Source organism: Bacillus sp. cl95 (assembly GCF_900115925.1).
Taxonomy (GTDB): Bacteria; Bacillota; Bacilli; order Bacillales; family Cytobacillaceae; genus Neobacillus_A.
Map to the genome: position 1 here is coordinate 339,865 of NZ_FOYF01000002.1, position 57,671 is coordinate 397,535.

General features: G+C 38.5%; 60 protein-coding genes and 1 pseudogene. 53 read left to right on the forward strand and 8 right to left on the reverse strand.

What is annotated here, in order from left to right; translation table 11 throughout:
• Positions 1-135 precede the first annotated feature (135 nt).
• Both BMZ31_RS06895 and sigK read left to right on the forward strand, forming a co-directional pair.
• On the forward strand, positions 136-276 hold the full coding sequence (locus BMZ31_RS06895) for a YrzI family small protein (protein ID WP_090830991.1): 141 nt from the start codon (positions 136-138) through the stop codon (positions 274-276).
• Between the two features lie 603 nt (positions 277-879).
• Positions 880-1,599 (forward strand): RNA polymerase sporulation sigma factor SigK, encoded by a 720-nt coding sequence (gene sigK, locus BMZ31_RS06900; protein WP_090830992.1) that lies wholly within the window; start codon positions 880-882, stop codon positions 1,597-1,599.
• A gap of 74 nt (positions 1,600-1,673) precedes the next feature.
• On the opposite strand, the gene BMZ31_RS06905 is transcribed toward sigK, so the two are convergent.
• Positions 1,674-2,660, reverse strand: coding sequence for a F510_1955 family glycosylhydrolase (locus BMZ31_RS06905; protein ID WP_175478020.1), 987 nt, complete (start codon positions 2,658-2,660; stop codon positions 1,674-1,676).
• A gap of 222 nt (positions 2,661-2,882) precedes the next feature.
• Between BMZ31_RS06905 and BMZ31_RS20260 the strand changes: the two genes are divergently transcribed.
• Together BMZ31_RS20260 and BMZ31_RS06910 are read left to right on the forward strand one after the other, a co-directional pair.
• Entirely contained in the window at positions 2,883-3,044 is a 162-nt protein-coding gene (locus BMZ31_RS20260) for a hypothetical protein (RefSeq protein ID WP_175478021.1), read from the forward strand.
• 136 nt (positions 3,045-3,180) lie between these two features.
• Positions 3,181-4,977: a M3 family oligoendopeptidase gene (locus BMZ31_RS06910; RefSeq protein WP_090830994.1), complete on the forward strand. Its 1,797-nt coding sequence runs from the start codon at positions 3,181-3,183 to the stop codon at positions 4,975-4,977.
• A gap of 92 nt (positions 4,978-5,069) precedes the next feature.
• On the opposite strand, the gene pssA is transcribed toward BMZ31_RS06910, so the two are convergent.
• Positions 5,070-5,609 carry a CDP-diacylglycerol--serine O-phosphatidyltransferase gene (gene pssA / locus BMZ31_RS06915; RefSeq protein WP_090830995.1) on the reverse strand — a complete coding sequence of 180 codons (540 nt, stop codon included), beginning with the start codon at positions 5,607-5,609 and terminating at the stop codon, positions 5,070-5,072.
• Positions 5,610-5,732: 123 nt separating this feature from the next.
• Here pssA and BMZ31_RS06920 point away from each other — a divergent pair, with 123 nt between their 5' ends.
• On the forward strand, positions 5,733-6,509 hold the full coding sequence (locus tag BMZ31_RS06920; protein WP_090830996.1) for a phosphatidylserine decarboxylase: 777 nt from the start codon (positions 5,733-5,735) through the stop codon (positions 6,507-6,509).
• 90 nt (positions 6,510-6,599) lie between these two features.
• Here the strand turns inward: BMZ31_RS06920 and BMZ31_RS06925 are convergent, their stop codons facing one another.
• Complete coding sequence (locus BMZ31_RS06925) at positions 6,600-6,740, reverse strand: sporulation histidine kinase inhibitor Sda (RefSeq protein ID WP_090830997.1); 141 nt, start codon at positions 6,738-6,740, stop codon at positions 6,600-6,602.
• Between the two features lie 378 nt (positions 6,741-7,118).
• On the opposite strand from BMZ31_RS06925, the gene BMZ31_RS06930 reads away from it, so the two are divergent.
• Genes BMZ31_RS06930 through BMZ31_RS06965 form a run of 8 tightly spaced genes read left to right on the forward strand, consistent with a single transcriptional unit; the run spans position 7,119 to position 12,158 of the window.
• Complete coding sequence (locus BMZ31_RS06930; RefSeq protein ID WP_090831384.1) at positions 7,119-7,637, forward strand: YqeG family HAD IIIA-type phosphatase; 519 nt, start codon at positions 7,119-7,121, stop codon at positions 7,635-7,637.
• A complete protein-coding gene (gene yqeH / locus BMZ31_RS06935; protein ID WP_090830998.1) occupies positions 7,638-8,741 on the forward strand; it encodes a ribosome biogenesis GTPase YqeH in 1,104 nt (367 codons plus the stop codon).
• 14 nt (positions 8,742-8,755) lie between these two features.
• Positions 8,756-9,595 carry a shikimate dehydrogenase gene (gene aroE, locus BMZ31_RS06940; protein ID WP_090830999.1) on the forward strand — a complete coding sequence of 280 codons (840 nt, stop codon included), beginning with the start codon at positions 8,756-8,758 and terminating at the stop codon, positions 9,593-9,595.
• The gene (gene yhbY / locus BMZ31_RS06945; RefSeq protein ID WP_090831000.1) at positions 9,589-9,879 is read left to right on the forward strand and encodes a ribosome assembly RNA-binding protein YhbY; all 291 of its coding nucleotides are present in this window, start codon (positions 9,589-9,591) and stop codon (positions 9,877-9,879) included. The genes aroE and yhbY overlap by 7 nt, the downstream gene beginning before the upstream one ends.
• A gap of 48 nt (positions 9,880-9,927) precedes the next feature.
• Positions 9,928-10,533 carry a nicotinate-nucleotide adenylyltransferase gene (locus BMZ31_RS06950; RefSeq protein ID WP_090831001.1) on the forward strand — a complete coding sequence of 202 codons (606 nt, stop codon included), beginning with the start codon at positions 9,928-9,930 and terminating at the stop codon, positions 10,531-10,533.
• Positions 10,487-11,059 (forward strand): bis(5'-nucleosyl)-tetraphosphatase (symmetrical) YqeK, encoded by a 573-nt coding sequence (yqeK, locus tag BMZ31_RS06955; protein ID WP_090831002.1) that lies wholly within the window; start codon positions 10,487-10,489, stop codon positions 11,057-11,059. Before BMZ31_RS06950 ends, yqeK begins: the two co-directional genes overlap by 47 nt.
• The gene (gene rsfS / locus BMZ31_RS06960) at positions 11,056-11,412 is read left to right on the forward strand and encodes a ribosome silencing factor (protein ID WP_090831003.1); all 357 of its coding nucleotides are present in this window, start codon (positions 11,056-11,058) and stop codon (positions 11,410-11,412) included. The genes yqeK and rsfS overlap by 4 nt, the downstream gene beginning before the upstream one ends.
• Positions 11,409-12,158, forward strand: coding sequence for a class I SAM-dependent DNA methyltransferase (locus BMZ31_RS06965; RefSeq protein ID WP_090831004.1), 750 nt, complete (start codon positions 11,409-11,411; stop codon positions 12,156-12,158). The genes rsfS and BMZ31_RS06965 overlap by 4 nt, the downstream gene beginning before the upstream one ends.
• A gap of 100 nt (positions 12,159-12,258) precedes the next feature.
• Here the strand turns inward: BMZ31_RS06965 and comER are convergent, their stop codons facing one another.
• Complete coding sequence (gene comER, locus BMZ31_RS06970; RefSeq protein WP_090831005.1) at positions 12,259-13,080, reverse strand: late competence protein ComER; 822 nt, start codon at positions 13,078-13,080, stop codon at positions 12,259-12,261.
• A 100-nt stretch (positions 13,081-13,180) separates the two neighbouring features.
• Between comER and BMZ31_RS06975 the strand changes: the two genes are divergently transcribed.
• From BMZ31_RS06975 to BMZ31_RS06985, 3 genes and pseudogenes are all read left to right on the forward strand, one after another.
• Entirely contained in the window at positions 13,181-13,807 is a 627-nt protein-coding gene (locus BMZ31_RS06975; protein WP_217644037.1) for a helix-hairpin-helix domain-containing protein, read from the forward strand.
• An 81-nt stretch (positions 13,808-13,888) separates the two neighbouring features.
• Positions 13,889-14,332 (forward strand): annotated as a pseudogene (locus BMZ31_RS06980) (ComE operon protein 2); the annotation flags it as partial.
• 241 nt (positions 14,333-14,573) lie between these two features.
• Entirely contained in the window at positions 14,574-16,901 is a 2,328-nt protein-coding gene (locus tag BMZ31_RS06985) for a DNA internalization-related competence protein ComEC/Rec2 (protein WP_090831007.1), read from the forward strand.
• A 137-nt stretch (positions 16,902-17,038) separates the two neighbouring features.
• Here the strand turns inward: BMZ31_RS06985 and BMZ31_RS06990 are convergent, their stop codons facing one another.
• Positions 17,039-17,173, reverse strand: coding sequence for a YqzM family protein (locus BMZ31_RS06990; RefSeq protein ID WP_090831008.1), 135 nt, complete (start codon positions 17,171-17,173; stop codon positions 17,039-17,041).
• Positions 17,174-17,475: 302 nt separating this feature from the next.
• Between BMZ31_RS06990 and holA the strand changes: the two genes are divergently transcribed.
• On the forward strand, positions 17,476-18,492 hold the full coding sequence (holA, locus tag BMZ31_RS06995; RefSeq protein ID WP_090831009.1) for a DNA polymerase III subunit delta: 1,017 nt from the start codon (positions 17,476-17,478) through the stop codon (positions 18,490-18,492).
• Positions 18,493-18,553: 61 nt separating this feature from the next.
• Here the strand turns inward: holA and rpsT are convergent, their stop codons facing one another.
• Positions 18,554-18,814, reverse strand: a complete 261-nt coding sequence (gene rpsT / locus BMZ31_RS07000; protein ID WP_090831010.1) for a 30S ribosomal protein S20 — start codon at positions 18,812-18,814, stop codon at positions 18,554-18,556.
• 220 nt (positions 18,815-19,034) lie between these two features.
• Here rpsT and gpr point away from each other — a divergent pair, with 220 nt between their 5' ends.
• The 12 genes from gpr to mtaB all read left to right on the forward strand — a co-directional run bounded on the left by gpr (position 19,035) and on the right by mtaB (position 33,227).
• Positions 19,035-20,159, forward strand: a complete 1,125-nt coding sequence (gene gpr / locus BMZ31_RS07005; protein WP_090831011.1) for a GPR endopeptidase — start codon at positions 19,035-19,037, stop codon at positions 20,157-20,159.
• Positions 20,160-20,227: 68 nt separating this feature from the next.
• Complete coding sequence (gene spoIIP, locus BMZ31_RS07010) at positions 20,228-21,427, forward strand: stage II sporulation protein P (protein ID WP_090831012.1); 1,200 nt, start codon at positions 20,228-20,230, stop codon at positions 21,425-21,427.
• Positions 21,393-21,785, forward strand: coding sequence for a YqxA family protein (locus BMZ31_RS07015; protein WP_254778649.1), 393 nt, complete (start codon positions 21,393-21,395; stop codon positions 21,783-21,785). Before spoIIP ends, BMZ31_RS07015 begins: the two co-directional genes overlap by 35 nt.
• A 186-nt stretch (positions 21,786-21,971) precedes the next feature.
• Complete coding sequence (gene lepA / locus BMZ31_RS07020; RefSeq protein ID WP_090831014.1) at positions 21,972-23,807, forward strand: translation elongation factor 4; 1,836 nt, start codon at positions 21,972-21,974, stop codon at positions 23,805-23,807.
• A gap of 159 nt (positions 23,808-23,966) precedes the next feature.
• Complete coding sequence (gene hemW, locus BMZ31_RS07025) at positions 23,967-25,109, forward strand: radical SAM family heme chaperone HemW (protein WP_090831015.1); 1,143 nt, start codon at positions 23,967-23,969, stop codon at positions 25,107-25,109.
• Positions 25,110-25,187: 78 nt separating this feature from the next.
• Positions 25,188-26,219: a heat-inducible transcriptional repressor HrcA gene (gene hrcA, locus BMZ31_RS07030; protein ID WP_090831016.1), complete on the forward strand. Its 1,032-nt coding sequence runs from the start codon at positions 25,188-25,190 to the stop codon at positions 26,217-26,219.
• Positions 26,220-26,293: 74 nt separating this feature from the next.
• On the forward strand, positions 26,294-26,893 hold the full coding sequence (grpE, locus tag BMZ31_RS07035; RefSeq protein WP_090831017.1) for a nucleotide exchange factor GrpE: 600 nt from the start codon (positions 26,294-26,296) through the stop codon (positions 26,891-26,893).
• A 38-nt stretch (positions 26,894-26,931) separates the two neighbouring features.
• Entirely contained in the window at positions 26,932-28,761 is a 1,830-nt protein-coding gene (gene dnaK, locus BMZ31_RS07040; RefSeq protein WP_090831018.1) for a molecular chaperone DnaK, read from the forward strand.
• Positions 28,762-28,933: 172 nt separating this feature from the next.
• Entirely contained in the window at positions 28,934-30,070 is a 1,137-nt protein-coding gene (gene dnaJ / locus BMZ31_RS07045) for a molecular chaperone DnaJ (RefSeq protein WP_090831019.1), read from the forward strand.
• A 19-nt stretch (positions 30,071-30,089) separates the two neighbouring features.
• Positions 30,090-31,031: a 50S ribosomal protein L11 methyltransferase gene (gene prmA, locus BMZ31_RS07050; RefSeq protein WP_090831020.1), complete on the forward strand. Its 942-nt coding sequence runs from the start codon at positions 30,090-30,092 to the stop codon at positions 31,029-31,031.
• A gap of 90 nt (positions 31,032-31,121) precedes the next feature.
• A complete protein-coding gene (locus BMZ31_RS07055) occupies positions 31,122-31,871 on the forward strand; it encodes a 16S rRNA (uracil(1498)-N(3))-methyltransferase (RefSeq protein WP_090831021.1) in 750 nt (249 codons plus the stop codon).
• 6 nt (positions 31,872-31,877) lie between these two features.
• Positions 31,878-33,227 carry a tRNA (N(6)-L-threonylcarbamoyladenosine(37)-C(2))-methylthiotransferase MtaB gene (mtaB, locus tag BMZ31_RS07060; protein WP_090831022.1) on the forward strand — a complete coding sequence of 450 codons (1,350 nt, stop codon included), beginning with the start codon at positions 31,878-31,880 and terminating at the stop codon, positions 33,225-33,227.
• Positions 33,228-33,256: 29 nt separating this feature from the next.
• On the opposite strand, the gene BMZ31_RS07065 is transcribed toward mtaB, so the two are convergent.
• The gene (locus tag BMZ31_RS07065) at positions 33,257-34,177 is read right to left on the reverse strand and encodes a Na/Pi symporter (protein WP_090831023.1); all 921 of its coding nucleotides are present in this window, start codon (positions 34,175-34,177) and stop codon (positions 33,257-33,259) included.
• Between the two features lie 191 nt (positions 34,178-34,368).
• Between BMZ31_RS07065 and rpsU the strand changes: the two genes are divergently transcribed.
• From rpsU to BMZ31_RS07185, 24 genes are all read left to right on the forward strand, one after another.
• Complete coding sequence (gene rpsU / locus BMZ31_RS07070; protein ID WP_090831024.1) at positions 34,369-34,542, forward strand: 30S ribosomal protein S21; 174 nt, start codon at positions 34,369-34,371, stop codon at positions 34,540-34,542.
• A gap of 16 nt (positions 34,543-34,558) precedes the next feature.
• Complete coding sequence (locus BMZ31_RS07075; RefSeq protein WP_090831025.1) at positions 34,559-35,005, forward strand: GatB/YqeY domain-containing protein; 447 nt, start codon at positions 34,559-34,561, stop codon at positions 35,003-35,005.
• Positions 35,006-35,211: 206 nt separating this feature from the next.
• The gene (yqfC, locus tag BMZ31_RS07080; protein ID WP_090831026.1) at positions 35,212-35,496 is read left to right on the forward strand and encodes a sporulation protein YqfC; all 285 of its coding nucleotides are present in this window, start codon (positions 35,212-35,214) and stop codon (positions 35,494-35,496) included.
• Between the two features lie 15 nt (positions 35,497-35,511).
• The gene (gene yqfD / locus BMZ31_RS07085; RefSeq protein ID WP_090831027.1) at positions 35,512-36,702 is read left to right on the forward strand and encodes a sporulation protein YqfD; all 1,191 of its coding nucleotides are present in this window, start codon (positions 35,512-35,514) and stop codon (positions 36,700-36,702) included.
• Positions 36,703-37,665: a PhoH family protein gene (locus tag BMZ31_RS07090; protein ID WP_090831028.1), complete on the forward strand. Its 963-nt coding sequence runs from the start codon at positions 36,703-36,705 to the stop codon at positions 37,663-37,665.
• 146 nt (positions 37,666-37,811) lie between these two features.
• A complete protein-coding gene (locus tag BMZ31_RS07095) occupies positions 37,812-40,010 on the forward strand; it encodes an HD family phosphohydrolase (protein ID WP_254778650.1) in 2,199 nt (732 codons plus the stop codon).
• Positions 40,007-40,477: an rRNA maturation RNase YbeY gene (ybeY, locus tag BMZ31_RS07100; protein ID WP_090831030.1), complete on the forward strand. Its 471-nt coding sequence runs from the start codon at positions 40,007-40,009 to the stop codon at positions 40,475-40,477. The genes BMZ31_RS07095 and ybeY overlap by 4 nt, the downstream gene beginning before the upstream one ends.
• Before the next feature lie 25 nt (positions 40,478-40,502).
• Positions 40,503-40,859: a diacylglycerol kinase family protein gene (locus tag BMZ31_RS07105; protein WP_368086636.1), complete on the forward strand. Its 357-nt coding sequence runs from the start codon at positions 40,503-40,505 to the stop codon at positions 40,857-40,859.
• A gap of 180 nt (positions 40,860-41,039) precedes the next feature.
• Positions 41,040-41,441, forward strand: coding sequence for a cytidine deaminase (locus BMZ31_RS07110; protein ID WP_090831032.1), 402 nt, complete (start codon positions 41,040-41,042; stop codon positions 41,439-41,441).
• Between the two features lie 4 nt (positions 41,442-41,445).
• On the forward strand, positions 41,446-42,354 hold the full coding sequence (era, locus tag BMZ31_RS07115; protein WP_175478045.1) for a GTPase Era: 909 nt from the start codon (positions 41,446-41,448) through the stop codon (positions 42,352-42,354).
• 151 nt (positions 42,355-42,505) lie between these two features.
• Positions 42,506-42,649 carry a YqzL family protein gene (locus BMZ31_RS07120; protein WP_090831034.1) on the forward strand — a complete coding sequence of 48 codons (144 nt, stop codon included), beginning with the start codon at positions 42,506-42,508 and terminating at the stop codon, positions 42,647-42,649.
• 33 nt (positions 42,650-42,682) lie between these two features.
• Positions 42,683-43,435, forward strand: coding sequence for a DNA repair protein RecO (recO, locus tag BMZ31_RS07125; RefSeq protein ID WP_090831035.1), 753 nt, complete (start codon positions 42,683-42,685; stop codon positions 43,433-43,435).
• A gap of 513 nt (positions 43,436-43,948) precedes the next feature.
• A complete protein-coding gene (gene glyQ / locus BMZ31_RS07130; protein ID WP_090831036.1) occupies positions 43,949-44,839 on the forward strand; it encodes a glycine--tRNA ligase subunit alpha in 891 nt (296 codons plus the stop codon).
• Positions 44,832-46,901 carry a glycine--tRNA ligase subunit beta gene (gene glyS, locus BMZ31_RS07135; protein ID WP_090831037.1) on the forward strand — a complete coding sequence of 690 codons (2,070 nt, stop codon included), beginning with the start codon at positions 44,832-44,834 and terminating at the stop codon, positions 46,899-46,901. Before glyQ ends, glyS begins: the two co-directional genes overlap by 8 nt.
• A gap of 174 nt (positions 46,902-47,075) precedes the next feature.
• On the forward strand, positions 47,076-47,708 hold the full coding sequence (locus tag BMZ31_RS07140; protein WP_175478023.1) for a transcriptional regulator CcpN: 633 nt from the start codon (positions 47,076-47,078) through the stop codon (positions 47,706-47,708).
• A 25-nt stretch (positions 47,709-47,733) separates the two neighbouring features.
• Entirely contained in the window at positions 47,734-48,546 is an 813-nt protein-coding gene (locus BMZ31_RS07145; RefSeq protein ID WP_175478024.1) for a pyruvate, water dikinase regulatory protein, read from the forward strand.
• Between the two features lie 274 nt (positions 48,547-48,820).
• On the forward strand, positions 48,821-49,276 hold the full coding sequence (locus BMZ31_RS07150) for a YaiI/YqxD family protein (protein ID WP_090831039.1): 456 nt from the start codon (positions 48,821-48,823) through the stop codon (positions 49,274-49,276).
• A 28-nt stretch (positions 49,277-49,304) separates the two neighbouring features.
• Entirely contained in the window at positions 49,305-51,119 is a 1,815-nt protein-coding gene (dnaG, locus tag BMZ31_RS07155; protein ID WP_090831040.1) for a DNA primase, read from the forward strand.
• A gap of 40 nt (positions 51,120-51,159) precedes the next feature.
• Complete coding sequence (gene rpoD, locus BMZ31_RS07160; RefSeq protein WP_090831041.1) at positions 51,160-52,287, forward strand: RNA polymerase sigma factor RpoD; 1,128 nt, start codon at positions 51,160-51,162, stop codon at positions 52,285-52,287.
• Positions 52,288-52,372: 85 nt separating this feature from the next.
• Positions 52,373-52,933, forward strand: a complete 561-nt coding sequence (locus BMZ31_RS07165; RefSeq protein ID WP_139206614.1) for a hypothetical protein — start codon at positions 52,373-52,375, stop codon at positions 52,931-52,933.
• 98 nt (positions 52,934-53,031) lie between these two features.
• Complete coding sequence (locus BMZ31_RS07170; RefSeq protein WP_090831043.1) at positions 53,032-54,171, forward strand: acyl-CoA dehydrogenase family protein; 1,140 nt, start codon at positions 53,032-53,034, stop codon at positions 54,169-54,171.
• Positions 54,172-54,357: 186 nt separating this feature from the next.
• On the forward strand, positions 54,358-54,723 hold the full coding sequence (gene cccA / locus BMZ31_RS07175) for a cytochrome c550 (protein ID WP_090831044.1): 366 nt from the start codon (positions 54,358-54,360) through the stop codon (positions 54,721-54,723).
• 97 nt (positions 54,724-54,820) lie between these two features.
• Entirely contained in the window at positions 54,821-55,552 is a 732-nt protein-coding gene (locus BMZ31_RS07180; protein ID WP_090831045.1) for a tRNA (adenine(22)-N(1))-methyltransferase, read from the forward strand.
• Positions 55,530-56,645: a Nif3-like dinuclear metal center hexameric protein gene (locus BMZ31_RS07185; protein WP_090831387.1), complete on the forward strand. Its 1,116-nt coding sequence runs from the start codon at positions 55,530-55,532 to the stop codon at positions 56,643-56,645. Before BMZ31_RS07180 ends, BMZ31_RS07185 begins: the two co-directional genes overlap by 23 nt.
• A gap of 59 nt (positions 56,646-56,704) precedes the next feature.
• On the opposite strand, the gene BMZ31_RS07190 is transcribed toward BMZ31_RS07185, so the two are convergent.
• A complete protein-coding gene (locus BMZ31_RS07190; RefSeq protein WP_090831046.1) occupies positions 56,705-57,652 on the reverse strand; it encodes a 4-hydroxy-3-methylbut-2-enyl diphosphate reductase in 948 nt (315 codons plus the stop codon).
• Between the last annotated feature and the right edge of the window lie 19 nt (positions 57,653-57,671).

Here is a 57,671-nt window from a genome sequence, read left to right on the forward strand (position 1 = left end):
CAACATTTATGTTAATCATGCCTATACAAACCGCAGGTAGAATTGTGCCTTGCGGTTTTTTTGTGCGAAAAACCGCGGGTGAGTCCTTAACTGCGGTTTTTTATGTGCATAGAAATGCCGAAGGAGGTGAAAGTCATGACCCTAAACATTTTATTCTTAACTGTAACAATAAAGAAAAGATCGCTTAATTTGGAAGAAATTCAAAGAAAAGAAATGATCAAGAAAATTTACGAAGAAAATAAAAATCGTCAGTTTTCCCTACATCGTCCGTTTTAATATTAGTCAGATCAGGTTTTTAAACATTTAGAGAGGTGGTAATGACAATGTTATATCTAATGCAAGGACGTAAAGCAATTTTATGGGTTTCGAAAGATACAGTCTGACCGAGCATCCTTTCAAAGGGAGGTTTTTAATATGTCCCTTCATGTGATTTTATTGACATTGTTTTTGAGGAATTCAAATAAGAATAAATCCTAAATAAAGGTTCTAATTCTAGACATGAATATCAACATAAGAAGTATTTCACTGTAACAGAATGTTCACAACAGCTATGAGTTTCCACCACTTAAATATGATAAATTCTATTTAAGAGGAGATTATTAAAGGGGTGGAAGAACATGCTATTGATGGTCTTGGCTTTGGTTATAACGGGTGCACTAGGCTGTATCATTGCTGTTGACGTAACAGTTGAAGATTAATTTTAAATAATAATTTCTTAACACTGACACTATATTAGCTGTCAGTGTTTTTATGTATAGATGGATAGTGTTTTAGCATCATTTTCCACAAATATATATTACAAGGGACAGACACAATATCCGCCCAATCTACATAGGAATTAGTTATAGGCGAAAGTCCTTAAAAAGCGGGGGTGGATGCATGTCAGGAATTTTGACGGCACTCGGATATTTGGTAAAAGAGTTTGTCTTTTTAGTATCATATGTAAAAAATAATGCTTTTCCCCAGCCCTTATCAGCTGCCGATGAAAGAAAGTACTTACGGCTAATGGCCGAAGGCGACGGTCATGCACGGAATATGCTCATTGAACACAACTTAAGGCTCGTGGCTCATATTGTGAAAAAATTTGAAAATACGGGAGAAGATGCTGAAGATTTGATTTCAATTGGTACGATCGGTTTGATTAAGGCGATTGAAAGCTATTCGGAAGGCAAAGGTACCAAGTTAGCGACATATGCGGCACGCTGCATTGAAAATGAGATATTGATGCATTTACGGGCACTTAAGAAGACGAAGAAAGATGTTTCACTACATGACCCGATTGGTCAGGATAAGGAAGGAAATGAAATCTCCCTGATCGACGTATTGAAATCTGAATCCGAAGATGTCATCGATACGATCCAATTGAACATGGAACTTGAGAAAATAAAAAAATATATCGATGTTTTAGACGCCAGGGAGAAAGAAGTGATTGTTGGCAGGTTCGGACTTGATCTTCAAAAAGAGAAGACCCAGCGGGAAATAGCGAAGGAACTAGGTATAAGTAGAAGTTATGTGTCACGGATTGAAAAGCGTGCGCTCATGAAAATGTTCCACGAGTTTTATCGGGCAGAAAAGGATAAAAAGAAAAAACGAGATTAAGAAAAGAGATGTCCTGACCTGGGCATCTCTTTCGTTTTACTTGAGCACTGTAATCTTCATTTATGTTTTACTTATTATGCTTTCCCTTTTTTCAAGATCGGCGTCCAGTTTTGGCCTCCATCCTTTGATTCGTACAAATCGTTTTCGTATGTGGTGAACGCGATTTGCTTAGGATTCACTTGATTAATCGCAATATACGTAATTGGATTTGTGTAATCTAGGAACGGAATCTTGATTTCTGATATTGCTTTAGTTTCCAAATTTAACTTAACAAGAGAAATTTTTTCTTTCTGGGCTGAAGCGTAATAAAGGTCAGTTTCAGAGTGGGCAACCGCAGTAGACATGATAGATTCAGTCACAAGCTTCATATCGTTTCCATTATTATCAGATAAGAAAACCCCATTCCTAGTTGCGATGGCCATTTGCTTTCCATTCTTAGGGTTTACAGAAATCATTCCTAGAGTATCTGATTTGAAGTTCTGAAGTTTGCTCTGAGTCCATGTTTTACCGTCGTTATCTGAATAAAACACACCTGGTTGTAGTTGTGAATTCTTATGTTCATTTATAATGTATATGGTATTTCCGAAATAGGTTGCAGCCAGGAAATGAAAGTCGCTTTCTCCGTAAAAGGCTATCTTATCTAACGTCTTACCATAGTCAGTGCTGCGGATGAGACCTAGGGGATTTTTTAGGTTAGAACCCTTTTCGGGGTGACCGCTAGATAGAAATCCGTCCTTCACTGGTTGGAAACCCATATAATCATGGTTGTTCGTCGTTGTTTCTGACCAAGTCGTGTCTTTATGTATTTTTAGACCATCATGTGCTGCCACGTACAAGGAATCTTCTTCATTAGGATATCCCAAACCATGTATGTGATCGACTTTTAATGACTTAACAGGTGTAATTGAGAAATCCTCTTTTGGTTTCTCTTTCTCAACTGTTTGTTCGGTTTCTTTTTCAACAGTGTTTGTATTCTTTTCATTGTCTTTTTCTGTGCATCCACCTAAAAGGATTAGGGAAGCACTTAACAATAAAAGAAAAGTGTTTTTTCTTAAGTCCAAGGTATTGCCTCCTTCATAGCCAATCATACTTTCTTTGTCCATCCACTTATACCGTACAGCTTAAAGGTTGTCAAATTAATGAAAGTAGATATTAAATTTCTTCTAAATCAGATGGTTAGATGAATGTCCTCGATTTAACAAGACTATATAGGACACCAGCCCAAACAAGCTCCCTCAACTGACATACCTTAATAACAAGATAGGTGCGAAGGAGGGAGAAAAGTGGCTTACTATTATTCAAATCCGTATGGATGTCCACCACCATTTCCGGTATATCCAGCAGCTCCATGCTACGGTGGTGGCATATGGTACGGTTTAATCATTGTTCTACTTATCTTATTATTGGTCTTTGGAGGCTGGTGGAATTATGGGGTTGACTGCTAACAAAGATACTTTGGTGCTAGCTGTAGCTGGCACTTTTATTTTGTTAGAGTTAAGAATTCCCGTTTCCACATCATATACTGTGTGAAAATTTAGATAATATCGTTTATAATAATTAATGGAAGGAAGGGGACTAAAAATGATTAAACATACATATTCAGAAGTGTGGGAATTAGATTCAATTTTTCCAGGGGGAAGCGAATCAACACATTTTCAGAGTCATCTAGAAGAATCTTCAAAAACGGTAGAAGCATTCCAACAAAAAATAAATGAATGGATTCCACAAAACGAAAACGTAAAGACTGTGTTATTAAATCTCATTGAAGAATTTCAAAATAGCGCAAAAAAAATTCGTCAAGCAGGGGCTTTTGTTAGTTGCTTACAAGCTCAAAATACGAACGATTTAAAAGCAAATGATCTTCGTTCAAAGGTAGCTAAATTAAGTGCCAGCTTACAAACGGCGCTTACATTGTTTGATGAGCGGTTGACCAAGATCGAGGAAGAAAAGTGGATTTCATTGGTGCAGGATGCAGAAATAAGAGAATTGTCCTTTGTCTTAAACGAAAGACGAAATGCAGCACAAGAAAAACTTTCTTCTAAAGAGGAGTCGTTAATCAACGCACTTGGCGTAGATGGTTATCATGGATGGGGCCAATTATATGATTTGATTGTCGCTTCGATTAAAATTCCTCTAGAAGTGGAAGGTAAAATGGAACACCTTTCAGTCGGCCAAGCGTTTAACAAATTTTCTAGTTCTGACCCCGAGCTTCGTAAAAAAGTATTTGTTGAATGGGAAAAAGCTTGGGCAGATAAAGCAGATTATTTAGCAAAAACGCTTAACCATCTTGCTGGTTTCCGTTTAAATGTGTATGAACTTAGAGGGTGGGAGAATGTCCTAAAGGAACCTCTTGACCTAAATAGAATGGAACAAAAAACGTTGGATACAATGTGGCAAGTTATTACGAATATGAAACAGCCACTTGTGAAGTACTTACAACGCAAGGCGCACTTACTTGGTTTGGAAAAATTGAGTTGGGCCGATCTGGATGCTCCATTGGGGAAAACAGAATCGAAAGTCTCTTACCAAGAGGGCGCAGAGTTCATTATGAAGCAGTTTGAAGTATTTGGGGAAGAAATGGCTGAATTCGCTAAATTAGCATTTGAAAATAAGTGGATTGAAGCTGAAGATCGGACGGGGAAGGCCGCAGGGGGCTTCCATACCTATTTTCCTGAGAGTAGCCAGTCAAGGATCTTCATGACCTTTTCGGGCACACCATCCAATGTATCTACCTTAGCTCATGAATTAGGCCATGGCTTCCATACCTATGCAATGAGGGATTTGCATCAACTGAATCGTAATTATGCGATGAATGTTGCCGAAACAGCCTCTACTTTTGCTGAAATGATTGTGGCGGATGCGTCACTGAAGGAAGCAAAATCGAAAGAGGAAAAAATAGCATTACTAGACGATAAATTGCAGCGTTCTGTTGCATTGCTAATGAATATTCACGCGAGATTCTTATTCGAAACCAGATTTTATGAAAAGAGAAAAGAAGGCCCTGTTAGTAAAGAAATTCTAAATGATCTTATGCTCTCAGCTCAGAAAGAAGCATACTCTCATTCACTATCAGAATATCACCAGCTATTTTGGGCATCAAAGTTACACTTCTTTATAACAGGTGTGCCGTTTTATAACTTCCCATATACATTCGGATTCCTGTTTTCCTTAGGGATATATGCGAAAGCAATCGAAGAAGGAACAGGGTATGAGCAAAAGTATATTGCCTTACTTAAAGACACGGCTTCTATGACTGTAGAGGAACTTGCACTTAAACACTTAGATGTTGATCTAACAACTCCTGAATTTTGGGGAAAAGCAATGGAATTGTGTATGCAAGACGTTGAAGAGTTCCTCACTTTAACCAAAGAAGATTAATTTGATTTAATCGGAGAAATCTCCACCAGGTAGTAATCAAATAATTTTATTATGAATATGTGACACCTCCAAAATAAAAAATTGGGGGTGTTTTATATTTTCTTCAGTTTAAATGGGCTGATCATTAAGAAGGATAATATCATCATATAAAAAATATAAAAATATAATGACAGGAACGGTTCTAAGAGAAAACTTAAGGTTGCCAAACAGCCAGCAACGGTGATTGGGAGGCCTACGAAGTAGCCTTTGTCTTCCATAATATTGAATCTGGCAAGTCGGAATGCCCCGCATGCAATATAAGAAATAGTAATAAAAGAACCCAGTGCTCCAAGTTGATGCAAAATTCCTTGATATAGTAATAGTGCTGGGGCTACTCCAAATGATATAATATCACTCATGGAATCAAGTTGTTTTCCTAGGGAAGATTCAATTTTAAGTTTTCTCGCCGTCATTCCGTCAAATCGATCAGCAAATGCAGCGATAAAAATCAGTAGCAAACTTAATTTTAGATTTCCGTTAGTGGTTTCAATGATGGAATAGCCGCCTAAAAATAAATTGGCCATTGTCAGAACATTGGCCGTTTGTGCTTTTAGTTTTTTGATTGTGTGATCAAGGGCTTCTTGTAAAAACAAAAATCCTCACTCCTTCTGTATCGGGTGGGATGACAACGTATCATATATAATTAATACTTATTTTAAAATTTTTTATGACTGTTCATAAAGAGAATTTTGACACCATTTGGAGGAATGAAATACATGCAAACCATCTATCGTTTTTTGATTGAGCTTACCAATGGACGGTTCACTTCCGGCCTCTTAAGCAAATTTTCACAGTCTACAGCAAGTAAATTCATTGTTTCATCTTTTGCAAAGACCTACCGTTTAAACGTAAGTGAAATGGAGAAATCATTACACGACTTCCCGACACTTCACGATCTTTTTGTAAGAAGGTTGAAGAAAGATGCAAGGCCTATTGATCAAGGTACAAAGTCTGTTGTCAGCCCCGTTGATGCCGTTATTGAAGATATAGGGAGCATACAGCCAACAAGTAATATTGTCGTTAAAGGGAAAACGTATTCTATTGGTGAGATGCTTGGTGAAAAAGAAGTACTAACAAAATATCTGGGCGGGACATACATGATTTTCTATTTAAGTCCTAGCCATTATCACCGCATACATAGTCCGGTAAGCGGGGAAGTTGTAAAACAATGGACTCTCGGAAAGAAATCGTATCCTGTAAACAAACTAGGCTTAAAATATGGTAGAGATACTCTATCAAAAAACTATCGGAAAATTACAGAAGTGAAGACAGAAAATGGACATGTTTCGATTGTTAAGGTCGGAGCGATGTTTGTAAATTCCATCGAAACTACACATGATGGTAGTTTATTGACTAAAGGAAGCGAAATGGCGTATTTCACCTTTGGTTCAACCATTGTTTTATTATTCGAGGCAGGTAAATTCAAGGTTGACTCTACGATATCAACCCCAAAAGATATCAGGGTTGGAGAGAAAATCGGGGAATTATTGTAAAACATTAAAAGGATTGATCACGGCGCAATCTAAAATTGCGTCGTTGTTTTTTCTATTATTAAGCAAAAAAAAAAGCCCCTGAGGGCAAATTTATGATGATCTTCTAATGCGGTTAGATAGTGAGCGTCGGTGAATTTCAGTTTCAATGAGGACAATAAAATCTGAACTGAGATTCAATTCTCTAGCTTTGTGATACGATTCGATTAATAATTCGTCGGATAATTTACGCATACCAGATTTCACCTCCAGGCCATAAAATTAATTACTTTCGTTGATACTATTTATATATGAGTGTACATATAATGATAAGTTCATATGTTGTATCCTTACTTTATCAGACAACAGTCGCAAGAACAATCGTTCTGTTATCCACATGCAAAAGTGGATAAGTTGTGTTTAATTTGTTTATAAATGGAAAAAAAGTAATGGAAATAAGGGGGATAATGTTAGTAAAGTTATCCACAAAAAAATATCGGAGTTTTTTGTCGAAAAGTATTTTTGAATCTTTGGAAAAATAGCCTTTTTATAACTTTTCTTTGAAAGAGAAGGCGAAATTGGTTATGATGATAACATTATTAAAAGGATCTATATTAATGAGGTGTAATGACTGTGCTAAAGGATTTCTTACCTACAGAACATGTGAAAAGTATATTTGATATCACTCCCGAAGCTTTGAAAGAAAAAGGGATAAAAGGAATTATCACGGATTTGGACAATACATTGGTCGAATGGGATCGACCATATGCAACGCCAAAACTAATTACGTGGTTCGACAATATGAGAAAGAACGAGATTTTGGTAACCATCGTATCAAATAATAATGAAAATCGTGTTCGTGCTTTTTCGGATCCTTTAGGGATTCCGTTCATTTTCCAAGCTAGAAAACCAATGGGACGAGCATTCCGCAAAGCAATCCAACAAATGGGCATCAAGAAGGAAGAAGCAGTTGTTATTGGTGATCAGCTACTGACAGACGTCTTGGGAGGGAACCGAAATGGATTCCATACTATTTTGGTCGTTCCAGTAGCTCAGACGGACGGATTTGTAACAAAGTTCAATCGCAAGGTTGAAAGAAGAATACTAAATTGGTTTAGAAAAAAAGGCATGATTCAGTGGGAGGACCAATAAGTGAGTGAACAACATATTTGTATAGGTTGTGGCGTAAAAATTCAGACCGAAAATGTAAATGAATTAGGATATGCACCGGTCTCAGCAATCGAAAAGGACATGATTGTTTGTCAACGCTGCTTCAAATTGAAACATTATAATGAAGTACAGGATGTAAACTTGACTGATGATGATTTCTTGAAAATTCTTAATGGAATCGGAAAAAGTGATGCACTTATCGTCAAAATCGTCGACATTTTCGATTTCAATGGCAGCTGGCTACCTGGTATGCACCGTTTTGCAGGAAACAATAAAATTCTACTAGTTGGGAACAAGGTAGATTTACTGCCGAAGTCTGTTAAGCATCATAAACTGATCCATTGGATGAAGAATGAAGCGAGAGAGTTGGGTTTAAGACCTGAGGAAGTTTATCTCGTGAGTGCTGCGAAGGGACAAAATATTAAAGAAACAGCGGCGGCCATTGACGAGTTCCGGGAAGGCAAAGATGTTTATGTTGTCGGATGTACAAATGTGGGTAAATCCACATTTATTAACCGCATTATTAAAGAAGTTACTGGAGATGGAGATGTTATTACTACTTCCCATTTCCCTGGCACTACTTTGGATATTATTAAAATCCCACTTGACGATGAGAAGGCCATTATCGATACACCTGGGATTATCAATCATCATCAAATGGCCCATTATGTTGATAAAAGGGACTTGAAAGTCATTACTCCGAAACAGGAAATCAAGCCAAAAGTGTATCAGTTAAATGAAGGCCAAACGTTATTTTTTGGTGGTTTAGCTAGATTTGATTATGTAAGCGGTGGTAGACGTTCGTTTGTTTGCCATTTCTCTAACAACATTAATATCCATCGTACGAAGACAGAGCAAGCAACTGAATTATATAAAAAGCATGTAGGTCAAATGCTCACACCACCAAGAGTTGAACAATTAGATACTTTTCCAGAACTTGTGAAACAAGAATTCATGATCAAGGAAGCAAAGACAGACATCGTCTTTTCAGGTCTTGGGTGGATTACAGTGAACGAACCAGGTGCTAAGGTTGTTGCCTACGTTCCAAAAGGTGTACAGACGTTACTGCGTAAATCGTTGATATAACGGAGGATTTGTGAGTGAAGAAGTTATTGGCAGTTTTGGGTGATCCAATTGAGCACAGTCTTTCTCCAATCATGCATAACGATCTTCTCGGTTATTATAAGATTGACGCTCATTACCATCCTCTAAGAGTAAAAAAAGAAGATTTACCGAATGCGGTAAAGGGTCTAAAAGCGATTGGAGCATCAGGTTTTAACGTAACTATTCCACATAAAACGTCCATCATGCCCTTGCTTGATCGGATTGATGAGCTAGCGTTAAAAATTGGTGCGGTAAATACGGTCGTCAAAGAAGCTGGACAATTTGTAGGTTACAACACTGATGGTCCTGGATTTATCAGGGGTTTAGAACAGGCAATTGATTCTATCCAGAATCGTAAGGCATTAATAGTTGGGGCTGGTGGAGCGGCACGCGCCATTTATTTTTCACTAGCTCAAAAAGGCGTGAAAAAGATTGATATTGCTAACCGTACCGTTTCGAAAGCAGAAGAGCTTATCAGTGAGTGTCCGTATTCGGTAGATTCAATTGCGATTTCGTTAGAGGAGATCGAGGGGCAATTAAGTGACTATGACTTGATTATCCAAACGACGCAAATTGGGATGTATCCACAAACGAATGAACAGCCATTGTCACTTAAGTCTCTAAATAAAGATGCTTTTGTTTGTGATATCATTTATAATCCATTTGAATCTCAATTTTTGCGGGAAGCTAGAATAAACGGTTGCGGAACCCAAAACGGGATAGAAATGTTTGTATTTCAGGGTGCGCTTGCATTTGAGAAATGGACAGGGATATTTCCTGAAACGAATAGAATGAAAAATATTGTTATGGAACAACTAGGAGGAACAAAATGTTAACAGGTAAACAAAAAAGGTTTTTACGAGCGAAAGCACACCATTTGAATCCCATTTTCCAAGTAGGAAAAGGTGGAGTTAACGAAAATATGATTAAGCAAATTGGTGAGGCTCTTGAAGTAAGAGAATTATTAAAGGTAAGTATCTTGCAAAATTGTGATCAAGACCGCAACGAAGCAGCTCATGAGCTTGTGGAAGGATCAGGAGCGGAACTGGTTCAAATTATCGGGAATACAATTGTCCTTTATAAGGAATCTAAAGAAAACAAACAAATTGTTTTACCATAAATAAAAATTCTCTTGTCTTGAAGTTCGGTCTTGGAAGGAGGAAAAAGATTGAAGAAAATTGGAATACTTGGTGGTACTTTTGATCCCCCGCATAACGGACATTTGCTTATAGCGAATGAAGTTCTGAATGCTCTCCAATTAGAAGAAATCTGGTTTATGCCAAACCAAGAACCTCCCCATAAAAAAAGATCGAACTCTGTTTCAAATGACGATCGAGTCCAGATGCTTGAACTTGCGATAAGCGACAATAAGAGGTTCAAGATTGAGAAAATCGAACTCGAACGACATGGGCCGTCCTATACGATTGATACGATGAAAATCTTAACCGAAATCCATAAAGAGTACCGTTTTTATTTTATCATCGGTGCGGATATGGTGGAGTATCTGCCCAAATGGAACAAAATTGAGGAACTGATTAGCCTCGTTAAATTTGTAGGGGTACAGCGTCCTGGCTATAAAGTGGAATCAGATTTTCCGATTTTATATGTTGAAGTTCCTCAAATGGAAATATCTTCGAGTGATATCCGTGCTAGAATACAAAAGGGCAAGCCTGTTAAGTATCTATTACCGGATTCAGTCATTTCTTACATGATGGGAGGACGGTTATATGAATCGGGAAAAAGCCTTGATGATCGTAAAAGCTCAATTGACTGAACATCGTTATCAGCATACAATTGGTGTTATGGAAACAGCGATCGGACTTGCCATGAAGTACGGAGCTGATGTAAAAAAAGCAGAAGTGGCTGCCATATTCCATGACTACGCTAAATTTCGGCCAAAAGACGAAATGAAGGTTGTTATTATTGAACAAAATTTTTCGAAAGATTTGTTAGAATACAACGAAGAATTGTGGCACGCTCCAGTTGGTGCTTACTTTGTTGAAAAGGAAGTAGGAATTACGGATCAAGAAGTTCTTGATGCGATTAGGTATCATACAGCTGGCAGACCTCAAATGACATTGCTTGAAAAGGTTATATATGTCGCGGATTATATCGAACCGGGTAGGCACTTCCCAGGGGTAGATCAAGTCAGGGACATGGCCAATTCTGATTTGGATGAAGCCTTAATCCAAGCAATGAAGAATACAATCGGATTCTTGATGAAAAAGAGCCAGCCGGTCTATCCACAAACCTTCCAAACTTACAATGACCTCGTTCAAACTAGGAGGAAAAAAGAATGAACCAACAAGAATTACTAAAAGTGGCTGTGAAAGCTGCTGATGATAAAAGAGCTGAAGATATTGTAGCTTTAAACATGCAAGGTGTTTCTCTGATTGCTGACTATTTTGTTATTTGTCATGGTAACTCTGATAAGCAAGTACAGGCAATTGCAAGAGAAATCAAAGAGAAATCAGAAGAAAACGGTTTTGACGTAAAAAGAATGGAAGGCTTTGACGAAGCACGATGGATTTTAGTAGACATAGGGGACGTAGTCGTTCATGTCTTCCATCATGAAGAAAGAGGATACTACAATCTTGAAAGACTTTGGGGAGACGCTCCGCTTGAAAATCTTCAAAGCGTGATCAATCCATGAGTTATGAAGGATTCGCCTATCTTTATGATGAATTGATGATTGACGCTCCCTATGATGATTGGAGCGATTTTGTTTCAGAGAAGCTGGCAAAATATCAAATTGCTCATAAAGATTTACTCGATCTTGCATGTGGAACGGGAGAACTTTCCGTTCGGTTTGCAAGAAAGGGCTTTGAGGTTACAGGGGTGGACCTTTCTTCAGATATGCTTACAGTTGCCAATGATAAAGCTGAGCGTGAAGGATTATCGATAAGATTCTTTCAGCAAAATATGGCCGAGTTAGAGGGTATCGGGAAGTATGGAGTAGTGGGGATATTTTGCGACTCGCTTAACTACCTTCAAACTGAAGAAGAAGTATTACAGACTTTTCATAAAGTCCATGAACATATCAAGGACGATGGATTATTTGTGTTTGACGTCCATTCCATTTACAAAATAAATGAAGTTTTTGCTGATGAAACATATACTTTATCAGATGAAAAACTCTCTTATATTTGGAATTGTTTTAAAGGTGAATTTCCGAATAGTGTGGAACATGAATTAAGTTTCTTCGTTCTCGAGGAAGAGACAGGCAAATATGACCGCGTTGATGAACTTCATTTTCAAAGAACATATTCCCTCGAACAATACACAGCTTGGCTAACAGATGCGGGTTTTGAATTGTTGGAAGTAGTAGCTGATTTTCATCATACAGATCTTGCTCACGATTCCGAAAGGATATTTTTTGTTGCGCGGAAGAGTAAGTAGATTGGTATGATTTTCCAAATTAAAAGCCATCCACTATAGGATGGCTTTTTACATTTTTTTTTAAAAGAAGAAGGAATTGTGATGGCGCTCTCGAATATTGTTAAGTAGAAAACTGCTTTTGTACCTTCTCTAAATCCTCTTCGAATTTTGCATGCGTTGCCTGAAACAAATGTTCAAACATTTCTCCAACTTCCTTTTCAAGCACTTTAATACCTTCTCCGGTAATTCCACCCTTTACACATACCTTTTCCTGAAGTGTAGGCAGTGTATAATGTCCTTGTCTCAATAATTCCCCAAGCCCTATTAGCATCTCACTTGTTAATTTAGTTGCCACTTCTTCGTTTATTTCTGTCTGTGAAGTAGCTGCTGAAATGAATCGTTGTGACAAATAGCTAAAAAACGCAGGACCACAACTGACAATATCTGAAGCAACTCGTGTGATACTTTCCTCTATTTCTACAGGCACTGATATTTTTGAAAACAAATCATCCATTCTTTTTTTCCACTCTGGCCTGCACCTATTACCAAAAGTCAGCAATGAAACACCTGAAAAAGCCCGGTTCGTGATGCTTGGAATGGCACGAACAACTGAGCAAGGCACAATGGACTCTAACTGTTCGACACTGATTGGACTTGTGATTGATACTAAACATTTTTGTTCGGTCAAATACGGTTTAATTTTTTGTAATATTGGCCAAATATCCAACGGTTTCACGCAGATAAAAACCAAATCTGATTGAGCAGCTACTTCTTCTGCTGTCTTATCCACCCTTAACCCATTGTATTTATCTTTAAGCAACAATGCTTTTGATTTGGTCCTATTTGTAATCCGAGTAGAAGAAGGGGAAACAACTTTCTTGTCTAATAAGGACTCGGCCAAAATTCTCCCCATATTACCCGTACCAATAATGCCTATCTTCATGGTTTCCATCCCTCCGTTACATGGAGACTTCTCGTATAACTTTATGAAATCCCTCTAAAAAATATGCCTTGAGAAAGGAATGAGCACTTTGAAAATTTGGTTGTCGGAACATAAGAAAGAAGCTATTTTTTCCTTTGCTGGGTTGGTAGCTGTTATTTTTTATGTGTTAACGCCTGAGTCGCAAGGTCAAGAGATGAACACAGTTAAAAAGGAGGCGGTGGAAATCGAGGTCGAGGAACAACCTGTTCAGAAAATGGAAGAGAAAGTCCCAAATGAAAAGGAGCAGGCGCTTCAAACTCTTATGGTGGATGTGAAAGGAGCGGTTGTACACCCAGGGGTTTTTCAAGCAACCTCTGAAGAAAGGGTGAAGGATTTGGTGAATCGTGCGGGGGGGTTAACCGAAACAGCAGATCCAAATCAAGTGAATTTTGCTGCACATATTGAGGACGAGATGGTCATTTATGTCCCAAAAATAGGGGAGGAAAAAATTCAAATTGCAGATAGTAGTACAGGATCGAAACAAGAGGATAGTCCAGACAAAATTAATTTGAATCAAGCTAATGAAACGGAATTGCAAATGATTCCTGGTGTTGGTCCCGCTAAAGCTAAAGCTATTATTGAATATAGGGAATCCACAGGATTCAAAACAATCGATGACATAAAAAACATAAGCGGTATCGGTGATAAGACCTTCGAGAAATTAAAGGATTTCATTACGGTCAAATAATAATTGACCATCGTCAAGAAAGGAAAGTAAACTTTAAAGGACAAGTATTTTACACCATAGAGTTGAAGGGGAGGATTTTCGGTGGAAAGGATTTCTTGGGATCAATATTTCATGGCTCAAAGTCATTTGCTGGCACTTAGAAGCACTTGTACACGTTTAGCTGTAGGGGCAACGATTGTAAGAGATAAAAGAATCATTGCAGGAGGTTACAATGGTTCGATAGCAGGTGGTGAACACTGCATAGATGATGGTTGTTACGTAATAGAAAACCATTGTGTAAGAACCATACACGCAGAAATGAACGCATTATTGCAATGTGCAAAATTTGGAGTACCTACCGCCGAAGCAGAAATCTATGTTACTCATTTTCCTTGTCTTCAATGCTGTAAAGCAATTATTCAGGCAGGAATTAAAACAGTATATTATGCAAAAGATTACAAAAATCATCCGTATGCAGTTCAATTATTTGAGATGGCACATGTAAAGGTATTACAAGTAGAACTAAAGGAAAAAACAATCGATTTGTCAGTATTTGAACAATAACTAAGGCTGTTTTCGCAATGATTGTTGCTTTTACGAAAAATGATATAACTCGTATAAATTCTTATTTCGTGCTCTTTTCCTCAATGTTAAATTTTGGGTTTCAGTATAGAAAAAGCCCTACAGCCGGCTTTTTCTTGTTCCAATAACAACAAAGTTTACGAAAAGAGCCATAACTAATGAAAGTGCCGACAACGGCACTTTCAATAATAATTGGAGCGGGAAAATGAATGGTAGACTCTTTTATTTTTCAATTGCTGCCTTATTAGGCATTTTAAGCTCTACAGAGAGGTGGCAATGGTATTTTTTATTGTTTCTCCTCTTTATCTTTTGTCTGTATAGCTTCAAGAATTTTTCCAATGTCTTTTTTCTTTTGATTGTGGCGTTTTTTTCTATATATTTGTTCACAGCCAATCTTCTCGATCAGCAAAGAATTTCTAAATTTTCGGGCCATGAAAGTTCTTTCTCGGTAAGAATCGATGATGGAATTAGTTTCGATGGAGACCGACTTAAAGCTGTAGCCTATCACATACAAAATAAAGAGAAGATTTATCTATCGTATAAAATGAAAACAAAAGAAGAGAAATTAGTACTTCAAAAAACATTACTGATAGGCGCAATTTGTAAAATTGAAGCCGATTTAAAAAAGCCAACATCGTTTAACAATCCTAATTCCTTTCAATACAAAATCTATTTAGAAAGAAAGAGGATATATTGGATTGCAGATATCAAGAGTCTTGAAATAGTACCTCAAAAACCTTCATTAGCTCATCCTTTGCTTGAACTCAGAAGGGTAAGGGACAAAGAGATTAAGATGATTGAAGAAAATTCCCCCCCATCGATTGCCCCTATTACCGCTGCAATGATTTTTGGAGAACGCAGTCTCATTCACCAAGATATCCTAAATGCCTATCAGAAAATTGGCGTCATTCATTTACTAGCCATTTCAGGATTACATGTTTCCTTGCTAGCCGCTATGATCTATTATCTAGGGATTCGAGTGGGATTCATGAGAGAGTCTATGAAAAAATTCCTTTATATAATACTCCCCATATATTCGGTTCTGGCTGGAGCAACTCCCTCCGTTAATCGATCCGTTCTCATGATGATTTGTATCATGTTTTTTTCAAAAAGAAAATTTTCATTTAAAGTTGGGGCAATCGACGGTCTATCTTTTTCGTTTCTTTTATTAACGCTAATGGATCCATTGGTGGTTTATGATGTCGGTTTTCAATTATCATTTTCAGTAAGCCTTGGTCTAGTTTTGTCGGCCCCGGTTATTTTAAAGAAAGCTAGTGATAAGCTAGCATTGTTGCTGACAACATCCTATATTGCTCAGTTATGTTCAATTCCTTTCATTTTGTTCTTTTTCTTTAAGACCTCCATTCTAGGAGTTGTAGTCAATCTCATATATATTCCTTTGTTTTCTTTTGTTTTTATGCCCTCTGTGTTCTTCCTCTACTTCCTTCGAAAATTATTCGGATACATGCCAATGTCTATTGAAAAAGTCCTGTCATTATTTATATCCATTTCAAATAAACTGGCTATCAAGTTATCAACGCTTCAGTATTTTGAAGTCATTACGGGTAGACTAGGATCATTCCTTACTATAGTCATAATTCTTTTGATTATTTTTGTACATGTATATTGGGAAAGACACTCTTTTGATAAGAAATTGTGGGTCATCATATTCCTGCCTTGGATTTTTGTTATCTTTCTTCCATTCGCCTCCCATTTCCATCCCGAGGGAGAAGTGACGATTTTAGACGTAGGTCAAGGAGATTGTATTTTCATTAGGTTGCCAAATAATCATGGTACATACTTGATCGACACTGGGGGCGTATTGAAATTCGAACAGGAAGAGTGGAGAAGGCGTTCGAAAGAGTTTGAAATAGGAAGAGATGTAGTCGTTAAATTCTTGAATGGGAAAGGCGTCTCGACAATTGATAAGCTTATCCTGACTCATGGTGACATGGATCATGTTGGAGGTGCAGTAGGTGTACTAAATGGGATAAAGGTAAAGGAAATCTTAATCCCCAGTGTAAAAGAAACGTCAGAGACTGTTAAAGAGGTAGCTAAACTGGCTAAGCAAAAACAGATTCAAATCGTTAAAGTTTCGAAAGGGGACTACTGGAAATCAGGACCTTATTCATTTGAAATATTGAATCCAAAAGAGAATTTCGATGGGGAAAGCAATAGTGGCTCCATTGTCATTTTAGCAAATATGGGTGAAATGAACTGGCTTTTCACAGGAGATCTTGATTCATTGGGAGAGGAGAGATTAATGAAGTCATATCCCTCTCTAAAGGTAGATGTACTAAAAGTCGGGCATCACGGCAGCAAATATTCTTCAGAGGATATTTTCATTCAGCAAATAAAACCCCAATGGGCACTCATTTCAGCTGGTAAGGGTAATCGCTTTGGTCACCCTCATAGGGAAGTGCTTGATAAATTGCAGGCTATCGGGAGTAGGGTGTTAAGGACAGATGAGAACGGAGCCATTACTTATCGTTTTTCTAATGAAGGGGGAACCTTTTCCGTCTATGTTCCATAATATGTAGCAATCACCAAGAAAAAGTCGCGTACGGACTAAAGTAGACTATGCCCTGGGGGCCTTTTTCTACAACGAAAAGAGACTGCATCAAATGCAGTCTCCGTGTATGCACACCTGGTAATATGTAGCCATCATTCTTATGAACCGATTAGTTTGATGACTGTTGCGATGATAAACATCGTTGCAAAGAAACCGAAAGAAACGATAAAGCCTACACCAGAGTCGATTGCATCGTTACGATTACTTTGAACTTCTTTTTCAAATTCATTCACAGTCTACCCCTCCTATATCCTTTATAGTATAAGCGATTCCATAAAAAAAATCTAGCATACGCTTAATCAATTATCAACTGACAAGAGTTGTCACAAATAGTTTTACCCTTTCCGGCAAAAATACTGATATGAATAGGGTTTCCCGTCGATAATTAAGCATCCCGGGACTTTTATTGTCGACGTTTACTATAGATCGGGAATTGGCACTCATGGGAGTAGTCAATTCCCTTTGAGTACTTGTCAAATAGTCCAAGCTTCTTTAGGATAAGGGTAGTATGAACTTTTCAGGGGAGCGTTGATTTATGGTACTCGATATTTGGAAACAGATTAAGCAAAAGCAAATTGCTCCCGTATATTTACTATATGGAACAGAAGCTTTTCTCATTAATGAAACAAAGCAATTGTTGCTTAATCAAGTGTTAGCAGAAGAAGAAATGGATTTTAACTTATCTACATATGATTTAGAAGAAACTCCAATAGAAGTGGCACTTGAAGATGCGGAAACTTTTCCGTTTATGGGTGAAAAAAGAGTCATTTTTCTTCATAATCCTGGTTTTCTGACAGCGGAGAAAACAAAGGATAAGGTAGAACATAACATAGCAAAACTGGAAGCTTATCTAAAAACGCCTTCCCCATATGCAGTTGTTGTTTTTTCGGCACCCTATGAAAAACTGGATGAACGAAAAAAGATTACGAAAGAACTAAAGAAATTGGCTGTAATGGTGGAAGCCAAAAAGTTGAACGAAAATGAATTAAAGCTTTGGGTCAGAGATAGGGCGGCAGCAAGCGGGATTGAATTTGAGCCAGAAGCCATTGAACTTATGATTAATTTAGCTGGAACCAACTTATTCATGTTAACAAACGAAGTTGACAAACTTGCCTTATATTCAGAATCCGAAAAGAAGGTTAGTGTTCAAACGGTAGAAAAACTTGTTGCAAGGTCACTCGAACAGAATATTTTTGCTTTGATCGAAAAAGTATTACAACGAAAAATGTCAGATGCGCTTAGAATCTATTATGATTTACAAAAACAAAATGAAGAGCCCATTAAGATCTTATCTTTGTTGGGTGGACAATTCCGATTGATTTATCAAGTAAAGGATTTATCTCGTAGAGGTTACGGTCAACAACAAATTGCCTCTTTCCTTAAAGTGCATCCATTCAGGGTAAAGCTTGCGGCTGGGCAGGCAGGTAAATTCTCCGATGAGGAATTATCAAGGATTATGGCAATGCTTGCAGATGCAGATTATCAAATGAAAACGGGTGGAATGAATAAGTCATTACTCGTTGAAATGTTTTTGTTAAAACTAAATCAATAAAAAAACGATTCCCAAAAGGAATCGTTTTTTTTGAGAAGATAAGTATATCTTCAGCTAGTTATTATAGCGCGTTCATCTTTTTCATTAGACGAGATTTTTTACGAGCAACAGCATTTTTGTGGACAAGTCCTTTAGCTGCAGCTTTGTCTAATTTTCTAGACGCATCAGCAAATACTTCTTTCGCAGCAGCGTTATCGCTGTTTGCAATCGCAGCTTCTACCTTTTTAACAGCAGTACGCATAGATGATTTAACAGTTGTATTTTGAGCGTTACGAACTTCAGTCGTTTTTACACGCTTAATAGCAGATTTAATGTTTGGCATTCCATTCACCTCCTAAAAAGAATCGAGACTATTTATGAACTCGACTTTCACATTCAATAACAATTATTAAGAACAAATGATATTTTATCAAACGGGAGTGTTTTTTGCAATACTCTTAGCTGAAAATGATAAGTATGCAGTATGAATGAGATAGAGTAAACGGGGCAAAGATAGAAAATAGTTAATTTTGTAAATAAGCCTAGTAAATGGAGGGGTATTAATGGAAGAATCAATAGATTTAAGTGCATATGGCATTCGTACTGACTTGGCAGTGGAAGCAAGTGAAATGGCATTGGCTGAAAAATTGGATTCTGTACAAGAACGCGAGAATGTCTCCCAGCTTGAAGGCGTCATTATAAAGGAAAAAGAAGTAGAAGACATAAAAATATCCTTGGTTGAAATTACACCTGAGGGAGAAAAGGCACTCGGCAAGAAAACAGGAAGGTATTTAACAATGGAAGCTGTGGGCATACGTCAACAAGACACAGATCTTCAGCAAAAGGTAGAAAGAATTTTTGCACAAGAATTCTCCCAATTTATCGAGGGCTGCGGGATAAACAAGGATGCATCCTGTCTTGTTGTAGGGCTTGGGAATTGGAATGTTACTCCTGACGCACTAGGTCCACTCGTTTGTGAAAATCTATTGGTAACAAGGCACCTTTTTCAATTACAACCCGAAAATGTGGAAGAAGGTTATCGTCCTGTTAGTGCCCTATCTCCTGGTGTAATGGGGTTAACTGGGATTGAAACGAGCGACATCGTAATTGGAGTTGTTGACAAGACAAAGCCTGATTTTGTCATTGCGATTGATGCATTGGCTGCTCGGTCGATTGAAAGGGTGAACTCGACTATTCAGATATCTGACACTGGAATCCATCCTGGATCTGGAGTAGGAAATAAGAGGAAAGAATTAAGCAAAGAAACGCTAGGAATTCCTGTCATTGCCATTGGTATTCCAACCGTTGTAGATGCTGTTTCTATTACGAGTGATACGATTGACTTTATCCTAAAACACTTTGGGAAAGAATTGAGAGAAGGAGATCGACCTTCGAGAGCTCTCGCACCAGCTGGGATGAATTTTGGCAAAAGGAAAGTTCTGACTGATGAAGACCTTCCAGAAGAGCATCACCGAAAAACTTTCTTAGGAATGATAGGGAATTTGGAAGAAGAGGAAAAAAGAAAATTAATATATGAAGTTTTATCTCCTCTGGGTCACAATTTGATGGTGACTCCAAAAGAAGTAGACGTATTCATTGAAGATATGGCAAATTTGGTGGCTAATGGACTGAATGCTGCATTGCATACATCTGTTGATCAGGATAATACAGGTTTCTATACGAAGTAGGGATTCGTGGTTCTATCATCTCTAGTAGAGCATATGATTTACTAGAATCGTTTTAGAGAGGTGGAACCATGAAAAATTCCCGATCATCAGGATTGCTTGTTACCATCCAAGGGTCAAATGTAATTAAAGTGATTATTTCCATGCTTATGTTTATGATGCTGATTTTTTCAATTAGTGGATTGTTGACTTCATTAAGACCAGAGTACCGCTTATCTTCAAATTCATTAAATCAGGCTTCCAATCATTTAACAGGGGCTGTCCTCTTTCATTTGATGGGTTGGGAGAATCACCACTTCCTACAGGTGGCTGACAAAAGCAGTAAACCAAGTGTTGCCAACATGATGTTCAAGGCCTCAGCGAATATCAATCTGGACGATCCAAGAAGTTTGCTAGGTAGAGAACTCCCTGGCTTTTCCTTTTATGATGGAAAAATTATTGCCGCAAGTGAAGGTTCGGACTACACGAATATGCCTGTTGAGTCCGCACCACCTATCGAGATTATGAAGGCTGAGAGGGAAGCTGCACTTCAAAATTTGGATGATATTGAAGCCGCCGAAAACCCACCTGGAAATCCACCGCCTTCATCTACTGGCGGACGAAAAGTTGTATATGTTTATTTTACCCATACAAGAGAATCCTATCTTCCGTATCTTAAAGGTGTCACGGATGCTGACCGAGCCTATCACTCTCAGATCAACGTTACCAAAATTGGGGACAGGCTGAAAGAAAGTTTAGAGAGTAAGGGAGTGGGAACATCAGTTGATAAGACAGATGTGATGGGGATTTTAAATAACAAAGGGCTAGGATTTGGCAGTGCCTATAAAGAATCGCGTCCGGTCGTGCAACAGGCGATGGCCGGAAATAAGGAACTGCAATATTTTATCGATATCCATCGTGATTCACGCAGAAAAGCAGAAACTACTAAGGTCATTAATGGGCAGTCATATGCTAGGTTGGCATTTGTTATTGGTGCAGAACATAGCAATTATGAGAAAAACCTTGCATTAGCGAAAGATTTGCATGAAAGACTCAATAAGAAATACCCTGGAATAAGTAGATCAGTTATCGAGAAGCAAGGTAAACAGACAAATGGAAAATTTAATCAAGATTTATCCGGAAATGCATTGTTAATAGAATTTGGTGGTGTCGATAATACTTTCGAAGAATTGTATCGATCAGCTGAAGCGCTCGCAGATGTGTTCAGTGAATATTATTGGCAAGCTGAAAAGGTGGATGCAACAAACGAGCAACCTGCTAGCAGCCAATAGAGAAGGTGGTAGGGTGAAACTTTTCTTTCTTAAGTTTTTTGTAGTGGTGTCTTTGATGTTCATTTCGGCCTTAGCAGGCATGCAGATGGCGAATGATGGCATTCATAAAATGAAGGGATATGATGACCCTGATTTTAAAGGTGCCATTGCTGTCAAAGAAAATGAGGACGGAAACGTTCATGCCTCATTATTGGGGAATGAAATTGCTAGTCATGACATTGAAGCTAAGAAACAAAAGCTGGAAGGTTTGAAGGCATTCAATATGTTTTCTGATTTAGGTAAGAAGATTTCTAATGGTATTTCAACAGGTGCTCAACAATTGATAGACCTCATATTCGGAAATGAAAAAGAGGAGTAAAGGCGGGCCAAATAAGGTGCCGCCCTTGTTTTATTTCGCTCTATTTACTTGTGATCTTGATGTTTTAATAGTGTTCATTTAGAAAGGTAGGCTCTACATGAGAATCTAGTTTTCGTTGAATCTTCATAATCGTACTGATATAATCAGAAATAGTGTACATGTGCGAGTATAGTAGGAGTGAACGATATGAACTTAGAAGACAAATTAAAAAGACAATCCAAGATAAGAAATTTCTCGATTATCGCCCATATTGACCATGGTAAATCTACGCTGGCGGATAGAATTCTAGAGAAGACAAATGCATTGACTTCGCGTGAAATGAAGGACCAGCTACTTGATTCTATGGACTTGGAAAGAGAACGTGGAATTACAATTAAATTAAATGCTGTCCAGCTCACATACAGAGCGAAAGACGGAGAAGAATACATTTTCCATTTGATTGATACCCCTGGACATGTTGACTTTACGTACGAAGTTTCACGCAGTCTTGCTGCGTGTGAAGGTGCGATCCTGGTTGTAGACGCAGCGCAGGGTATTGAAGCTCAAACACTTGCGAATGTATATTTGGCATTAGACAATGATCTTGAAATCTTACCAGTTATCAATAAAATTGACCTGCCTAGTGCGGACCCAGAACGCGTTCGAAATGAAATCGAAGACGTAATTGGACTTGATGCATCAGAAGCTGTATTGGCATCTGCAAAGGCAGGTATTGGAATTGAAGATATCCTTGAACAAGTAGTTCATACGGTGCCAGCTCCAACGGGAGATCCTGGTGCTCCATTAAAAGCACTGATTTTTGACTCTTTATATGATGCATATAGAGGGGTTGTCGCTTATATCCGTGTCGTTGACGGTTCTGTAAAAGTCGGTGACAAGATTCGGATGATGGCAACTGGTAAGGAATTTGAAGTAATTGAAGTAGGAGTTTTCACACCGAAGGCAACATTGCGTGATGAATTAACTGTTGGGGACGTTGGGTTCTTAACGGCTGCCATCAAAAATGTTGGCGACACTCGTGTTGGTGATACGATCACAAATGCCAAAAATGGTGCTACAGAGGCATTGCCTGGATATCGAAAACTGAATCCAATGGTATATTGCGGTCTTTACCCAATTGATACAGCAAGATTCAATGACCTTCGTGAAGCTCTTGAAAAATTACAGTTGAATGACTCTGCCCTGCAATTCGAACCAGAAACGTCTCAAGCATTAGGCTTCGGTTTCCGCTGCGGTTTCTTAGGATTGCTTCATATGGAAATCATTCAAGAGAGAATTGAACGCGAATTTAAAATTGATTTAATTACAACTGCTCCAAGTGTTATCTATCATGTCATCATGACAGATGGTACCGAAGTAAATGTTGATAATCCATCCAATATGCCTGACCCACAGAAAATCGACCGTGTTGAAGAACCATACGTAAAAGCGACAATGATGGCGCCGAACGATTATGTTGGTGCGATTATGGAGTTATGCCAACAAAAACGTGGGATCTTCATTGATATGCAATACATGGATGAGAACCGTGTAAGCATTGTCTACCACATTCCATTGGCTGAAATCGTGTATGACTTCTTTGATCAGTTAAAATCAAGTACAAAAGGCTATGCTTCTTTTGATTACGAGCTAATCGGATATCAACCATCCAAGCTAGTCAAGATGGATATTTTGTTGAATACTGAAAAAGTCGATGCATTAAGTTTCATCGTCCATAAAGACTTTGCTTACGAAAGAGGAAAGATTATTGTTGAAAAGTTGAAGGATTTAATCCCTCGTCAACAATTCGAAGTTCCTATTCAAGCTGCGGTTGGACAAAAAATCGTAGCAAGATCAACTATTAAAGCAATGCGTAAAAACGTATTGGCAAAATGTTATGGTGGGGACATCTCACGTAAACGTAAATTGTTAGATAAACAAAAAGAAGGTAAAAAGCGTATGAAGCAAGTAGGATCCGTTGAGGTTCCTCAAGAAGCATTCATGGCAGTCTTGAAAATGGACGATAACACTCCGAAGAAGTAAAATAAAACTTCCTCGAGTCAAAAAAATTCAATTTGGAGGTTAGGGGTGCTTGGTGTATGAGCGTCCCTGACCTTTTTTATTATAGTGAAAATACGATGATAACTGTTTAGCCTGGCGTCAATTGGCGCTTGCGTTTTTCTAACAAAGGAAGTGTAAAACTTGATAAGAGCTGCCTATATCCATATCCCATTCTGTGAACACATTTGTCACTACTGTGATTTCAACAAAGTCTTTTCTAAAGGACAGCCTATAGATGAGTATCTTGAAGCTCTCGAAAGTGAGATCAAATTATCGCTTGAAAAGTATCCTGTAGACAGACTGGAAACAATTTTTGTTGGTGGAGGTACTCCGACAGCATTAAATGAAAAACAATTAGAAAAACTATGTTCGATTATTGGAAAGCATTTGCCTTTTGATGAGAACACCGAATACACATTTGAAGCAAATCCTGGAGATTTGTCTTCGGAAAAAATAAGGATATTGAAAGGTTCAGGTGTAAATCGAATCAGTTTTGGTGTCCAATCGTTTAATGATGATTTATTGAAGGCAATAGGTAGAGTGCATCGTGCTGAAGACGTTTTTAGGTCTGTAACAGAAGCTAAAAAAGCGGGATTTGAAAATATAAGTATTGATTTAATTTACAGTTTACCTGGTCAAACAATCGAGGATTTCCAGCAATCCATTGATACAGCATTCACTCTTGATATCAGCCATTATTCTGGGTATTCCTTGATCATCGAACCAAAAACGGTTTTTTATAATCTTTTGAGAAAAGGCAAACTTTCTGTTCCTGGTGAGGATGCAGAAGCAAGTATGTATGAATTATTAATGGAAAAAATGGATAAACAAGGTTTTATACAATATGAAATCAGCAATTTTGCAAAACCTGGTTTTGAGAGCAGGCACAACCTAACTTATTGGAACAATGAACCCTATTTCGGCTTCGGTGCAGGTGCACATGGATATACTGGTGGTTATAGAACGTCGAATATTGGACCTGTGAATAGGTATATCGATTCTGTAAGCGGTGGAAAACTTCCGATTCTTGATGAGCATTTCGTAAAGGATTCGGAGCGCATGGAAGAAGAAATGTTCTTAGGCCTGCGTAAAACGGCAGGAATTGAGCGGACTCACTTCATAAACAAGTTTGGAAAAGATCCTTTTGTATTTTTTCAAAAACAAATTCAGGAGCTTCAGGAACGTAAATGGCTAGAGGCTAGTAATGACCACATTTTTTTGTCTAAAAAGGGCAGGCTTCTTGGGAATGAGGTTTTTCAGTATTTTTTAGGTGTATGTGATTGACATCATCCCTGCAAATTTGATAATTTATTAATAGAATTAGCACTCAACGTTAAGGAGTGCTAACAGAGGTGATGAACCGTGTTAACAGATCGTCAATTGCTTATTCTTCAAGTTATTGTGGATGACTTTATTCGATCTGCCCAACCAGTCGGCTCAAGAAGCCTGTCGAAAAAAGAGGAAATTTCATTCAGCTCTGCCACAATCAGAAATGAAATGGCAGACCTCGAAGAATTAGGTTTTATAGAAAAAACGCATACTTCTTCAGGAAGAGTCCCTTCTGAGAAGGGGTACCGATATTATGTGGATCACCTAATTGCTCCACAAAACTTGGATAAGAATGATATCCATACAATCAAGTCCATTTTTGCAGAAAGGATTTACGAACTTGAAAAAATAGTTCAAAAATCCGCGAAAATTCTTTCTGAACTTACGAATTATACATCCATTGTTCTTGGTCCTGCCGTAAGTATCAATAAGTTGCGGAAGATTCAAATTGTACCTCTTAACACTGATACGGCTATTGCAATTATTGTGACAGATACAGGGCATGTGGATAATCGTATGTTCAAATTTCCTGCATCGATGGATGTTGGTGAACTTGAAAAGCTTGTTAATATCTTAAATGAGCGCCTCGTAGGAGTTCCGCTAACAGACTTAAACGACAAGATTTTTAGAGAAGTGGCATCACTCCTTCGACAGCATATCCAACATTTTGATATTATGCTGCATGCACTTGCTGATACATTCAAAATGCCTACGAATGAAAAATTGTTTTTTGGCGGCAAGACAAATATGTTAAGCCAGCCCGAGTTCCATGATGTTAATAAAATTAGGAATTTGTTAAGGATGATGGACCAAGAAGAAGGCGTTTATGAATTAATTAGTAAAAACCCTACTGGCATTAACGTGAAGATAGGCAGAGAAAACAATAACAGTGCAATGGAGAACTGCAGTTTGATAACTACAACGTATTCAGTAGGTGCTGAGAAATTAGGTACTATTGCCATTCTCGGTCCAACGAGAATGGAATACTCCAGAGTTATTGGTCTACTTGATGTAATTAGTAAAGATTTGTCTACGGTCCTAACACGGCTTTACGAAAATAATTAACGCCGGAAATGCTATGAAAGGCGGAACATTTTTCCGCCTCATTTCCTTGCGACCATTTGAGGGAGGTGAGTAAGTTGGCAGAAGAAAATAACAACCTGCATGAAGAAATCACAAATTCAACAAGCGAGGATATCCAGTCAGAAGAAGCTGAAACAATCTTCGAGGAAACAACAACAGTTGATTCGAATGAAAATATTGCTTCTGATGTTCAGGAACAAGAGCTTTTAAATAAGACAAAAGAACTTGAAATGAAGCTGGAAGAATCTGAAAATCGCTATTTGCGTCTTCAAGCTGACTTTGATAATTTCCGTCGACGCACGAAATTAGAAGCTGAAGCAAATGCGAAATATAAAGCTCAAAATGTAGTAACAGACCTTTTACCTGCTCTCGATAATTTCGAAAGAGCATTAAAGATGGAAGCTGATAATGAACAGACGAAGTCTTTATTACAAGGGATGGAGATGGTTTATCGCAGTCTCATCGATGCTTTGAAAAAAGAAGGTGTCGAGGCCATCGAATCCGTAGGGAAAGAATTCAACCCGTATCTACATCAGGCAGTAATGCAAGTTGAAGATGAAAATTTCGCATCAAACACGGTGATTGAGGAATTCCAAAAAGGGTATCAGTTGAAAGATCGCGTAATTAGACCAGCAATGGTTAAAGTGAGTCAGTAATCGAGAATTTACATATTAAGTATTGGAGGAATTAGGCTATGAGTAAAATTATTGGTATCGACCTTGGTACAACGAACTCATGTGTAGCTGTACTTGAAGGCGGAGAACCCAAAGTAATCCCAAATCCTGAAGGAAACCGTACAACTCCATCTGTTGTTGCTTTCAAAAATGGTGAGCGTCAAGTTGGGGAAGTAGCGAAGCGTCAAGCAATTACAAATCCAAACACAATCATGTCTATCAAGCGTCACATGGGTACTTCTTTTAAAGTGGAAGCTGAAGGAAAAGATTATACTCCTCAAGAAGTATCTGCAATCATTCTTCAGTACATCAAGGCTTATGCTGAAGATTACCTTGGTGAGCCTGTTACAAAGGCAGTAATCACTGTTCCTGCTTATTTCAACGATGCAGAACGTCAAGCTACTAAAGATGCTGGACGTATTGCTGGTCTTGAAGTTGAGCGTATTATAAACGAACCAACTGCTGCAGCTTTAGCATACGGTTTAGATAAAACTGATGAAGATCAAACAATCTTGGTTTATGACCTAGGTGGCGGAACATTCGACGTTTCTATCCTTGAACTAGGTGATGGAGTGTTTGAAGTTAAGTCAACAGCTGGTGACAATCGTCTTGGTGGAGATGACTTTGACCAAGTTATCATTGATTACCTTGTTGAACAATTCAAAAAAGACAATGGAATTGATCTTGGAAAAGACAAGATGGCATTACAACGCTTAAAGGATGCAGCTGAAAAAGCAAAGAAAGACTTATCAGGTGTAGCTTCTACTCAAATCTCATTACCATTCATCACAGCTGGAGAAGCTGGACCTCTTCACCTTGATGTTACTTTATCTAGAGCGAAGTTCGATGAATTGTCTGCAGATCTTGTAGAGCGTACAATGGGACCTACTCGTCAAGCACTTAAAGATGCTGGAATGTCAGCTTCTGAAATTGATAAAGTAATTCTTGTTGGTGGTTCTACACGTATTCCAGCTGTTCAAGAAGCGATCAAGAAAGAATTAGGTAAAGAACCACATCGCGGTGTTAACCCGGATGAAGTAGTAGCAATGGGTGCTGCAATCCAAGGTGGCGTTATTTCTGGTGATGTGAAAGACGTAGTATTGTTGGATGTAACTCCACTTTCACTAGGTATCGAAACAATGGGTGGCGTATTTACGAAGTTGATTGACCGTAATACAACAATTCCTACATCTAAGTCTCAAGTATTCTCAACAGCTGCAGACAGCCAAACTGCTGTAGACATCCATGTTCTACAAGGTGAGCGCCCGATGGCAGCTGCTAACAAAACATTAGGTAGATTCCAACTTACTGATATCCCCCCAGCACCACGTGGTGTACCGCAAATTGAAGTGTCATTCGACATCGACAAAAACGGTATTGTTAACGTTCGTGCGAAGGATCTTGGTACAAACAAAGAACAAACGATTACGATCAAGTCTTCTACTGGTTTATCTGATGAAGAAATCGATCGCATGGTAAGAGAAGCTGAAGAAAATGCTGAGGCTGACAAGAAGCTTAAAGAAGAAGTGGAACTTCGTAACGAAGCGGATCAACTCGTTTTCACAACTGAAAAGACTTTAAAAGATCTTGAAGGTAAAGTTGATGAAGCTGAAGTTGCAAAAGCTAACGAAGCTAAAGATGAGTTGAAAGCAGCTATCGAGAAAAACGAAATTGAAGAAATTCGTACAAAGAAGGATGCTCTTCAAGAAATCGTTCAAAACTTGACAGTTAAACTTTATGAAGAAGCGGCAAAACAGCAGCAAGCTCAACAAGGAGCAGAAGGACAAGCAAATCCTAAGGATGACAATGTCGTAGATGCTGAGTTTGAAGAAGTTAATGACGATAAGTAATTTGTGATAAATGGGGAAAAGTCAAAGTCAGCAAAGAGGACTTTGACTTTTTCTGTGAATATCGTCTTTGAACAGCTTTTATCGATGTAGTGGGACAAAGGATTGTATATTGATTTAAAGTAGACTGCAGTGTTACAATAACCTTTATGTGAAAGATTCGGGAGTGGTAATCATGAGTAAACGGGATTACTATGAAGTACTTGGTTTAAACAAGGGTGCTTCTAAGGATGAAATAAAAAAGGCATATCGAAAGTTATCAAAACAGTTCCATCCAGATATCAACAAAGAACCGGATGCGGCTGATAAATTTAAAGAAGTCAAAGAAGCTTACGAAACGTTAAGTGATGATCAGAAAAAGGCTCATTACGATCAATTCGGACACACTGATCCTAATCAAGGCTTTGGTGGATTCGGCGGGGGAGATTTTGGAGGCGGCTTTGGTGGCTTTGAGGATATCTTCAATAGCTTCTTCGGTGGCGGTGGAGGCGGCAGACGCCGTGATCCAAATGCTCCAAGACAAGGGGCTGACTTACAATATACAATGACAGTTTCTTTTGAGGAAGCGGCATTTGGTAAGGAAGCAGATATTGAAATTCCACGTGAAGAAACATGTGATACATGTAGCGGGACAGGGGCAAAACCTGGAACAAAGGTGGATACTTGTAACCATTGCCAAGGTAGTGGGCAGCTGAATGTAGAACAACAAACTCCGTTTGGAAGAATAGTCAATCGCCAAACTTGTCATTATTGCAGAGGTACAGGCAAGGAAATCAAGCATAAATGCTCAACTTGTAGTGGTACTGGTAAAGTGAAAAAGCGCAGAAAGATTCATGTGAAGATTCCTGCAGGTATTGATGAAGGTCAACAAATGAGGGTTTCAGGACAAGGTGAACCAGGAATTAACGGTGGCCCATCAGGAGATCTATATGTAGTTTTCCAGGTTAAATCGCACGAGTTCTTTGAGCGTGATGGTGATGACGTCTATTGCGAAATGCCAATCAACTTTGTTCAAGCCGCTCTTGGTGATGAAATCGAAGTTCCAACATTGCATGGCAGAGTGAAGTTAAAAGTGCCTGCAGGAACTCAAACAGGAACTAAATTCAGATTAAAAGGTAAAGGTATTCCAAACGTTCGCGGATACGGTGTTGGTGACCAACATATTCTTGTTCGTATTGTTACACCTACAAAGCTAACGGAAAAGCAAAAACAACTACTTCAGGAATTTGCTGAAATAAGCGGTGATGCACCGATTGGTGATCAGGAAAAAAGTTTTTTCTCTAAAGTAAAAAGAGCCTTAAAAGGTGAGTAAGGATTGGAGTTGGTAGATAATGAAATGGTCTGAAATCAGCATTCATACAACAAACGAGGCGATTGAACCTATCTCGCATATTTTACACGAAGCGGGTGCGAGTGGAGTAGTTATCGAAGATCCCTTCGATTTAATAAAGGAGAGGGAAGATCAGTTTGGTGAAATCTACCAACTCAATCCTGGAGATTATCCTGAGGAAGGCGTTATTATTAAAGCGTATGTTCCAGTAAATAGCTTCTTAGGTGAAACGGTGGATGCTATTAAGGAAGCGATTAACAACCTCATCATTCACAATATTGATATTGGTAAAAACAAAGTAACGATTAGTGAAGTGAATGAAGAGGAATGGGCAACTGCTTGGAAAAAGTACTATAATCCAGTTAAAATTTCAGAGAAATTCACGATTGTTCCAACTTGGGAAGACTATACACCTGTGAATAGCGATGAATTGATTATTGAGCTTGATCCTGGAATGGCGTTTGGTACTGGAACACATCCGACAACAGTTATGTGTATCCAAGCATTAGAAAGAACAGTTAAGAGTGGCGATAAGGTAGTAGACGTTGGTACGGGCTCAGGTGTTTTAAGTATAGCCGCTGCTTTACTTGGAGCTAGCCATGTCAATGCGTTGGATCTGGATGAAATTGCTGTTACGACTGCAAAACTCAATACAAAGTTGAACAAAGTGAATGAAGTCGTTCATGTTTCCCAAAACAACCTTTTGGACGGTGTTGAAACAGCTACTGCCGATGTCGTCGTTGCTAATATTCTGGCAGAGGTCATTATCCGTTTTACGGATGATGTTCACCATGTTCTTAAAAATGATGGCTATTTCATTGCTTCCGGTATCATCCAACAAAAAAAGGATCTTGTAAAAGATGCAATGGTGAAATCAGGCTTCGAAATCGCAGAAACTGTTCAAATGGAAGATTGGGTAGCTATTATTGCAAAGAAAAAATAGTGTGGGGAAGGGGCGGCTAATTAGAGCTTTGTCCCTTCTTTTAACTGTTTTGTAGTGAAGGTACTGAATAATGGAAAGAAGGTGTACAAGGTGCAACGCTATTTTGTAGATGGTAATTTAGGTGATGAACAAATTTTTATAAAAGGTGACGATCGTCACCATATTGAAAAGGTAATGCGCATGAAGGTGGGAGATCAAATTATTTGTGTTGACTCACAAGAGCAGAGCGCAGTTTGTTCGATTGCAGAATTTACCGATGCAAGTATTGTTGTAAACAATGTACAATGGTTAGAAGAGAGTTCGGAGTTGCCAATTAAAGTTTCTATCGCGAGTGGACTGCCTAAAGGGGACAAGCTGGAACTGATCCTTCAAAAAGGTACAGAGCTTGGAGCTTTTGAGTTTGTCCCTTTTGCTGCAGCTCGCTCGGTTGTGAAATGGGATGAAAAAAAATCTTCTAAAAAGATAGAGCGTTGGCAGAAGATTTGTAAGGAGGCCGCGGAACAGTCCCATCGTAACTATGTTCCTAAGGTTGAAAGTCCTTGCAGTTTTAAGCAACTTTTAGACAAAAGTGTTCATTACACGCATAAAATTGTCGCTTACGAAGAAGAAGCGAAAACAGGGGAAACCTCTGTGTTGAATTCCGTTTTTGACACGATGCAAACGGGAGATTCTCTGTTAATTGTTTTCGGTCCAGAAGGCGGATTAGCGGAGGGAGAAATCTCTAAGTTAAAAGAAACGGGTTTCCGCATTTGCGGTCTTGGTCCCCGTATATTAAGAACTGAAACAGCACCATTGTATGCATTATCTGCTGTTTCCTATCATTTTGAATTGATGAGGTGAGTTTACATGCCAACAGTCGCGTTTCATACTTTAGGATGCAAAGTGAACCACTATGAAACTGAAGCAATCTGGCAGTTATTTAAGGAAGAAGGCTATGACCGAGTTGATTTTGAATCAACATCAGATGTCTATATCATTAATACATGTACTGTGACCAATACAGGTGATAAGAAAAGTCGTCAGGTTATAAGACGTGCGGTTAGGAAAAATCCTGATGCCGTCATTTGCGTAACAGGCTGTTATGCTCAAACATCTCCTGCAGAAATCATGGCAATTCCAGGAGTCGATATCGTCGTAGGGACTCAAGATCGCGTGAAAATGCTTGAATATATTGAACAATATAAGCAAGAGAGACAGCCAATTAATGCAGTTAAGAACATCATGAAAAATCGTGTCTATGAAGAATTGGACGTTCCTGCATTTACAGATAGAACAAGGGCTTCCTTAAAGATTCAGGAAGGCTGTAATAATTTCTGTACATTTTGTATCATCCCTTGGGCTCGTGGGCTAATGCGTTCTCGAGATCCTCAGGAAGTTATTCGTCAGGCTCAACAGCTTGTGGATGCAGGTTATAAGGAAATTGTCCTTACTGGTATCCATACAGGCGGCTATGGCGAAGATATGAAGGATTACAATTTAGCAGGTCTTTTGCGAGACTTAGAAGCGCAAGTGAAAGGACTTGAGAGACTGCGAATTTCTTCTATTGAAGCGAGTCAAATTACAGATGAAGTCATTGAGGTCATTGACCAATCAAATATGATTGTAAGACATTTGCACATTCCACTTCAATCAGGATCGAATACTGTCCTAAAGAGAATGCGACGTAAATACACAATGGAATTTTTCGGAGAAAGACTGGATCGCCTAAAAGAAGTGTTGCCAGGATTAGCGGTCACTTCTGATGTAATCGTAGGATTCCCAGGTGAGACAGAAGAAGAATTCATGGAAACATATGATTTTATTCAAAAACATCAATTCTCAGAACTTCACGTATTCCCTTACTCAAAACGTACAGGAACGCCTGCTGCGCGTATGGAAGATCAAGTGGATGAAGAAGTGAAGAATGAAAGAGTACATCGTTTAATAGCTCTATCTGACCAACTTGCTAAAGAATATGCTTCCCAATTTGAGGGGGAAGTGTTGGAAGTCATCCCTGAAGATCGCTATAAACAAGATCCTGAAAGTGGTTTGATCGAAGGCTATACGGATAACTACCTAAAAGTAGTATTTCCTGGTACAGAAGAGATGATTGGAAAAATTGTTAAGGTAAAAATATCTAAAGCTGGATATCCTTATAATGAAGGCCAATTTGTAAGAGTTGTTGAAGATAAGGTTATCGCTGAAGCTGTGGTATAAAGAAAAGCACGGAGAATTCTCTCTCCGTGCTATTTTTTATGTAGATTCAAAATGAATCTTCCTAATTGATTCGCAAACGGTAAAGCAACTAATGAGGTACTCACATTGAAAATAACACTAATATGTGCAAGTTGAATATCTTGCCCCTCTGCTAAATAAGGAGCGACGGAAGAGAGTATTGGGATAAGAGGGATGAATAGAAGAACACCGGCAACATTTAGCCAAATATGAGCATAAGCGGCAAGTCTTGCTTCTAAACCGCTACCAATCGATGCAATGAGTGCTGTAATACACGTACCGATATTTGCGCCTAGCATGACGGCAATTCCTGCTTCCATGTTTAACAGACCTGCTGTTAAAAAACCCATCGTTATGCCTGTCATCGCGGTACTCGATTGAATGATGGAAGTCATGATAGCTCCTAATATGACACTCAATAATATGCTTTCATTTAAAGAAAGTAATGTATCGTGAATAAAAGGAATTTCGGTGAGAGGCTTGGCAAGCTGTTCAAAACCTTTCATAGCTGTAAAAACAGCTGCAATACCAAAAATAAGCATACCGATACTTCTTATTTTTCTGTTATTGATGAGAAAAAAAGTTGCACCAATAATGGCAAAAGGAACGAGTACCATGTCCAAATTAAAAGTAATGAGTTCCGTCTTAAAGGTGGTTCCAATATTAGTTCCAAGAATGATTCCGATTGATTGTGGAAATGTAAGAATCTTAGCTGAAATGAGTCCGATCGTAATGACCATGACAGAAGAACTGCTCTGCAGGAGCGCTGTAACCGCCGTTCCAGTTAGCATCCCTTTTAGTGGTGTCCTCGTTAACTTCATTAACCACTGTTTCAACTTGTTACCGGATAAGTTGAATAGCCCTATCCTAATAATGGTCATTCCGAAAATAAATAAACTAATACAAATTGCAAATAATAGGATATGCAGCATTTTATTCACTCCTTCCTTGTATTTTATGGGACAAGATACAAGGACATGACAGAAAAAGTAGCTGCAAATTGAATCTTTTCGTCGAAAGTCTGAAAACATAGCTTAACATGTTGTAAATACAGTTGACCTTGTTTAAAGGTTATATTATAATTGCAATGTTAGTGTGTTGTGTTCGGAGGGAGGGAAAGAGAATGTCTAAAACCGTCGTTCGTAAAAACGAATCGCTTGAAGATGCTCTTCGTCGCTTTAAACGTACAGTTTCTAAAACTGGTACATTGCAAGAAGCTAGAAAGCACGAATTCTACGAAAAGCCAAGTGTGAAGCGTAAGAAAAAGTCAGAAGCTGCAAGAAAACGTAAGTTCTAAGAGAGGGTGGAATTAATTGAGTCTTCTCGAGCGTTTAAATAATGATATGAAACAAGCGATGAAAAACAAGGAAAAAGACAAACTCTCTGTTATTCGGATGATCAAGTCCTCATTGCAAAACGAAGCGATCAAGCTCGGCAATCGAGAACTATCCGAAGAGGACGAGTTAACGGTCCTTTCTCGTGAATTAAAACAACGCAAAGACTCCCTCCATGAATTTGATAAAGCAGGTCGTGCAGACCTTGTGGAAAAGTTGCGTGCAGAGTTGACTGTTGTCGAACTGTACTTACCGGCACAGCTTTCTGAAGAGGAGCTGTCAGACATCGTAAAAACTGCGGTGGCTGAAACGGGTGCAATTTCAAAAGCGGATATGGGAAAAGTGATGGCTGCGATCATGCCGAAGGTTAAAGGTAAAGCAGACGGTTCACTCGTAAATAAACTTGTACAACAACACCTTTCATAAATCTAACATCGGGGCCACAAGCGAAAGCTTGTGGCCTTTGGATTTCTATGAATAGTGCATTCCGCTTTTCTATTTGTCTAGCTACGAGTGGCATCGGCTCGGGAGACTTGTCGCCGATAAGCAGCCACTCTCCGCTTTTCTTTATAATTCAGTGCTAGAATCCCCTTTTATTTCATAAACATGAGATGAAAGGGGGTTCTTTTTTTATGTCAAAAAAATGGGGTCTGAGGGTTCGGAACTGGATGACAGATAAAATGGATCTTCCTCAAGATGTCATGATGGATTTACCCCGAATAACAATGGTTGGACAAATCCATGTATACATTGAGAATCATAAAGGATTGTTGGCATTTAGTGACAGGGAATTACGCTTGCTCTTAAAACAAGGGCAATTACTCATAAAGGGAAAAGCGTTTGTAATCAAAACCATTTTGCCCGAGGAAATATTACTTGAAGGGAAAATCGATCAAGTCATTTATTTAAACGAATAATTCAGGGGGACACATATGAAGAACCAGTGGATTGAATTCTTTAACGGTACCGTAACTGTAAAAGCAAAGGGGAAAGGTTGTGAACGATTCATAAACAATATTACCAGAGAAGGTCTTAATATCTGGAATGTGAAGAGATATGGTCCTGAGGCGGTTGTTTTCAACATGCGGCTTCAGGATATTAAAGTATTGCGAGGCATTGTAAGGAAAAGTGAGTGTAAAGTGGAGTTTCTAAAGCGCGATGGAGCTCCATTCCTCATGAAGCGACTTTTGAAGAATAGCGGATTCTTAATAGGGGCCATCGCATTTTTAAGTATTATTATTTTACTTTCCAATGTTGTATGGGGAATTGAAATCAAAGGGGCAAAGCCCGCAACGGAGTATCAAATTCGCAAAGAATTGGACAAGATGGGAGTAAAGATAGGCAGTGTTCAATTTTTTATAGATGATGTGGAATCCATTCAAAGAAAATTAACGAACAACATAGAAGAACTTACATGGGTTGGTGTGGAACTCCAAGGGACAACCTTTCATTTTCAAGTCGTCGAAAAGAACCAGCCAAAACAACCAGAATTATTAACACCGAGGAATTTGGTCGCTAAGAAAGAAGCAGTTATAGTGAACTTATTTGTTGAAAAAGGGCAGCCTGTTGTCAAAGTGCATGATTTTGTGCAAAAAGGACAGTTATTGGTTTCTGGTCTAATGGGTAAAGAAGGACAAATGGAGGTGGTAGCATCAAAAGCAGAAGTCCTGGGAGAAACCTGGTACAAAACCTACGTGGAACTGCCTCTTAATTCAACTTTCAGTGTATATAGCGGAAAAGAAAAAAGGAAACACGCCATTTTAATAGGAGATTGGAGCATACCAATTTGGGGATTTGGTGACCATCAATTTGCCAAATACAAAGAAGAAGTTAATGTGAAGAAGATTAAATTTATGAAATGGGAACTTCCAATCGCATATGTACACAAGACCATAAGGGAACGGGAGGATGTCACCCGCAGTTATTCTAAAGAAGAAGCAATCGGTATAGCCAGGGAGATGGCTAGAAATGATATAAAAAAGCAATTATCTGAAGAGGCTATCATAAAAGATGATAAAATTTTACAGCGAGTATTTGATAATGGTAAAGTTAAGTTAACGGTTCATTTTCAAATCATTGAAAATATAGCTGAAGGGCAACCTATAGTTCAAGGAGACGAATGAATGACAGAAAAGCTAACAACACTCAACTTACATCTAGAAAATCCAAATGAAGCAATATCACTTTTCGGAAACTCAGATGCAAATTTAAAAATGATTGAGCAAGAACTTCTCGTGTCAATAGTTACTCGTGGAGGAGCAGTAAGCATCTCTGGTGATTCGGAGAAAGTCGAATTGGCAGGCAAAATTTTGGACAAATTGCTTTTGGTAATCCGTAGGGGCGTAAATATTAGTCTAAGAGATGTAAAATATGCGATTCAAATGTCCGAAAAAGGGACTTTGGATTATTTTCAGGACCTATATGAAGAGGAAATTACTAAAAACGCAAAAGGCAAATCAATACGAGTAAAAACATTAGGGCAACGCTATTATATCAATGCGATTAAAAAGAATGATTTAGTCTTTGGGATAGGACCTGCCGGAACTGGTAAAACGTATTTAGCAGTAGTTATGGCAGTCAATGCTTTAAAGACTGGGGATATCAAAAAAATCATTTTAACTCGCCCTGCCGTTGAAGCAGGAGAAAGTCTCGGTTTCCTTCCAGGCGATCTTAAAGAAAAGGTCGATCCGTATTTGCGACCGCTATACGATGCTTTGCATGATATTCTAGGTGTTGAGCATACGGTAAGGATGATTGAACGAGGAACGATTGAAATTGCTCCTTTGGCATATATGAGGGGACGTACATTAGATGAAGCTTTTGTCATCCTTGATGAAGCTCAAAACACTACACATGCTCAAATGAAAATGTTTTTAACAAGATTGGGCTTTGGCTCAAAAATGATCATTACAGGTGACCGCACTCAGGTTGATTTACCTAAAGGAGTAAAATCAGGACTAATCGTGGCTGAGAGCACTTTAAATGAAGTGAAGGGCATTTCGTTCATCCACCTTGAACAAAGTGATGTTGTCAGACATCCGCTTGTTGGGAAGATTATTGAAGCCTATGAAAAGCATGAGGGGTGAGACTGTTCTATTAAGAGCAGTCTTTTTCTTATTTTCAATTTGTTTAATGAAACTTGCTTGCAAAACTGTTATGATTTTACTAAGGTTCACTTGAATAAATCCAGTCACATATTAGAAGTGACTGTTTCTGGTTGAACAATTATGCCATGATTGGAGCGGTAAGTTTGGAAAAGCTGCAACAGCAATTTATGAAGATGCGCAACCTTTTGGATATCACATTTTTCCGCGTACTCTTTTTTATTTTTATAGCGGTAGTTCTTTATGCCTCCATGTACAGCAATGTAAAACCTGAAAAGCTCGAGTTAACACTTTTCTCGGTGTCAGATAAAACAATACGTTCACCAGGTACTGTTGAAGATGTTAAAAGTACTGAGAAGAAAAGATTGGAAGCGGTTGAACAAGTAAAGGATGTCTACATAAAGAAAAATGAATACACTCAAAATCGGGTGGATTTAGTCAGTTCGATTTTCGATTCAGCCGTTGAAGTCGGAACTGAAATTCGCCAAGAAAAAGCGGAAGCCGATAAACAAAAAGTAGAAGGTGAGGATGCCGCTGTTTGGCAGGAACCGACCTTAAAGGAGAAAGTGGAGCGATTAAAAGCAAAGTTGACAGGTGAAGTTACGAAAGAACTAAGTGAATCGGTTTTTACCTCGCTTGTACAAGCTGATATTAACGATTTGTCAATTGCAAAAGATTTAACTGTCACAGCCATCAATCAAGTAATGAGCAAGAGAATTTCATCTGATTCAGTAGAAAATGCAAAAAAGTCAGTTGAAGAAGAACTGAAATATACAAGCTTGGATATGAATTTGAAAAGTTCTGTCATTGAATTGGGAAGATTTGCCGTTGTACAAAATGAATTTTATGATCCAAATGCTACAGCAGAATTGAGGCAACAAGCGGCAGAAAGTGTTGAACCTGTAAAGATACTTCAAGGTCAAATAATCGTTGAGGAAGGAACGCTCATAAGTCCAGAGATATATAGACAGTTGCGACTTGTAGGTTTACTAGACAATGAAAAATCAATTAAGCCGTATTTAGGCTTGCTCGTCATTATTGGGATTTTTCTATCTGCAATTTATTACTATTTCCATGATTTGAAAATCAAGCCATATCAAAAACAAACCAATTTGCTCCTATTCGGTTTGATATTTCTTATTTCTATCTTGATGATGAAATTGGTGAGTTTATTTCAACAATTCGGATATGCGGAAATCGGATATTTGTTCCCAGCAGCCATGGGCGCGATGCTAATCAAAATTTTAGTTGATGAAAAGCTGGCATTCTTATTAACGCTGATATTGGCCATTTGTGGAAGTATCATTTTTAATGATGGTATGACAGGTACGTTGAATACCACTGTAGGAATCTACATATTATGCAGCGGTGTGGCAGGAGTCCTTTTCCTTGGGGTCAGAAATCAAAGATCGCAAATACTCCAAGCAGGTTTATTTGCAGCGTCAATTAATATTATGGTGATCCTGTCATTAGTCTTTATTAGAAATGGACAACATAATAGCCTTGAGTATGGCTTCTTCATTCTTATTGCCCTTGCATCAGGCATTGTTTCTGCGGTATTGACGATTGGTATGTTGCCGTTTTTAGAGGCCAGCTTCGGTATTCTTTCAACAATGAAACTGATTGAATTATCAAATCCGAATCACCCACTTTTAAGAAAAATCCTGACGGAAACACCAGGAACCTATCATCATAGTGTTATGGTTGCCAACTTGGCTGAATCAGCTTGCGAAGCAATTGGAGCTAACGGGCTTTTAGCGAGAGTAGGATGCTATTATCACGATATAGGGAAAACGAAACGACCGCAATTTTTCATTGAAAATCAAATGAATATTGAAAATCCCCATGACCGCTTGCCTCCGGAAAAAAGCGCAGATATAATAATGGCACATGCGACCGATGGAGCTGATATGCTGAGAAAAGAGCGCATGCCAAGGGAAATCGTCGAGATTGCGGAGCAGCATCATGGAACCACCTTATTAAAATATTTCTACCATAAAGCAAAAAAAGATGGTTCCGATATTCAAGAAAGTGATTTCAGGTATGCTGGTCCAAAAGCGCAGACAAAGGAAATCGCCATTATTGGGATTGCGGATAGTGTGGAAGCGGCTGTCCGTTCCATGTCACAGCCTACTCCAGAGCAAATAGAGTCGTTAGTCCATTCCATTATTTCTGACAGGCTTCAGGATGGTCAGTTCAATGAATGTGATTTGACATTAAAGGAACTTCAAGTTGTCGCCCATACGTTGTGTGAGACATTAAAAGGTATCTTTCACTCTAGAATTGAATATCCAGAAACTACAAAACAGAAGGTGAAGCAAGCATGAGTTTAGTAATCGATTTTTTAGATGAAACAGAACAAGTACCTGAGGAAGATTTAGAGGAACTTCAGAAAATACTCGATTTTGCAGCTGCAAAAGAAAACATTGAACCAGGTTCAGAAGTTTCGGTAACATTTGTGACCAACGATAGAATTCAAGAAATCAACCGTGAGTACCGCAGTAAAGATGCCCCAACGGATGTCATTTCTTTTGCAATGGAAGAAATGGGTGAAGGTGAAATTCAATTAAAAGGTGTGGTTATGCCTCGTTTGCTTGGTGACATCATCATCTCTACAGCTAAGGCAGAAGAACAAGCGGAAGAATATGGTCACTCTTACATAAGAGAACTTGGATTTCTTGCTGTTCATGGGTTTTTACACCTGCTCGGTTATGATCATGAAACAAAAGAAGATGAAGTGAAGATGTTTTCTTTGCAGAAGGCAATCTTAGACGAATACGGACTAAAAAGATAGCATGCGCAGAGGGAATCAGAAATTAATGAAATCTTTTGGGTTTGCAATAGAGGGAATCACACAGGGAATCAAAGAGGAGAAGAATATGAGAATTCATTTATTCTTCTCCATTATTGCACTTTCGATTTCTATTATGCTGTCACTTTCATCACTTGAATGGGTATTAATCATTTTATGCATTGGTGGAATGTTAGCTCTAGAATTGGTGAATTCTGCATTGGAAAGAGTAGTGGATATGGTTACTAAGGAATATCATCCACTTGCGAAGCAAGCGAAAGACATGGCCGCAGGGGCTGTGTTTTTGTATGCGATTATCTCGGTCATCATTGGGCTGATTATTTTTATGCCTAAACTTATTTCCCTTATAAACTCTACCTTCTAAGAAAGTGATTTGAAAACTTTATTTATTTCCTATATTATGATGAAGCGAGATGGTATGAAAAATGAAACTTATTAAACACATTCAACTTTTTTATTACGATTTCGCGACAATTGATGAAATTTTTAGAAAATTAAGTTAAAATAAAGGAACAGCAGCTTTCCTTTGAAAGGAAGAATGTTTGTGGACGTAAAACATTTAATCGCAGAAGCAAAAGAAGCTAGAGAAAAAGCTTATGTTCCCTACTCTAAATTTAAAGTAGGAGCATCATTACTAACAAGAGAAGGCAAAGTGTATCATGGCTGCAACATTGAAAATGCTGCTTATGGAATGGTAAATTGTGCAGAACGCACGGCTTTATTTAACGCCTATGCTGAAGGAGATCGTGATTTTTCTTTACTAGTAGTAGTTGCAGATACAGATCGTCCGGTTCCGCCATGTGGAGCATGTCGTCAAGTTATTTCAGAACTTTGCCCTAAAGACATGAAGGTGGTTTTGACAAATTTAAAAGGGGAAGTATTAGAAATAACAGTTGATGAATTATTGCCAGGAGCATTTTCACCGGAGGATCTAAATGATAAATAATGGAATAGAAAACAAAGAACATAAATCAGGATTTATTTCAATTATAGGCAGACCAAATGTCGGGAAGTCAACTTTCCTAAATCGGGTGATTGGTCAGAAGATTGCTATTATGAGTGATAAGCCTCAAACGACCCGAAACAAAGTTCAAGGCGTTTTGACAACTGATGATGCACAGCTTATTTTCATCGACACACCGGGAATTCATAAGCCTAAGCATAAGCTTGGTGATTTCATGATGAAAGTTGCTCAAAATACACTTAAAGAAGTGGATCTCGTTTTGTTCATGGTAAATGCTGAAGAAGGATTCGGGCGCGGTGAGGAGTTTATCTTAGAAAAATTCCAAACAGTCAATACGCCCATTTTCTTAGTCATCAATAAGATTGATCAAGTGCACCCAGACGCACTGCTTAATGTAATCGAGTCATACAAAGAGCGCTATCCTTTTAAGGAAGTCGTGCCAATTTCAGCGTTAGAAGGTAATAACGTTGAAAAGTTGTTATCGCAGATCAAGTCTTATATGCCTGAAGGACCACAATTTTATCCAGCTGATCAGGTAACGGATCACCCGGAGAGATTTATCGTATCTGAGCTCATTAGAGAAAAAGCGTTGCATTTGACAAGAGAAGAAATTCCGCATTCTCTTGCAGTGGTTATTGACAAAATGGAGCGTCGCGAAGACAAGGATATCGTAAATGTCATGGCTACCGTCATCGTGGAAAGAGATTCGCAAAAAGGGATCGTTATCGGAAAACAAGGTGCAATGCTGAAGGAAATTGGGAAGCGTGCACGTGTTGATATCGAAAACTTACTCGGTTCAAAAGTATTTTTGGAACTTTGGGTAAAAGTTCAAAAAGACTGGAGAAATAAAAGTACTCAACTTCGTGATTTTGGATTCCGTGAGGATGAATATTAATACCTATTTAAATTATTGCTTCGGAATAAGTTTTATGCATGGACGAATTAGCAAATTTTTCGTCTTATGATTTTAAAAAGACAGGCTATGATAACTATAAGGATTTAGAAGATTGTAATGCTACTCGAAAATTTGAAAGGTGGGGTTTCCGATGTTAGATTTTACCTGGAAGGTTTTTCAGCAAACAGGTAACATTGACACTTATCTCCTCTTTAAAGAGATGGAGAAGGAGAATCAAGAAATACCCGGTGGTCAGGAAGAAGAGTTAGCGCAATTCGATTTTCCCGTTTCATGAGTTTGTCCCGTTGCAAATGGATGGTGACTAGGAATGCTTCAAAAATGTGAGGGCATCGTCATTAGGACAACGGATTATGGTGAGACTAACAAGATAGTAACTATATATACACGGGAATGGGGGAAAGTTGGGGCGATGGCAAGAGGCGCCAAAAAGCCTAACAGCAGGCTCTCTGCTGTCACCCAGCTTTTTACATACGGTTATTTTTTGATTCAGCGAAGTACCGGACTTGGCAGTATGCAGCAAGGTGAAATGATTTCTTCTTTGCGAGGAATCCGTGAAGACATTTTCCTGACTGCTTATGCCAGTTACATTGTTGAATTGCTCGATAAGAGTACTGATGAAAAAAAGCCCAATCCCTATTTATTTGAATTGCTCCATCAAACCTTGAACTATATGAGCGAAGGATACGACCACGATATACTCATGTATATTTTTGAATTAAAAATGTTAAATGTCCTTGGTCATTATCCTGTTTTGAATCAATGTTCCGTATGTGGAAGTGCAGACGGACATTTCTCCTTTTCTGTGAGAGAAGGTGGATTGATCTGTCATAGATGTTTGGAGAAAGACCCCTATCATTTTAAGATTTCTCCAGCTTCTGTAAAGCTTTTGCGCTTATTCTATTATTTCGATCTTTCAAGATTAGGAAATATATCTGTTAAAAAGGAAACGAAGGCCGAAATTAAGAAAGTCATTGATGCCTTTTACGAAGAATATTCTGGACTTCATCTCAAGTCCAAAAGATTTCTTAGTCAAATGGAAAGTCTGAGGGACATGCTTTAACAGAGTTGACAAAATCCATGTATTTCGCTACTATACTTAATATTATTAATAGTTGCTGTGAAAGAAAGTAGTACTGAATAACGACTTTTTAAGCGAACCTGGGATGGTGTGAGCCAGGGAAAAGCGGATTTAGGAAGGCAGTCTGGAGCAACATTTCGTGAAAGAGGCTGCATATTTTGCAGCAATTAGGGTGGAACCGCGGGTAACTCTCGTCCCTATGCTAAGTGCATAGGACGGGAGTTTTTTTGCTTTCTGAAATTTTTTAGAAACGATTCGCTCTATCCGATTGCACTTTCTAAATTGGCTCTGTTATAGGTCATGGTTGATTTTCCGCACTTTGTTGATTGGAGTGGAAGGCGCTAGACTCCTGGGGGATTAGCGTTACAGGCGAGACCCCACAGGAGCGTTAGCGACGAGGAGGCTCGGCGAACGCCCCCCGGAAAGCAAGTGACTGGAGCGGAAATCAACAGGCTAGATTAACAGAGTCTCTTAAATAAAGAAGGAGGGTAAAAGATGAATATTCAAAACATGATTTTAACACTGCAAAAACATTGGTCTGAACAAGGGTGCATCCTTATGCAGGCTTATGATGTCGAAAAAGGGGCAGGTACGATGAGCCCGTATACATTCCTGCGTGCAATAGGACCAGAGCCTTGGAATGTTGCATATGTTGAACCTTCAAGAAGACCAGCAGACGGTAGATATGGAGAAAACCCAAACCGTCTCTACCAACATCATCAATTTCAAGTTATCATGAAGCCTTCGCCTGACAACATCCAAGAGCTATACTTGGACTCTCTGAAGGCCCTAGGCATTGACCCACTAGAACATGACATCCGTTTTGTTGAAGATAACTGGGAAAATCCATCACTTGGATGTGCGGGTCTTGGTTGGGAAGTATGGTTGGATGGAATGGAAATTACACAGTTTACATACTTCCAACAAGTTGGCGGACTAGAATGCAAACCTGTATCGGTTGAAATTACATACGGGATTGAGCGTTTAGCATCCTACATTCAAGACAAAGAGAATGTTTTTGAACTTGAGTGGACAAATGGTTTTACTGTAAGAGATATTTTTGGTCAACCGGAATTCGAGCACTCTAAATATACATTTGAGACGTCTAATCCCGACATGTTATTTGAATTGTTCAATATTTATGAAAAAGAAGCACATCGTCAAATGGAGCATGGTCTTGTACACCCAGCCTATGATTATGTATTAAAGTGTTCTCATGCATTTAATATTCTTGATGCACGAGGAGCGATATCTGTTACAGAAAGAACAGGCTATATTGCGCGATGCCGTAATCTGGCTAGAAAAATTGCTAAAACATTTTATGAGGAGCGCGAAAAATTAGGTTTCCCGATCATTAAAAAAGAGGAGGGCGCAGACCATGAATAAAAGAGATTTATTGTTAGAAATCGGCTTAGAAGAAATGCCTGCACGGTTTGTGACTGATTCGATGAATCAACTCGCAGGTAAAGTGCAACAATGGCTTGAAGAAAACAAAGTTGAATTCACTGAATTGAAGTCTTACTCTACTCCAAGAAGGCTAGCCATATTGATTAAGGATGTTGTGGAAGCTCAAGAAGACATTCATGAAGAAGCAAAAGGTCCTGCGAAAAAAATTGCTCTTGATGCTGATGGGAATTGGTCAAAAGCTGCAGCAGGCTTTTGTCGAGGTCAAGGCGTTTCAGTAGATGACATTTACTTCAAAGAAATTAATGGCGTGGAATATGCTCATGTAAAGAAGTTCGTTAAAGGACAAGAAACGAGAACGCTTTTGGTTCAGCTTGAGAAAATTATCAGCGGTCTCTCATTCCCTAAAAATATGAGATGGGCGAATCAAGATTTAAGATATATCCGTCCGATTAAGTGGATGGTAACTCTTTATGGAAACGAGATAATCCCATTCTCAATCGCAAATGTAGAAACGGGACAAACAACTAAAGGACATCGTTTCCTCGGAAATGAAGTTGTTCTTTCTGAAGCTGGTCAATATGAAGAGGCTATGCTTGCTCAATACGTGATGGTTGATCCTAAAGAAAGAAAGCGTGGAATCATTGCACAATTAGAAAATCTTGAAGAAGAAAACAACTGGAAAATTCCTGTAGATGAAGACTTGCTTGAGGAAGTCAATAATCTTGTTGAATACCCGACTGCGTTATTTGGAAAGTTCGAAGAAGAATTCTTGGAAATTCCTGAAGAAGTGCTGATTACTTCAATGAAAGAGCATCAACGGTATTTTCCTGTAAAATCAGCTGAAGGAAAGCTTCTTCCATACTTTGTAACAGTCAGAAACGGTGATCATAACAACCTTGATAAAGTTGCAAAAGGAAATGAGAAAGTCCTTAGAGCTAGATTAGCAGATGCGGCATTTTTCTATCGCGAAGATCAAAAATCAGAGATTACTGTATTGCTTAAAAAACTTGAATCAATTGTCTACCATGAAGAAATCGGTACTCTTGCGAAAAAGGTTGAACGCGTTAGGGAGCTAACGAATGTATTGACAGAAAAGCTGTCCTTCACTGAAGAAGACAAAAAAGTTGCCGACCGTGCTGCTGAAATTGCAAAATTTGACCTTGTTACAAACATGGTATACGAATTCCCAGAGCTTCAAGGATTTATGGGTGAAAAGTACGCTATGCAAAAGGGTGAAGGTGAGGCAGTCTCTAAGGCTATTAATGAACATTATATGCCTAGAAATGCTGAAGACGATGCACCAACGAGCCCTGCAGGCGCAGTATTGGCAATCGCAGAAAAGCTGGATACCATCGTCTCATTCATGAGCATTGGCATTACAGCAAGCGGTTCACAAGATCCTTATGCTTTAAGAAGACAGGCAACGGGAATCATTCAAACATTAGTGAAGCATGAATGGAATATTTCATTTGGAGCATTATTGGATGAATCCATTAAACTAACAGTGGAAGATGGATTCTGCAAACGCTCAGAAGCAGAGTTAAAGAACGAGTTAATGTCCTTCTTTAAGTTGCGTCTTAAGCATTTACTTCAAGAACGTGGTATCCGCTATGACCTAATCGATGCAGTGCTTGGAACCGAGATTGCCGTAGTTTCTGATGTATTCAAAAAAGCGGCTGTTTTAGAAGCTAGAAAAGAAAATCCTGATTTTAAAGAGGAAGTAGAAGCTCTCAGCAGGGTCTTGAATATTGCCTCTAAAGCTGAAAAAGTCGAAGAAGTTAAGAGTGACTTGTTCGAGAACGATTACGAATCTAATTTACTTGCTGCATACGCAAGTGCATCTGAGAATCTTTCAAATGCAAATCCGGATGAGTATTATCGTATTCTTGCTTCAATGCGTCCAGCAATCAACGATTATTTTGATCATACAATGGTTATGGCGGATAATCCTGAGATTAAAGAAAACCGCCTATCAATGATGGCGGCTTTAGCTCAATTGATTCTGGGTTTTGCAAAGATGAATGAAGTTCTCGTTAAATAATCATTATCCTGAAGTAGGTCTGTCTATGTTTGGCAGGCTTGCTTTTCGTTGCGATAGGGCTGAAAAGAGTTCCTGCCTCCTCTTAAGCCAAACTATTCTTTTCATTTTTGGTAAAAAGTATATAATAATTCTATAAAAGTATAGCATGATTAATTTAGATGGCTGAGTTAGGTGGTGGGGACAATAGAACTGAATAAGCGCCAAGAACAAATACTGCAGATTGTGAAAGATAATGGTCCGATCACAGGTGAACAAATTGCAGATCAATTGAACTTAACAAGAGCGACTTTAAGACCCGATCTCGCGATATTGACGATGGCTGGTTTTCTAGATGCCAGACCAAGAGTGGGTTATTTTTATACAGGTAAATCAGGAGCACAGTTATTGACTGAGAATCTTCAAAAGATTTATGTCAAAGACTATCAATCAATCCCAGTTGTTGTTTCGGAAAACGTTTCTGTCTATGACGCCATTTGCACAATGTTCCTTGAAGACGTCGGGACTTTATTTGTAGTAGATCAATCTTCTTTGTTAGTAGGTGTCTTGTCTAGAAAAGATTTGCTTAGAGCAAGTATAGGGAAACAGGAACTTGCTAGCATTCCAGTAAACATCATTATGACCAGAATGCCAAATATTACGGTCTGTGAAAAAGAGGATTTATTAATCGATGTTGCAAAGAAGCTAATTGAGAAACAAATTGATGCATTACCTGTTGTTAAAAAGAGTGAAATTGGATATGAAGTCATTGGTCGTGTGACCAAATCCAATATTACCAAAGCCTTTGTTTCATTGGGAAATAATGATTGAGGTATTGGAAGGAGTTTCGAAAATAATGGTAATGCCTATCATATATGTGGTATCTGACTCAGTAGGGGAAACAGCAGAGTTAGTTACAAAAGCAGCAATCAGTCAGTTTAATTGTTCGGATGCAGTATTAAGGAGATTTCCTTATGTAGAGGATTTCGAGAATATTGACGAAGTCATATCACTGGTTAAGCATGATAAAGCAATGATAGCATATACATTGGTGAAGCCTGATATGCGTGCCTACATGAAGGAAAAAGCAGAAGAAGCAGGCTTACAGGCTTGCGACCTTATTGGTCCTTTGATGGACCAGATTCAGTCAATGTGTAATATAACTCCACTTTTTGAACCTGGATTAGTCAGAAAACTAGATGAAGACTACTTTAAAAAAGTTGAAGCCATCGAATTTGCAGTTAAGTATGATGATGGTCGAGATCCAAGAGGCATTCTTAAAGCGGATATTATTCTTGTAGGTGTTTCAAGAACGTCAAAAACACCATTGTCACAATACTTAGCTCACAAGCGTTTAAAAGTGGCAAATGTTCCACTTGTTCCAGAAGTGGACCCACCAGAAGAATTGTTTAAAGTTGCGCCAGAAAAGTGTTTTGGCCTCAAAATAAGTCCGGAAAAATTAAATAATATTCGAAAAGAACGGTTAATTTCGCTAGGTTTGAATGATCAGGCTAATTACGCAAATATCGAACGTATTAAGGAAGAACTCGTATATTTTGAAAAGATCGTTAATAAGCTTAAATGTCCGGTTATTGATGTAACAAATAAGGCTGTAGAAGAAACCGCGAATATCATTTTGAATAACGTTTTGAAATTCCGTTCTCAGTAACATTTCATCTTCAGGTGAAATGTTTTCTTTTTGGTTATTAAGAAAGTGTTCAAATCCAGTAAAAAATGATGGTAAATACGCATCTTATGTTCTATAATAAAAAATTGTGATAAAAATGTATGTAATTAGGTTTAGACTTGCTTAGGAACGAATAAACTATTTATTGTTAGATGTCAAGAACTGTAACGGAAAAAAATTCGACATGAACACATTTCATAAAAGTTATACATGGAAGAAGGAATATGCGGAGTGATGTAGAATTAATACTAATAAAATCGGCATTCCTACTATTTTTGTCGACGCTGACTCTTGTCCGGTCAAGACGGAAATTGTCGAAATAGCCAAATCTTTTTCAGTGAATGTTCTATTTGTGGCATCGTATGCACATATGATGAATGAGTATGCAACGGCAACATGGAAGTTTGTTGATTCCACAAAGGAAGCTGTTGACCTTTACATTATGAACCATGTCAAACGAGGCGATATAGCAATCACTCAAGACATCGGTTTAGCCTCTACACTTTTGCCACAAGGAGTTTATGTTTTATCACCAAAGGGAATTTTATATGAGGAAGAGAAAATTCACACTGCACTGGATCTAAGATATCTTAGTGCAAAAGCAAGGCGTCAAGGTATTCATGGTAAAGGCCCTAAGCCGTTTACAAACAGTGATCGCAATCGCTTTGTGAGTGAATTGAAGGGTATTTTATCAAACATCATAACCGCCTAATCTTCCTTTGTTAATTGGAGTTGTTTTCATGGCTGAACGAATTGCCGAAGAAAAGTTGGAACAAGTTCGTCAAGCCGTTGACATTGTAGATGTCATTGGTGACTATGTTCAACTGAAAAAACAGGGAAGAAATTACTTTGGACTTTGTCCATTTCATGGAGAAAATTCACCGTCCTTTTCTGTTTCTCCTGACAAACAGATTTATCACTGTTTTGGTTGTGGAGCTGGCGGAAATGTTTTTTCATTCTTAATGGAATTAGATGGCCTGTCATTTCAGGAAGCTGCAGCCAAGGTAGCTAGTAAAGCGAATATAGACCTTGAGATTGAGACCCCCGGCGCTTTAAGGGAAAAAAATGTACCTGTAGAACATCAATCAATGATTGAGGCACATGAGCTCTTAAAGAAATTTTACCACCATTTACTGGTAAATACAAAGGAAGGTCAGCATGCTCTGGAATATATGCTGAATCGGGGATTTACGAGGGAATCCATTGATAAGTTCCAAATAGGCTATGCTTTAAATTCTTGGGAATTTGCAACGAAGCTTTTAACCAAGAGAGGCTTCAGTCCTGAAATAATGGAAAAGGCAGGTTTGATTATCCATAGGGAGAAAGATGGATCATACTTTGATCGTTTTCGTGATCGAATCATGTTTCCCATTGCAGATCGAAATGGAAATACGATTGCTTTTTCAGGGAGATCGCTTGGGGCAGAGGAGCCCAAATATTTAAATAGTCCCGAAACGGCAATTTTTAATAAAAGTAAAATTTTATATAATTTTCATATCGCAAGGCCAGTGATAAAGAAAAGCCAGCATGTAATCTTGTTCGAAGGTTTTGCGGATGTGATTGCAGCTGACCGCACAGGTGTGGAGAACGGTGTTGCGACGATGGGGACATCGTTGACAGAACCTCATATCTCCTTGTTGCGTCAGAATGCTGAAACCATCACTATATGCTATGATTCAGACTCTGCTGGTATAGAGGCGGCTCACAGGGCGGCTACGATGCTAACAAAGGCTGGGTGTCAAATAAAAATCGCCATGTTACCGGACGGGCATGACCCCGATGATTACATAAAAAAGTATGGTGGCGAGAAGTTTAAGAATGAGGTAATTGATTATAGCTTAACTTGGATGGCCTTTAAGTTACTTTATTTAAGAAGAAGGAAAAATCTCCAAGTAGAAGGAGATAAGCTCCTTTATATAGAAGAAGTATTAAAGGAAATCAGTCAGCTTCCAAATATGGTTGAAAAAGATCATTATTTGAGGCAGATTGCTTCAGAATTTTCGATATCTTTGGATGCATTAAAACAACAAGAAATGCAGATACATTCTGCAAACAAAAAACAAGCCTCCAATCGTTCTGAAGAAAAAAAACGGGTAGTTAATCATCAACAACCCAGAAGAGACAAAGAACTTAAACCGGCCTATCATAATGCTGAGCGAAGACTGATCGCACACATGTTGAAAGATCGCGATGTAGCCTATAAGGTACAGGATTTGCTACAAGGAACCACGCTTAATATCGACGAACATCAAGCAATCATAACTTATTTATTTGGTTACTATGAAGCAAGCCAAAACCCAGAGCCGAGCGCTTTCTTAACTTTTATCGAAGATGCTCAACTGAGAAGAGTGGCTGCGAATATACAAATGATGTCAATCAATGATGAATTAAGTGATCAAGAGCTCCATGATTATATAAAGCAAGTAAAAAATTATCAGCAGCTAATGAAAATTAGGGAAAAAGAAGTACAGCAAAAAGAAGCTGAGCGGGAAAAGGATTACTTAAAGGCTGCCGCGCTTGCGATGGAAATTATTCAATTGAGAAAAATGTTATAAGTTGAAACTTGATTAGTGTAAGTTGGAAGGAGAGGGACACATGGCTGAAAAATCAGCACGTTCAAAAGAGGTCGAAAGCGAGTTGACCGTTGAACAGGTTAAAGACCAGTTAACTGAACTGGGTAAAAAGATTGGCGTCCTTGCTTATGATGATATTGCAGAGAGAATGTCAAATTTTGATATGGATTCAGATCAAATGGACGAATTTTATGAATTCCTTGGCGACCAAGGAGTTGAATTGATAGGCGACAACGAAGAAGATGCACCTAACATGAAAGAACTGTCAAAAGAAGACGATGATGAATTCGATCTAAATGATCTCAGTGTTCCTCCTGGTGTAAAGATTAATGACCCTGTACGCATGTACTTAAAAGAAATTGGTCGAGTTGACTTATTATCAGCAGAAGAAGAAATTAATCTTGCTACCCGAATTGAAGAGGGCGATGAAGAGGCAAAAAGACGTTTGGCAGAGGCCAACCTCCGACTAGTTGTCAGCATTGCTAAGCGTTATGTAGGCCGTGGAATGCTCTTCCTTGACTTAATTCAAGAAGGTAACATGGGATTAATCAAAGCTGTAGAGAAATTTGACTATCGTAAAGGCTTTAAGTTCAGTACTTATGCAACTTGGTGGATTCGTCAGGCCATTACTCGTGCAATTGCGGACCAGGCAAGAACGATTCGTATCCCCGTTCATATGGTTGAAACGATCAATAAGCTAATTCGTGTACAACGTCAACTTCTTCAAGATTTAGGAAGGGAACCATCGCCTGAAGAAATCGGTGAAGATATGGACTTAACTCCAGACAAAGTACGTGAAATCCTAAAAATTGCTCAAGAGCCTGTGTCTCTAGAAACACCTATTGGTGAAGAAGACGATTCTCATTTAGGTGACTTTATCGAAGATCAGGACGCAACGTCACCATCTGAGCATGCAGCTTATGAACTTTTAAAAGAGCAGTTAGAAGATGTCCTTGATACTTTAACTGATAGAGAAGAAAATGTACTTCGTCTTCGTTTTGGACTTGATGATGGACGTACACGTACACTTGAGGAAGTTGGTAAAGTCTTCGGTGTTACTCGTGAACGTATTCGTCAAATTGAAGCTAAAGCCTTAAGAAAGCTTAGACATCCAAGCCGTAGTAAAAGGCTGAAAGACTTTTTAGAATAATAATCATTGCCAGAGAATAGTTTACTTCTTAAAATAGAGGTAAACTATTTTTTTATCTTTAAAGGTTTCTTAACTATAAAAGATTTTGAAAAGAAGAAAGGTCCTATCCTATATGAACGAAAATCGCCGTAAAATCATTGTGAAAGAAATTGAATATTGGAAGCAAAGTCATATGCTTCCGGAACAATACTGTAATTATCTATTAGCCCTTTACACAGAAGGGGAAGGGGAAACTCAAACGGATCAAAAGAAGCATAGTATACTGACTAGAAACGCTATCAGTTATCTAATTCATTTGCTTATATTATCCATTTCTCTGTTTGTCATTTATTTTACTGAATTGTCTTTCATTTTGCAAATGGGTATTTTAACCTCTCTTTTGGTTGTTTCGATTTCTTTGTTTTTTTACTACATTCGTATAAGGAATAAGAATCATTTCGCAATTATTTCAACATTACTTTTATTATTGGTGACTACCGTTGAAGCCGGAAGCGCCGTTCAAGCTCATAAAGCCCTTGTATTGTATGCTATTACCTTGGTTAACTGCTTATTATGGATGGGGTTAGGAAAAAACCTAAAGCTAATTTACCTTTCCGTTTCTGGAGTTGCAGGTCTTATATTGTTAGTTATCTCTATATTTGTATAATAAAATATATTTAAAAGTTTTTAAATGTTGTGAAAATTAACCGTTCCCTTTTATAATAGAAAAGTAAGCGCATACAAACATCTTTGAGGGGGATGGAAATGAATTTCGATTTAACTAGTGAACAAGCAATGATTAGAAAAGCTATTAAGGAATTTTCAGATGAAGTTGTAGCCCCTGGGGCATTGGAAAGAGACAAAACAAAACAGTTTCCGAAAGAAATCTTTCAGAAGCTTGCAGATATGGGCATGATGGGACTGCCTTTTCCTGAAGAGTACGGCGGTGGAGGAGCAGATACAGTAAGTTTTGCTATTGTTGTTGAAGAATTGAGCCGTACGTGTGGTTCAACCGGAATTACTTATTCTGCACACATTTCACTTGGAGGGGCACCTCTATATCTATTTGGTACGGAAGAACAAAAACATCAATACTTAACTCCTATCTGTACAGGTGAATCATTTGGAGCTTTTGGTTTAACTGAACCGAACGCTGGCTCAGATGCGGGTGGTACAAGAACTACTGCTGTTGAGAAGGAAGGAAACTTCACGATTAACGGCAATAAGTGCTTTATTACTAATGCAAGCTTTGCCAAGCACTTGGCAATTACAGCTATTACTAACCAAAAAGATGGCGAAAAAGAAATCAGTGCCATCATTGTCCCAACTGATGCGCCAGGATTCACAGTAATCGATAACTATGAAAAAATGGGCTTGAATTCTTCAAATACAACAGAACTTGTTCTTGAAGATGTGGTTGTACCTGTTGAGAATTTGTTAGGAAAAAAGGGTGAAGGGTTTAAGCAGTTCCTTATTACACTAGATGGTGGTCGTATTGGGATTGGTGCAATGGCTGTAGGAATTGCTCAAGGGGCATATGATAAAGCTTTACAATATGCGAAAGAGCGTAAGCAATTTGGAAAATCACTTTCTAATTTCCAAGCTATTCAGTTCAAACTTGCAGACATGGCAATGAAAATTGAATTGGCTAGAACGATGGTATACAAAGCTGCATGGTTAAAAGACAAAGGCAGACCATTTTCAAAAGAAGCGGCAATGTGTAAATTATATGCTTCTGAAATTTGCATGGAAGTTACAAGTCAAGCAGTTCAGATTCATGGTGGTTATGGATACATGAAGGAATATCATGTTGAGAGATTTATGCGTGATGCTAAACTTCTCGAAATCGGAGAAGGAACTTCAGAAGTTCAAAGAATGGTTATCGCACGACAGATTGGTTGCTAAATCATTCAAAACGCAGCAAAAAAGACGAGGTGGCAACGAATTATGCCGCCTTTTTTCGATTTTTGATAAATTTCGAGCTTAAAGTTATCTTTTAGGCTTTTCCTTCCTAGGATTTTAAAGTAAAATAGAATTTGTTTGTAATAAAATATTATTTAACAGATGTTCTTACATAAGGGAGGTTAAATTATGAATCGTAATCCGATTATTCCTTTCGTATTAATCATGGTATTTGGTATCGGTCTTATGTTCCTGCTTTCTTTTAAGGGTCTTGGTGATGAAAAAGAAATCGCCCAAGAAAAAGAAGGCGGCGGCAAAGAAAAAACTGAAGAAGTTGCGATGAAGCCTGAAGAGCTCTACACAGCAAAAGGCTGCATTGGCTGCCATGGTGACCAATACCAAGGTGGAGTTGGTCCTGCGTTAAAGGGTGTTGGCGAGAGATTGTCACCTGAGCAAATCAAAGAAATCCTGACTAACGGGAAGGGTGCAATGCCACCAGGACTTGTAGCGGGACAAGAAGATGAAATGGTAAAATGGTTATCTGAGCTTAAATAAGTTTATAATAAAAAAAGTCCTTTGCATTTGTGAAGGACTTTTTTTATACAGTATATGGCTGAACTTGATATTTCAAATAAATAAAAGTGGTGAAGAAATGAATACAGATAAATTGTCTAATCGACTTGCAACTGTAGTTAAATATATTCCTTCGGGAGCCCGTATAGCTGACATTGGGTCGGATCATGCCTACCTTCCTTGTTATGCCGTAAAAAAAGGGATCGTTCCTTTTGCAGTTGCGGGTGAAGTAGTGGAAGGTCCGTTCAATTCTGCAAAGAAGAACGTACAATCAGAAGGATTTTCAGATCAGATTTCAGTTAGGAAGGGAAGCGGTCTTGAAGTTATTGAAGTAGGAGAGGTTGACTGCATTACGATTGCAGGGATGGGCGGTGCTTTAATCGCCAATATTCTTGAAAGTGGCAAAGAAAAACTAACAGAAGTAAGAAGATTAATTCTCCAACCTAATATTAGTGCCATTTCAATTAGGCAGTGGCTTATCGACAACGAGTGGGAATTGATTGACGAAGATATATTAGAGGAAGACGGGAAGATATACGAAATACTTGTTGCGGAAAGGGGCAATCCGAAAGCACCTTATATACACGGCATGGATAAAGGATTATTACTTGGACCTTTCCTAACTGAAAATCCCGGAGAAATTTTTAAGAAAAAATGGTTAATGGAAAAAGAGAATTGGGAAAGAATTGTCACCCAACTAGAGAAGTCGAGTAGTGACGGAACTGAAGCCCAGCAAAAAAAGCAGGAGTTATTAAATAAAATAAAAATGGTAGAGGGGATTTTGAATGGTGAAAGCAGTGAACGGAAATGAGGTCATAGGGCTTTTTGAACAATTTTCTCCAAAAGCATATGCAATGGAAGGCGATAAGATCGGTCTGCAAATTGGAACCTTAAATAAATCAGTTGAAAAAGTCATGGTTGCCCTCGACGTCTTAGAAGAAGTCGTCGATGAAGCGATTGAAAAAAATGTCCAATTAATTATTGCACATCATCCTCCCATTTTTCGTCCTTTAAAAAAGTTGACGACGGACAACGTTTCTGGGCGTATGATTGAGAAGCTTCTAAAACACGATATAGCTGTTTATGCGGCACATACAAATCTTGATGTGACACCAGGCGGGGTAAATGACATGCTTGCAAATGCATTAGGGTTAGAAAATACAGAAGTTCTATATCCTACATATGAAAAGAAATTGAAGAAAATAACCGTTTATGTTCCGGAAGATTATGCTGATGAAGTGAGAAAAGCATTAGGAATAGCGGGAGCAGGAGCAATTGGAGATTATAGTCATTGTTCCTTTTCTTCTCAGGGAGAAGGGCGATTCCTACCTGGAGATAAAACTCAGCCTTTTATCGGTTCAGCAGGTCAGTTAGAAACCGTTAATGAAATCAAAATTGAAACGATCGTTGAAGAACACTTGTTGAAAAGAACTCTGACGGCCATGCTAAAAGCCCATCCCTACGAGGAAGTGGCTTATGATATTTTTTCTTTAGATAACAAAGGAGAAGTATTAGGTCTTGGGCGTATTGGCTCCATTGACCCAATAACACTTGGAGATTTTGCAGAGAAAGTTAAGAAAGCTTTCGGACTGGATCGAGTCCGTGTCATTGGGAACGTAAACGATATGGTTCGTAAGGTGGCTGTACTCGGTGGAGATGGTAATAAGTATTATAGCTCTGCAAAGTTTAAGGGAGCGGATGTATATGTGACGGGAGATATTTATTATCACACTGCCCATGATGCCATGATGGAGGGCTTAAATATCATTGATCCCGGTCATAATATCGAAAAGATCATGAAAAAAGGTGTAGCAGAAGTCATGACGAAAATGTGTGACCAAAAAGGCTATCGGGTTACTTTCATTCCTTCTGAAGTTGATACAAATCCATTTCAAATCATCTAAAAAAGACGGCCAAATTTGGCCGTCTTTTTTAGTCTTAAAATCTCTTCTTATTTATCCTTTTAGCCCAGGTTTTTGACTTTAGGAAGAATTCTATTCAATGGTACATTTTTTTTGCGTTCCCAAGTTGTCGGGTTAAGTGGATCAAATTGTTCCAAGAAAGTGATGACTTCCTTCGTTATAGGGGTTGGAGTTGATGCTCCGGAAGTTACTGCTACAGTAGAAGCATCTTTTATCCATTCTATTTCAAGTTCGGAAATATCAGCAATACGGTAAGCCTTTGTTCCAGCGATTTCTTCAGAAACTTGCGCCAATCTGTTTGAGTTGTTACTCATCGGATCACCAACGACGATTGTTACATCTGCTTGACCAGCTTGTTCCGATACCGCTTCTTGTCGTACTTGTGTTGCCATACAAATTTCTTTGTGTACTTCTACGTGCGGATATTTTTCCTGCACTTTCTTCATTATTTCTGCAACATCCCATTGACTCATCGTAGTTTGATTTGTAACAATAATTTTGTCTCCAGAAATATTCAATGCCTCAACATCTGCCGGTGTTTCGACGAGGTGCACGATTCCCGGTGCAGCTACTCCGACGGCGCCCTCGGGTTCAGGGTGACCTTTTTTGCCGATATAGATGACAAGATATCCTTCCTGCTCTTTTTCACGAATAAGCTCATGCGTCTTCGTAACATCAGGACATGTAGCATCGATAGTGACAAGACCTTTATCCTTGGCAAGTTTGCGTACTTCAGGTGAAATACCGTGAGCAGTAAAGATTACTGTACCTTTATCAACTTTTTCTAATATTTCTTTTCGATTGCTACCGTCGAGTGTAATGATTCCCTCTTCTGCGAAAGCATCGGTTACATGTTTATTATGGACAATCATGCCGAGGATGTAGATCGGTCTTGGCAAAGATTTATCCAATGCTGCGTTTCTTGCGATTACCATGGCATCAACTACACCATAGCAGTATCCACGAGGCGAAATTTTGACTACTTTCATATATAAATCCTCCCATTAG

Excerpts from the sequence above, each read along its gene's own strand:
- comER (WP_090831005.1), bottom strand. The coding sequence starts at position 13,080 with ATGAAGATAGGCATTATTGGTACGGGTAATATGGGGAGAATTTTGGCC.
- BMZ31_RS07180 (WP_090831045.1), top strand. The coding sequence starts at position 54,821 with ATGAATACAGATAAATTGTCTAATCGACTTGCAACTGTAGTTAAATAT.
- BMZ31_RS07065 (WP_090831023.1), bottom strand. The coding sequence starts at position 34,177 with ATGCTGCATATCCTATTATTTGCAATTTGTATTAGTTTATTTATTTTC.
- BMZ31_RS06910 (WP_090830994.1), top strand. The coding sequence starts at position 3,181 with ATGATTAAACATACATATTCAGAAGTGTGGGAATTAGATTCAATTTTT.
- rpsT (WP_090831010.1), bottom strand. The coding sequence starts at position 18,814 with ATGCCAAACATTAAATCTGCTATTAAGCGTGTAAAAACGACTGAAGTT.
- spoIIP (WP_090831012.1), top strand. The coding sequence starts at position 20,228 with ATGAAAAATTCCCGATCATCAGGATTGCTTGTTACCATCCAAGGGTCA.
- ybeY (WP_090831030.1), top strand. The coding sequence starts at position 40,007 with ATGAGTTTAGTAATCGATTTTTTAGATGAAACAGAACAAGTACCTGAG.
- yqeK (WP_090831002.1), top strand. The coding sequence starts at position 10,487 with ATGAATCGGGAAAAAGCCTTGATGATCGTAAAAGCTCAATTGACTGAA.
- recO (WP_090831035.1), top strand. The coding sequence starts at position 42,683 with ATGCTTCAAAAATGTGAGGGCATCGTCATTAGGACAACGGATTATGGT.
- yqfD (WP_090831027.1), top strand. The coding sequence starts at position 35,512 with ATGAAGAACCAGTGGATTGAATTCTTTAACGGTACCGTAACTGTAAAA.
- dnaG (WP_090831040.1), top strand. The coding sequence starts at position 49,305 with ATGGCTGAACGAATTGCCGAAGAAAAGTTGGAACAAGTTCGTCAAGCC.
- BMZ31_RS06925 (WP_090830997.1), bottom strand. The coding sequence starts at position 6,740 with ATGCGTAAATTATCCGACGAATTATTAATCGAATCGTATCACAAAGCT.
- dnaJ (WP_090831019.1), top strand. The coding sequence starts at position 28,934 with ATGAGTAAACGGGATTACTATGAAGTACTTGGTTTAAACAAGGGTGCT.
- BMZ31_RS07170 (WP_090831043.1), top strand. The coding sequence starts at position 53,032 with ATGAATTTCGATTTAACTAGTGAACAAGCAATGATTAGAAAAGCTATT.
- BMZ31_RS06985 (WP_090831007.1), top strand. The coding sequence starts at position 14,574 with ATGAATGGTAGACTCTTTTATTTTTCAATTGCTGCCTTATTAGGCATT.
- prmA (WP_090831020.1), top strand. The coding sequence starts at position 30,090 with ATGAAATGGTCTGAAATCAGCATTCATACAACAAACGAGGCGATTGAA.
- BMZ31_RS07095 (WP_254778650.1), top strand. The coding sequence starts at position 37,812 with ATGATTGGAGCGGTAAGTTTGGAAAAGCTGCAACAGCAATTTATGAAG.
- BMZ31_RS07120 (WP_090831034.1), top strand. The coding sequence starts at position 42,506 with ATGTTAGATTTTACCTGGAAGGTTTTTCAGCAAACAGGTAACATTGAC.
- gpr (WP_090831011.1), top strand. The coding sequence starts at position 19,035 with ATGGAAGAATCAATAGATTTAAGTGCATATGGCATTCGTACTGACTTG.
- rsfS (WP_090831003.1), top strand. The coding sequence starts at position 11,056 with ATGAACCAACAAGAATTACTAAAAGTGGCTGTGAAAGCTGCTGATGAT.
- mtaB (WP_090831022.1), top strand. The coding sequence starts at position 31,878 with ATGCCAACAGTCGCGTTTCATACTTTAGGATGCAAAGTGAACCACTAT.
- BMZ31_RS07190 (WP_090831046.1), bottom strand. The coding sequence starts at position 57,652 with ATGAAAGTAGTCAAAATTTCGCCTCGTGGATACTGCTATGGTGTAGTT.
- BMZ31_RS06965 (WP_090831004.1), top strand. The coding sequence starts at position 11,409 with ATGAGTTATGAAGGATTCGCCTATCTTTATGATGAATTGATGATTGAC.
- BMZ31_RS07145 (WP_175478024.1), top strand. The coding sequence starts at position 47,734 with ATGGTAATGCCTATCATATATGTGGTATCTGACTCAGTAGGGGAAACA.
- yqfC (WP_090831026.1), top strand. The coding sequence starts at position 35,212 with ATGTCAAAAAAATGGGGTCTGAGGGTTCGGAACTGGATGACAGATAAA.
- BMZ31_RS06895 (WP_090830991.1), top strand. The coding sequence starts at position 136 with ATGACCCTAAACATTTTATTCTTAACTGTAACAATAAAGAAAAGATCG.
- rpsU (WP_090831024.1), top strand. The coding sequence starts at position 34,369 with ATGTCTAAAACCGTCGTTCGTAAAAACGAATCGCTTGAAGATGCTCTT.
- BMZ31_RS07090 (WP_090831028.1), top strand. The coding sequence starts at position 36,703 with ATGACAGAAAAGCTAACAACACTCAACTTACATCTAGAAAATCCAAAT.
- dnaK (WP_090831018.1), top strand. The coding sequence starts at position 26,932 with ATGAGTAAAATTATTGGTATCGACCTTGGTACAACGAACTCATGTGTA.
- holA (WP_090831009.1), top strand. The coding sequence starts at position 17,476 with ATGGTACTCGATATTTGGAAACAGATTAAGCAAAAGCAAATTGCTCCC.
- BMZ31_RS06920 (WP_090830996.1), top strand. The coding sequence starts at position 5,733 with ATGCAAACCATCTATCGTTTTTTGATTGAGCTTACCAATGGACGGTTC.
- cccA (WP_090831044.1), top strand. The coding sequence starts at position 54,358 with ATGAATCGTAATCCGATTATTCCTTTCGTATTAATCATGGTATTTGGT.
- BMZ31_RS07105 (WP_368086636.1), top strand. The coding sequence starts at position 40,503 with ATGAAATCTTTTGGGTTTGCAATAGAGGGAATCACACAGGGAATCAAA.
- rpoD (WP_090831041.1), top strand. The coding sequence starts at position 51,160 with ATGGCTGAAAAATCAGCACGTTCAAAAGAGGTCGAAAGCGAGTTGACC.
- yhbY (WP_090831000.1), top strand. The coding sequence starts at position 9,589 with ATGTTAACAGGTAAACAAAAAAGGTTTTTACGAGCGAAAGCACACCAT.
- glyQ (WP_090831036.1), top strand. The coding sequence starts at position 43,949 with ATGAATATTCAAAACATGATTTTAACACTGCAAAAACATTGGTCTGAA.
- lepA (WP_090831014.1), top strand. The coding sequence starts at position 21,972 with ATGAACTTAGAAGACAAATTAAAAAGACAATCCAAGATAAGAAATTTC.
- sigK (WP_090830992.1), top strand. The coding sequence starts at position 880 with ATGTCAGGAATTTTGACGGCACTCGGATATTTGGTAAAAGAGTTTGTC.
- glyS (WP_090831037.1), top strand. The coding sequence starts at position 44,832 with ATGAATAAAAGAGATTTATTGTTAGAAATCGGCTTAGAAGAAATGCCT.
- BMZ31_RS07015 (WP_254778649.1), top strand. The coding sequence starts at position 21,393 with ATGCAACAAACGAGCAACCTGCTAGCAGCCAATAGAGAAGGTGGTAGG.